This window comes from Acinetobacter sp. VT 511, assembly GCF_001077515.1.
Taxonomy (GTDB): Bacteria; Pseudomonadota; Gammaproteobacteria; order Pseudomonadales; family Moraxellaceae; genus Acinetobacter; species Acinetobacter schindleri.
This window is the reverse complement of the sequence record NZ_LFRE01000028.1, coordinates 1-56,144: the sequence shown is the minus strand read 5'-3', so window position 1 is coordinate 56,144 and position 56,144 is coordinate 1. Positions and strand designations below refer to the sequence as shown.

Here is a 56,144-nt window from a genome sequence, read left to right as displayed (position 1 = left end):
TGAGGCTGACCATAATAAAATGACGATGCTTGTCCTTTACGTAGTGCACGCATGACTTCAATACCTTTAATTGTGGCATAAGCCGTCTTCATAGATTTGAATCCTAATGTGGCCCTGATGATCCGCTTTAGCTTGCCATGATCACATTCAATCACGTTATTTTTATACTTAATCTGCCTGTGCTCAAGGTCTGGTGGACATTTACCTTCCCGTTTTAACCGTGATAAAGCACGTCCATATGTGGGTGCTTTATCCGTGTTGATCACTTGTGGAATTTGCCACTTCTTCACATTATTTAAAATTTTTCCAAGAAAACAATATGCTGATTTGGTATTACGTCTAGAAGAAAGATAAAAATCAATGGTATCGCCACGTTGATCGACTGCACGATACAGATAAGACCATCGTCCATTCACTTTTACATAGGTTTCATCAATATGCCACGAGCTCAGATCTGTAGGATTACGCCAATACCAGCGTAAACGTTTTTCTATTTCAGGAGCATAACGTTGAACCCAACGGTAAATAGTCGTGTGATCAACATTCACACCCCGTTCGGCCAGCATTTCCTGCAGTTCACGATAGCTAATGCCATATTTACAATACCAGCGCACAGCCCAAAGAATGATTTCGCCCTGAAAATGCCGACCATGGAAAGGATTCATATGCTGCACCTTTAGCTAAAACAGTCTTCAGCTTACCATTCGTGGTTATTTGCAACAGTGCCGTTTAAAGTGCGTGTGATAAATAGAAGTGTAATACAGGAAAATGGTAAGGTTTATCAGCCTAGTCATCTGTCCATTATGTAGAAAGAGCAGCACTTTAATGTTTATGCTGTTCCAATGTATTACATTCCTTACTTTCTATTTGTAACGTAATTTCAGTAATATTATGATTATGTTTTAGAACGTCTAAGGCCTTTTGATAGAGTTGATCTGTATTGCTATTCGGAGCAACCAAATGAGCAGTTAAATGAATATTTTTTGAGGATATAGCCCAGACTTTCAACTGATGAATCCCTTCAACGCCCTCTAGCTTCAATAAATCATTTCTTAACGACTCAATATCAATCTCATCAGGAACTCCTTCAAGCAGAATATTAATACTTTGTTTTAATAAAATCCAAGTTCGAGGTAAGACCCAGAAGCCAATTAACACAGCGATTACGGTATCAACCCACATCCACTGGGTAAAATAAATAACTATTCCTCCGATAATCACGCCTATCGATCCTAGAGCATCACTAAGAACTTCTAAATATGCACCTTTTATATTTAGACTTCCTTCAGCACTAGCAGAAAGGATTTTCATTGAAATCAAATTTACGACCAAACCAATGACCGCGACAATCATCATTTCAACACTTTGAATTTCAGCAGGGTTCGTAAAACGTTGATAAGCTTCATATACAATATATATTGCTACCACAAAAAGCATCACCGCATTAAACAGAGCCGCTAAAATTTCAAATCGCTGATAGCCAAAAGTTCTTTTATCATCTGCGGCTTTTTTACCAATTTTGATAGCGGCAAGAGCAATAGCTAAAGCGGCTACATCAGTAAACATATGAGCTGCATCAGATAACAAAGCCAAACTTTGGGTAATAAAAGCAGCGACAACTTCTACTATTAAAAAAGTAGTCGTTAAACCTAAGGCAACCATTAACTTCTTACTATTTTCTTCAGTAACAACCGCATGGCTATGATCATGATGTTCTGACATAAAATATTTTCCTTATTCTATTTATGATGAGCAGAGATATTGGATAACAGCCAATATCTCTGCTGTAAATCGACTAATCTATTGGATTAAGAAACTTTCTTTTCATTCATCCACCGGTACAGTACAGGCAGTAAAACCAATGTAAGCAGGGTAGAGGAGATAATTCCTCCAATGACTACAGTCGCTAAAGGTCTCTGTACTTCTGCCCCAGTCCCGGTTGCCAAAGCCATCGGAACAAACCCAAGCGAAGCAACACAAGCGGTCATCAGCACAGGTCTAAGACGCAAAATTGCACCCTGCCACGTTGCATAATAAAGGTCATATTGCTGTCGCAACTCTTTGATAAAGGTGAGCATGACTAAGCCATTCAGTACAGCCACCCCCGATAGTGCAATGAAGCCAACCCCTGCTGACATGGATAATGGAATGTCACGCAACCACAACGCGATTAAGCCTCCACATAAGGCAAACGGGACACCACTAAAGACCAGTAAGCTTTCTTTGATATTATGGAATACAGCCATCAATAAAATAAAGATCGTCAACAATGCGAGCGGAACCACCAATTGCATACGCGCTTTTGCAGACATCAGATTTTGAAATTGACCGCCATAATCTATCCAATAACCGCTTGGTAATTCCTGTTTGGATAACGTGCTCTGAAGTTCTGTTACGAATGAGCCTAAATCGCGTCCTTCTACATTTGCAGTAATAACCACCCGACGTTTACCATTTTCACGGCTGACCTGATTAATACCCAGGATATTTTCAACGCGTGCAACATCTTGCAGTTGGACTAAACCACCATTTGGCAATTGAACAGGAAGTAGCGCTAACTGCTCGGGACTACGCTGGGATTCATCTAGACGGATGACAAAATCAAAACGCTTGTCTCCCTGTAGAATGGTTCCAACATTTTGACCACCGACACTTGTAGCTACCAGATCCTGAATTGCTCTTACCGACAAGCCATATTGTGCAGCTCTGGACTTATCCACCTCTACATTCAACAAGGGTAAGCCACTGGTCTGTTCTACATTAACGGCTGTCGCGCCTGAAATTGAGTTAATTTTTTGAGAAATTTTATTCGCTTCGCGATTTAGAATCTCCATGTCATCACCAAATAATTTGACACCCACATCACTTCGCACCCCTGAAATTAACTCGTTAAAGCGCAGTTCAATGGGTTGCGAGAACTCACTGTTATTTCCCGGCAATGTCGCTAAGAAAGTAATCATTCTTTGGCGAAGCTCATCAATCGTTTGTTTTGGATCAGGCCATTCATCATGAGGTTTTAACAGTACCACGCCATCTGAAATGTTGGGTGGCATAACATCTGTGGCCACTTCTGCTGTACCGGTACGGGCAAAGATCGCTTTAATTTCAGGAAATTCTTTCAACAGTAACTTTTCAGTATTTTCCTGCATTCTCAGTGACTGTTCTAACCCTGTACTTGGGGAACGCATTTGCTGAACAGCAAAATCACCTTCACCCAGTTGAGGTGCAAACTCGCTACCTGTTTGAGTGGCTAGCACGCCCGTAAGCACTAAAATACAGGCAGCCACAATAGTCACAAATAAACGAAGCTCATAGGCTTTATCTAAAAGCAGTTCATATTTGGTTTTAAGCCAATGCATCCAGCGACTTTCGGTTTCCTTGACTTCTCCAGTGACAAATAGGGCAACTGCGGCTGGCACAAAAGTGACAGATAAAATCATGGCCCCAATTAAAGCCAGTACAACAGTCATTGCCATAGGATGGAAAAGTTTGGCTTCTACACCCGTCAGGGTAAAGATAGGTAGATAAACCACCAAAATAATTAACTGTCCAAAGATGAGAGGACGACGCGCCTGTTTTGCAGCCAAGAAGACTTCTTTAAATCTTTCAGAACGGCTAAGTAAACCACCTTTCAGCTTCTGAGCTTCTGCTAGCCGACGGATACAGTTTTCTACAATAACCACTGCACCATCAATAATAATACCGAAGTCCAGTGCCCCTAAACTCATCAGATTTGCACTAATCTTCTGCTCTGCCATTCCCGTCAAGGTAAACAGCATTGACAGTGGAATAACGCAAGCCGTGATCAGCGCAGCACGGAAATTACCTAGAAAGAGAAATAAAATAACAATGACGAGGATTGCACCCTCAATCAAATTTTTCTGAACGGTTTTGATCGCCCGATCAACCAAATGCGTACGGTCATACACAGTCTCAATCACCACACCTTTAGGTAGCGATTGCTGGATCGATTGCACCTTTTCATCAATGGCTTGAGCAACGGTACGGCTATTTTCTCCCATCATCATCATGGCAATACCCAATACAGTTTCTTCACCATTATAGGTTGCAGCCCCTGTTCTTAAGTCATGACCAATTGAGACATTGGCGACATCTGCCACCCGAATCGGATAGCCGTTTTTATTGGCAATACTGATGTTCTGGATATCTTCAATCGTGTTTAAAGTGCCGGGAACACGAACCGTTAGCTGTTGTCCATTTTTCTCAATATAGCCAGCACCACGGTTTTCATTATTCTCTGTTAAGGCAGTTTGTAAATCAGACAAAGGAATTTGCAATTGTTGCAATCGGTTCAGATCAGGGGCAACCACATAGGTTTTATTAAAGCCACCGATACTGTTGATCTCAGCAACGCCTTTTACGCGCTGTAATTGCGGTCTTACAATCCAATCCTGAATTTCACGTAAATCCATCGCCGAATAAGGGGTTCCATCCGGCTTTTTAGCATTTGGTTCGGCTTTAATCACCCATTGATAGATTTCACCTAAACCTGTCGAAATAGGCGACATGTTAGGTTGCACATCTTCAGGCATTTCTCCCATTGCTTCTTGCAAGCGCTGGTTGATAAGCTGTCTGGCCCAGTAAATATCCGTGCCATCTTCAAAAATGATGGTCACTTGCGATAAACCATAGCGTGAAATCGAACGGGTTTGTTCCATTTTCGGCATGCCTGACATGGCATTCTCAATGGGATAGGTAATCCGCTGTTCCATTTCCAAAGCCGTAAAGCCATTGGCTGAAGTGTTAATCTGCACCTGAGTATTGGTAATATCCGGTACAGCATCAATCGGTAACTTTTGATAACTATAAATACCAATAGCAATCCAGGCTGCAATAAACAGCATAATCCAAATGGCGTTATGGATAGAAAACTGGATCAGCCGATCAAACAGCCCTTCAGGTTTTACCGATTCGTGGTCTGGAATTTGAGGAGTTTCAGTGCTCATGTGAAGCCTCTCCTTTTTCCAGCTCGGATTTCAGTAAAAAACTGCCTTGAGCGGCATATTTTTGTCCCTGACTAAGCCCACTCACCACTTCAATCCATTGGCTCTCCCCAGATGATTGCCCTAATTTCACAGGTTGCGGACTGAATTCAACTTTTTGTCCATGCTGAGTGGCGACAAAAACCACATCTTTTCCATCGACATTCTGAACTGCGGACTTAAGTACCCGTAATGCGGTACTTTCACTCCGTTGTTGCAACTGTACGTTCACCATCAAGTTTGGACGTAATTCGGTTGCATTCGATTCAACTTTTGCTCGCACCTGAAGACGACCTGTTTGAATATCCGCTTCAGTATTTAAAGTCTGAATAACAGCTTGATAAACCTTTTCTGTTTGCAAGGATTTAAATTCGATCTTTTGATTCGGGGCTAAGCCCATAATTTCAGAATTTGGAACAATAAACTCAAGCCAGAGTTGATCTAACCTGTCTATCGTAAAGAGTTGATCGGCTAACTGAACATTTTCCCCGAGAACCAAATCCTTTTTACTGATCACGCCAGAAATGGGAGCTTTCAAAATATAGCGTCCGTTACTGGCATTCACTGCACCAAATGCACTTAAACGTGATTGGGCCGCTTGAACCTGAATTTGTGCCCGTTTATAGCTGTTATAAGCACGTTGATAGTCCTGTTTTGCTGAAATGCCCTGTGACCAAAGCTGACGCTCACGATCATAGTCTTGTTTCGCCAGTTCAAGGTTGGTTTGTTCAATTTTAAGATTGGCCTGCTGATCAACTAGATCAGGAACAAGCAACGCAGCCAAAGGCTGTCCTTTCTGAACTTTTTGACCGAGTTCTACATAGACATTTTCTACATGACCACTAAAACTCGGTGAGACGTGCGCTTGCTGGTCAGTATTCACATTCAGTTTGGCAGGATAAGAACTTAATTTAACCACCGGGCCTTGATCGACCGCTGATAATTGTATGCCCTGTTCCACCAGTTGCTTGGCAGTCAGGCTCACACCTTCTGCATGCTCTTCGGTTTCACCGCCATGTTCTTCTCCGCTTTCTTCCTCTGCATGTTCATCTGATGTTTCCGATTTATTCTTACCAGTTAAGATCAAAAAAATACTGAGGAGTACGGTAGCGCCGATAACCAAACCAATCAGTAGAGGTTGAGAGATTTTTCCGCTCTGTTTTTTTAAGCTGTTTTTAAGATCGAACATGTTAATTTCCCCCACCAATGACAGGCATGGCCTGTATGTCTTGCCATAAGTTTTGATTGATTTGTGCAATAGCATCTTTCGACATGACTTCACTTGGGCTAATGCCTAAGCTCAAACTTTCTGCTTCAATGGCCTTTTGCCAGCCATCCCGTAACAACTGGACTTTACGCAGACGGATGTCTTGTAATTGAAGCGTGGCTTGCTGAACATCGGTTAAAGCAAACTTGCCTGCCAAGAAACCTTGTAGCGTCTTACTTTGAACTTGAGTCGCCAAAGGAATTTGAGTCTCGTCAACGACTTTGAATTGCAGCTCTAAACCCTGCAACTCGGTTAAAATTGTGCCTATTTGCAGCGCATTTTGCTTCAGATAAAACTCTTTCTGACGCTCTAATAAGTTCATTTTTTCTTGCGCGATTTTTATGCCATTTTGCTGACGATCGAAAATATTAAGCGGTACACTGACTCCGACTACTAATTGATTTTGTGTGGAGTTTTCCAAGGATTGGGTGCGGTTGACACCTAGGTTTAAAGTGGGGTTAGGACGTGCCTTTGCCCTTAGTTGATCAACCGTTGCTTGAGACTCTAATACCAGTAAAGCTCGATATTTCTCAACGTAGTTTTCCGCTAAATATTCTTGAACCTGTTCATGAGTCGATTTTGGCCAGAGCTTTTGTGAAGAGAGGTTTACCTGCAATGACTTATCAGACGTACCCCATAAATTTGATAATTGTTGGGTGGCCACTTGGACTTGTAAGTCTGCCTGTCTAAAAAGACGGATATTTTCAGCATGGCTTAAACGTGCGCGATTTACATCTACTTGGGCAATACTGCCTGCATTAAAGCGCTTTTCGATTGCTTGAAGGTTTTCTTGGCTCACCCGAAGTTGTTCATTGACAATGTTTTTTTCAAGTTCAGCAATGGCCAGTTGTGACCATACATATTTCACTGCAAGCTCAATTTGTGCTTGATAAATCTTCTGTTTCAGCGCTGTTTTATCTGTAGAGAGACTGGCTAATTTTTGGTTTGCTCTTCGCTCACCAAAAATATCCAAGGGTTGTGATATGCCAATGGTAAGCTCTTTTTCATTATTTGAACCAAATCCCGTTTGTTCAACTGACAGTTCAGGATTTTTAAACAGCTTACTTTGCTGAAGATTCGTGGCATTAATGCTGTTTTGCGTTTCCCAGAAATTTTGGGACGCTTGATATTGGTTAACCTGCTCAATAGCTTGCTGCAGCGTTAAATCTTGAGTACTGGCGACTACGGAAGTACTGAAGCTGATCATTGCAGATAGCAAGATACCGCTACCTAAGGCTGACCAGGATAAATTCAGGATGGAGGTATCCTGATGTAATTTGTTTTTTGACATGAAAATGCCCCACGCATAATGAAATTAGGAGTGGTGGGCTTTTATAAGACTACCCCACCAATAGTAGGGGCAAATCGGGAGGCGGGGTTAATTGATCCAGATAAGGGGGTTTATAAAAAGTTATTCCCAAATAAGTTGGGGTAATGCCGGTCTCAAAATTAGCTTTAAGCTTCAGATCATCGGGTGGGTCAATCTGAATCACGATTGTATTTGAGAAATGACTGCACTTTTCGTTAAAACAAACCTTCTGACAATAGTCATAGATTTCTTTATAGTTTTCTAGGGAATAAAGTGCTTGACGAGGACTATCACTCTTTTCGTCTAAATCGATTGGATTAGAGAGTATTGAATTGGGTATGTTTGGCATTTCATGCAGACAAGCAGCCTCTGCCACACTCCAAATATTCTGGAATGTGAATAAGAGTACCAATATCTGGATTAGAAATGTTTTTCTCTTCATACACAAATCTGTATTTAAAACACCAATCGGAAGCTAACCAAAGCTATCTAAGATCTGATCACAAAATTTAAGTCACCTTAATCTTTTTGCAGCCTTAAGTAAAGATATACAGAGTTTTTGAAAAAAGCATAGGTCTAGATAATCAAGCTAGATTTTTTAAAACTCCACATTGGTCAATTGTACATAAGCCATCACAAGTACCTCTTAAATCAGATAATTGTTCAATAAGCTTTTGTTGCTTGATTATATTTTCTCTGATAGCACTGACATGTAAGTCAATTAATTCATTCACATCTGAACAATTTTTCTTGGGATTATCTTTATAGGTGAGTAATTGACGAATTTCATTCAAACTCATATTTAAAGTTCGGCAATTCAAAATAAACTTAATTCGCTCAACATAGCCTATATCGTAAAGGCGGTAATTTCCTTCTGTTCTTTCGGGTTCCGGAATTAAACCTTCCTTTTCATAAAACCTAATTGTTAATACTGAACATGAGGTTTTTTTAGAGAGTTCACCAATTTTTAAATGCATTGAGTTGGTATTTCCAAAAAATCTTGACTCTATAGTAACTATAGGGATTCTAATATTCAAAGTTTATAAATTTTTTTAATGGGTATAACTATGAGTGGTTGTGGATGTAGTAAAGAAACACCATGCGAAGATAAGAAATCTCAACAAGAAAATCATCCATCAATTGCAGAAGCAAGCAATTCAAAGAATTGTGATAATACGCCTAGCTGTTGTGGTGAAGAGGAAGAAGAAAAATCTTCATCTCCTTGCTGTAACACTTCAAACAGTTGTGAAGATACCGCTCAATCCTGTTGTGGTTCTGATCCCAAAGAAAATTTAAGCACTGAAAACGTTTTAAAAGATTCGCACTACATGAGTGAATACTTAGTTCCCAAAATGGATTGTTCTGCGGAAGAACAGATGGTTCGTATGGCGCTATCTTCAATTGATGGTGTTCAAAAACTCATCTTTGATTTACCTAACCGTTCTTTAAAGGTTCTACATAATCAAAAAGATGAAAATATAACCACCAAACTTGAAGGACTGGGTTTTGGGGCAAAGCTTGTGAAGACTGAAACTTATATAAGCAATCAACAGGCTAAGCAAACAAGTACCTATACCATTCCTAAAATGGATTGCTCTGCTGAAGAGCAAATGGTCCGTATGGCTCTTGCAGATATTGAAGCAGTTAAAGGTCTTACTTTTGATCTTCCCAATCGAAAACTGAAAGTCTTCCATAATGAAGGGAGTCAGCAAATTACGGCCAAACTTGAAGGACTGGGTTTTGGGGCGAAACTTGATGAAACACAGCTTTCTTCAGGCGATATACCTAATGAACCTGATCCTGTGAGACAAGCTAAAGTACTTAAACTGTTATTAGGCATTAATGCTCTACTTTTCTTTATAGAATTCATCAGCGGAATTATTGCTGCGTCTACAGGATTGATTGCTGATTCTCTAGATATGTTTGCCGATGCAGCCGTTTATGGTATTGCGCTATATGCCGTCGGAAAAGCTGCGAAATATCAAGTGAAAGCAGCCCATTTCGCAGGTTGGATTCAGTTATTACTTGCTGTCATCGTGATTATTGATGTCATTAGACGATTCATGTTTGGAAGCGAGCCAGAATCAACGCTCATGATTGTTATTGGCCTGCTCGCACTTATAGCTAACGTGACATGCTTATATCTTATTTCTGGTCATCGAGAAGATGGCGCACATATGAAAGCCAGTTGGATTTTCTCGGCGAATGACGTTGTCGTAAATATGGGCGTTATATTTGCCGGTGTACTCGTGGCGTGGACGGGATCAGCTTACCCAGACTTAATCATTGGCATCCTGGTTTCTTTATTCGTGCTTAATGGTGCTCGAAAGATTTTGGCTTTGAAGTAAGAGTATCGAAAATGAATCTATTTCAAGTTAAACAAAATCAGATCGTCAAAATTAGAGATCTCAAAAAAGGTAATCAATACAGTCATACCACTGATCCCGTATTGGAACGGCTCCAACTATTAGGTTTTAGAGAGGGTGAAACTCTACAAGTACTCGCTAAAGGTGTTTTTGGCGGAGATCCTGTTTTAGTTCAAATTGAAACTTCAAGATTCGCATTAAGAAAGAATGAAGCTGAAAGAATTTTTGTAGAGTTAGTATCCAATGAAGATTAAGAACATTGCATTAGTCGGTAATCCAAATTGTGGAAAAACCTCTTTATTTAATACGCTTACTGGTACGCGACAAAAAGTTGCCAACTATGCTGGAGTTACCGTAGAAAGAAAAGAAGGTTCTTTTAAATTACCTTCTGGTGATGCAGTACGAGTATTGGACTTACCCGGAACTTACAGTTTAAAACCTAGTAGTTTAGATGAAGAAGTCACCAGGGCAGTTTGTTTGGGCGAGCTAAAAGGTGAAGTTCTACCCGATATTTTTATATGCGTTGTAGATGCCACAAATTTAAGCTTACATTTGAGCTTGGTTCTCGAAGTTCGTGCTCTAAATCGCCCTATGATTCTTGTATTAAATATGATGGATGAGGTCAAAAAGCGTGGTATTTCCATTGATAAGGATAAACTGTCTCAACTGTTAGGTATCCCTGTAGTTGAAGCTGTCGCAGTTAAAACAAAAGGAATTCAAGATTTAATTAATCAATTAGATCAAAAAAATCTTTTTATTACTCCTTATCATTCTGAATTAAGTCATTTTGAACAGGTCAAACAAATCACCAAACAAGTTATTTTAAATAATGACAGTGGTGATAAAAGAACCGCATTTCTAGATAAAATTTTTCTACATCCTGTATTGGGTTTAGTAATCTTAACTTTAACCATGTTTGTGATGTTCCAGGCGGTATTTATATGGGCAACGCCTTTTATTGAATTCATTGAAAATTTTGTCGCATGGCTCAGTGATTTTATTGGACCACTAATCCAACATCCTCTATTAAAAAGCTTGGTTGTGGATGGGGTAATTGCTGGTGCAGGTAGCGTGCTTGCATATATGCCTCAGATTTTGATTTTATTCTTCTTCATTTTAATGCTTGAAGAGTCAGGCTATTTACCCCGGGCAGCATTTCTTTTAGATAAATTAATGTCTAAAGCCGGGCTTAGCGGCCGTTCATTTATTCCTCTGCTATCCAGTTTTGCTTGTGCCATTCCCGGAATTATGGCAACCAGAAGTATCAGCTCTGAACGGGACCGATTAGCAACAATTATGATTGCACCCTTGATGACCTGTTCAGCAAGATTGCCAGTATATGCTTTATTGATCGCGGCATTTATTCCCAACCAATTAATCTACGGCTGGTTAAGTCTGCAAGGATTAGTCCTTTTTGGTCTTTATATGTCGGGAATAGTCTCAGCGTTATTAGTTTCAGTCTTTCTGAAGTTGGTTCGAAAAGATAAAACTGAAAGTATTTTTATTTTTGAACTTCCCACATACCGAATTCCAGATATTAGAAATATTGCATTAGGCTTATATGATAGGGCAACTATTTTCTTAAAACGAGTTGGTGGCATTATCGTTGCGCTGTCTATCTTGTTATGGGTGCTAGTCACGTTCCCTCAACCACCAGATAATGCAACCATGCCGGCCATTAACTATAGTTTAGCTGGTCAGTTAGGGCATTTAATTCATCCTATATTTGCGCCTATTGGGTTTACATGGGAAATATGTATTGCACTCATTCCTGCTATGGCAGCAAGGGAAGTTGTAATTGCTGCTCTTGGGGTGATTTATGCGATGTCAGGTGATGAAGATACAGTAACTCAAAGTCTGTTAAGTCAAATTTCAGGCCCGGATGGATGGGGGTTAGCCACAGGTTTATCATTATTGGTATGGTTTATTTTTGCTCCCCATTGTCTTGCTACGTTAGCAACAATTAGACGAGAAACTGGCAGCTGGAAACAGCCCATCATTATGGCAACTTATTTGTTTGCATTAGCCTACATCTTTTCATTCATCACATATCAAGTTGCGAGTAATCTTTAATTAGCAAATGAATAAAATAAGGGAGCTAGCTCCCTTATTTTATTGAAATACTCACTATAAATGAAGCGCTTTTACAAGAAAAACTGTATAGATATCAATAATATTAAACAGCTTCCTAAGAAAACTTCTAATTTAATTATAAATTATGAAAGAGTTCCCTCTTTTTAGTGCAATTCATGAAATTAGGTTTAAATATCAAAAATTATGGCTTAATGAAGAGCATGATCTTGTAGACACTTTTAGTGAAATAATAATCAAAATATTGGAATGCTCCCAGTAGCCTAGACACAAAACCGATTCTAAAATTCTTATACTCGATATGGATAATTATTCTGAAAATTTTTTAGTATTAATTTCTTGTAGATAAGTGAAGATCTCATCTACTGTAGCTCTCGCTGTTCTAGAAACGCCAATTAATGTTGCAGATGCCATACCTGTCCAATCTCCATATCCAACTAACCACAAGTTAGGTAACTTAATAGACCTTCCATTTTGAACTTCTACAAAGTTATCTCGCTCTACTATATCTATACTTTTTAGATGATTTAATGAAGCCTTAAATCCAGTACACCAAATAATCACATCAATTTTCTCTTTTTTTCCATCTGGCCAAATAACTGCATCTGTAGCTAAAGATTGAAAAGGTGGACGGCTATGTAAGACTCCTCTATTCCTTGCCTCTTTGACACTATCGATCATCACAATATCACCTAGGCCACCTATTGGCTGGTCAACTTTTCTTCCTTCTTGTTGTACTTTTAAACGCTCAGTTGCTCTTAAAAACAGTACTCGACCATCGACATCATCAGGTAAAAATTGAGGCGGAGTTTTTGTGACCCAAATGGTTTCAGCAACTTGTGAAACCTCAGCGAGTATTTGCGCGCCCGAATTCCCCCCACCCACCACGATGACTTTCTTATCTTTAAATGAATCTGCATTCAGGTAATGGGCTGAATGTAACTGCGTGCCTTGAAAGTTTTCCTGTCCCGGATAATCAGGAATAAACGGCTGGCGCCATGTCCCTGTTGCACTGACCACCACCTTGGCTCGCCAAAACTTTTCTCCAGCATATACGTCTAAATACTTTCCCTTCGATTCCACACGATCGACATGTACTGGACGAACAATCGAAAATTGATATCTCTGTTCATAAGCCGATAAATACTGGATCACCTCATTTCGTGTTGGATAGGTCTGTTCAGTGATGGGCATCATCCAACCGGATAGAGAACTCCAGGTATTAGGAGAAAAAAGACGCAATGACTCCCAGGTATGCAGCCAGGCACCCCCCGCTTGATTTTGCTCATCCAATATAATGAATGGGATTTTCTTGCGCTTTAAAAAATAAGCGGTAGATAAAGCGGCCTGCCCACCACCGATAATGATCACATCAGTTTCAGTCTGTTTCTGGTTCAAAGCCTTCACCTTTTCCTTATTTATCTCTGACTTCTTTAATGTAAAAACCCAATCATGAAGACTGGGTTTTTACAATATTCATTGTACCTTTAACAGCACTTCATCGGTACAGCATAAAAGTGTTACTGACCTGGCAATGAGGCGCAGTATTTAATACCATCCAGCATTTATAAACTGCGCTGATTTACACGCTTGGACAACTCTTCAGCCGATTCCTTGCGTTCAGAATAACGATCTGTCAGGTATTTGCTTTGTCCACGAGTCAGTAGGGTGAACTTAAATAACTCTTCCATCACATCCACAATCCGGTCATAGAAAGCCGAAGGTTTCATTCGTCCATCTTCTTCAAACTCCAAAAAAGCTTTTGGAACTGAAGACTGATTTGGAATGGTGATCATCCGCATCCACCGCCCCAAAATACGCATCTGGTTCAGGCTGTTAAATGACTGTGATCCGCCACTGACTTGCATCAAGGCAAGAGTTTTACCTTGGGTAGCACGGATTGCCCCTCCTGCCAGTGGAATCCAGTCGATTTGAGATTTAAAGATTGAACTCATAGAACCATGGCGTTCAGGTGAACACCAGACCATGCCTTCTGACCATGCTAAAAGCTCATGCAGTTCTTTTACTTTTGGATGCTCAGTATCCGCATCTTCTGGTAAAGGAAGCCCTTTAGGATGAAAGATTTTTATTTCCGCCCCAAAATGCTCAAGGATTCGACCGGCTTCAAGAACTGCAAGGCGACTGTAAGAACGTTCTCGATTAGAGCCATACAGCAGCAAAATTCGCGGAGGATGAGCAAGTTCTTTGGCTTGAACTTTTTCAAAGGTGGGTTGCTCAAGAAGATTTAGATCTACATTTGGGAGATTCATAGAGTTAGGCCTCTTTAAAAACTTTCTTTCTCAGCCAGAGTGAAACACTCACCAAGGCAATCAACACAGGAACTTCGACCAGTGGGCCAATAATCGTGGTAAAAGCAACAGGCGAAGCGATACCAAAAGTTGCAATCGCTACTGCAAGTGATAATTCAAAATTATTCCCCGCTGCGGTAAATGCAATTGCTGTGGTCTTAGGATAGTCATTGCCCATCCATTTACTCATAAAGAAGCTGATGAAGAACATTAAAACGAAGTAAATGGTTAAAGGAATCGCGATGCGTAAAACTTCAAGCGGAAGACTCACGACATCACCGCCTTTTAGGCTAAACATGGCCAGAATGGTGAACAGCAAAGCCATTAAACTCAGCGGACTGATTTTCGGAATGAACTTGGTTTCATACCATTCCACGCCTTTCTGTTTCACCAAAATCCATCGCGTTAAGAAACCTAATAAGAACGGAATACCAAGATAAACCAGAACAGCATGGGTGATGGTCCAGAAATCGACATTAATGACCTGCGAAGCGACACCAAAATAGGGTGGAAGGAAGGTCAGGAATAACCAGGCATAGGTACTGAAAAATAGAATCTGGAAGATGCTGTTAAAGGCAACTAATGCTGCAACATATTGATTATCACCACAGGCCAAGCCATTCCACACCAGAACCATGGCAATACATCGAGCAAGACCAATCAGGATGACACCGGTCATATATTCTGGATAACTATGTAAAAATATGATTGCCAGGGCAAACATGAGTACTGGCGCGATCAGCCAGTTTTGTACTAAGGACAAAGTAAGGGTTTTCTTATCCTTAAACACTTGTGGCAAAGTCGCATAGTTCACTTTTGCCAGTGGTGGATACATCATTAGAATAAGACCAATCGCGATTGGAATATTTACTGAATCAATGCTTAATTTATCGAGTGCGACAGAAGCCTGAGGAAAGAAGTTTCCGATGGCAATGCCTAAGGCCATGGCAATAAAAATCCATAGCGTCAGGTTGCGATCTAAAAAAGATAAGCGTTTTTCAGACATTTCACTTACTCAACGTTCGAAATTTGATTAATTGCTGCAATCAATTCTGAGCGAGATAGTTTATCTACATTAAGTTTAAATAAAGCATCTAAGCGACGATTGATATGTTCAACAGTGCTCATAAAGGCTTTCATTTTTTCTTCTTTATTCACGTCTAAGTGTGAAGGATCAGCCAAGCCCCAATGTGCCTTGATTGCTCCACCCAAATAAAGTGGACATGCTTCTTGAGCAGCAGAATCACATACTGTGATCACAACATCAGGTTGATATTGTTCACAATCATTAATCGTTTTACTCCATAAACCTTCGGTAGATAATCCTAAGTTTTCAAGGGTTTCTAAAGTTAGCGGGTGAACTTGACCTGAAGGCTTACTCCCAGCGCTATAGGCTTTCCAACCTTCTGGTGCTCGGCTATTAAACAAAACTTCAGACAAAATGCTACGGCAGCTATTTCCAGTACATAAAAATAAAAATTTCATTGAATTACTCACAATAACTATTTACAGAAAGGGGGTGTTGATCATCCAGCTTTGATTGAGATTGAACCGTCTTCAAAATATCTAAAATTTCATAACACCAGTTGGCCAATTTTGGATTGATACTGTAGTAAACCCATTGGCCTTGTCTGCGATCTTGAAGTAGCCCTGAAGCACGTAAAAGGGCTAAATGTCTTGAAATTTTCGGTTGACTGAGTTGTAGTTTTTCAGTCAAATCACATACACATAGTTCTTTATTTTCAACAATTAATGTCACTATATTGAGACGTGTTTCATCTGATAAGCATTTAAAAAAATTAACTTGATCCATATAAATCTCCTTCACATTCTTTCCATTCAAGAGATGAGAAAGTACTATTTAATTCTTTGGCCATTTTCATCAATAATTTTTTCACCATCTTCTTTGCTAAATGCGCCTTTCTGAGGAAACGGGAGAATATCCAAAACAACTTCAGAAGGACGACACAAACGTGTACCTAAATCCGTAACAACGAATGGGCGGTTAATCAAAATAGGATGTTGAAGCATAAAATTTAAAAGCTGTTCATCAGACCAATCTTCCCGAACAATTTCTAAATCAGAATATGGAGGTACATTTTTACGAATTGCTTCTCTAACACTTAAACCAGCACTACGAATAAGTTCAATTAATTCTGCTTTCGAAGGTGGGGTAATTAGATATTCAATAACGATTGGTTCAATTCCTGCATTTTGAATTAAAGCTAAGGTATTCCTTGATGTACCACACTCAGGATTGTGATAAATCTTTATGGTCGAGAACATTTTGACTAACACTGCTATTAGAAACTCAGATATACTTATATACGTATTTCCACATATATGTAAATACGTATATTGATTTTATTTAAATTACTTAATGTCAATAAATGTATATATATTCTTGCAAATTCTTATGAGTGAGAAAAAACTCGTTATTTAAATATGTAAATTTAGAGTATACCCTAAAATTACATTTTAAAAGTTCTTAAAAACATGTACCATTTAAATGTTTTTTAATCATAAGTAACATGTAACTTTGGTATTAAAGATTTATAATTTACGAAATTGTTCATTTTTATCCAATTGGGGCGTAAAAAGTGAAAGGCCAAAAAGTAGGCTATGTGCGAGTGAGTTCGGTCGAGCAAAATACGGGACGTCAACTTGAGGGAATTGAAGTCGACCGGATTTTTGTTGACCGTGCTTCAGGTAAAAATACCGACCGACCGAAATTTCAGGAAATGTTGAATTATGTCCGGGAAGGAGACCGGGTGATAGTACATTCCATGGATCGTTTTGCGCGAAGCTTAAAAGATTTGGTGACTGAAGTGGATAAACTGGTCAAACGAGGGATTGCCATCCAGTTTGTAAAAGAAAATATTACTTTTACGGCCCAATCCACCCCGATGGATAATTTGATGCTGCAACTGATGGGTGCTTTTGCACAGTTTGAACGTGAGATCATTTTAGAGCGGCAAAAGGAAGGAATTAAACTTGCCTCTTCTCAAGGGAAGTACAAAGGCCGGGTACATAAATTGAAACCTGATCAGGCTGAAGCTTTGCGACAAGACTGGAAGGAAGGGAAGTACCCTTCAAAAATGGCATTAGGCCAGGCATTTGGAATTAGTCGCCAAGCGGTATATCGGTATTTAAAAGCCGGGAAATAACTCAATTGAAATTGGCGACTATATTTAGTTTAGCTTATGAAAATCGTGAAACGTTGATTAAATAATAAGTGCAGAAAGCAAAGAGTTACTAATTTTATACAATATAAGTTTTTGATTTATAATTAATTAACTCGATTGCAATCTAGCTTTTTCAGCAACGATTTATCTTTTTTAAAATAGTATTAATTTATTTTTTTGAGAACAAACCTTAACAAAATTACAAGTTTGTAATTTTTTTGTCATTCTGATGTATATATTTACTCATTATTATAAGTAAAGATTTTTTTGGTCCAAGATATGATTAGATTCAATAATATGTACATGAAGATTATTTTAGTTATTTTTACTATAGTTTTTTCAACCGGTAGTTTTGCTGATGGGGGACTCCGTTTCTTAGAGAAAAATTTAGAAATAATTAACATAGTAATTTAAATTAAAAAGTGATTTATCAGGTGAATTTTAACTATATAAATAATTTATTTAATTTAATAAACCTTTCATAAATCATTTTTTGCTCAGTTCTATGTTGTAAATTCCAGCAATTATCATAGCCACGCGGCTGTTACTGAAGAGAATAGTAAGAAGTTAATATTTGCTGTAGGTTTGACCACTACTTTTTAATCGTAGAAATTATAACCGTTTTTATTACTCAAAGTTTAACTTTTGTGATTGTCTAAAAACACATAGCGGTCGAATGGCCATATTAACTGACTTAAAATCAGTCGCATACTTTAATGTAGCGGTTCTGATAGCACAAAAGTTCGCAGCATGAAAACGGAACCGGCATAATTGATTTATAGTGAACCCATACACTAAGCATAATGATTTAGAGGACGATAATCCCAATGAAAAAATTCCTTTTAGGAGCTGTTGCCGCATCTGTTTTGGCCTTTTCAGGCAATGCTATGGCCAATTTTGTGGCAGGTCAGGACTATCAGGTGGTTGCAAAACCAGTCAAAGTCGAAAAACCGGGCAGAATTGAGGTACGTGAATTCTTCTGGTACGGCTGTGGTCACTGTTTCGCGCTTGAACCACATATGCAGGGCTGGTTGAAAAAATTACCAAAAGATGTACGTTTTGTACGTACGCCGGCTGCAATGAATCCACTCTGGGAGCAGGCAGCGCGTGCTTATTATGTGTCTGAAGCATTGGGTGTGCGTCAAAAAGCACATTTACAATTATTCCATGATATTCATGATAAGCAGCGTCCAATTTTAGAACAGGCGCAATTGGCCAAGTTCTATACCCGCTATGGTATTCCTGAAGCGAAATTTAACAGCACTTATAAATCTTTCCCGATCACTTCGAAAATTGCCCAAGCCAAAAATCTGGCTGCTCAGTATCAGTTAAGTGGTGTTCCGGCAGTGACCGTGAATGGTAAATATATTGTGCAGGGTAATGATGCCAAAGTCATTCAGGTGGTGAATTACCTGATCGAGAAAGAGCGTAAAGCCAAATAAGACGCGATTGATTATCTCTAAAAAAAACCTGCATCGAATCTGCAGGTTTTTTTATTTAAACTGGAGGAATGGTTATTTACGTCCTGACTGCCGGATCTGGTGTTTCTATCGGCGGGCGATACCAGTGTAAAATTCCTCGGAATAAGAGCTGCATCTGCAACACGCTTTGCGCTTTAAAGGCATGGGATTGAATATGAATCGTGGATTGTATCTTTACCCGTTCATACCCGATATCTTCATTCAGAAAATGAATTTTCCTTTCTATTTCAACACGCAGAATTGCCGAGGCGCCCCGACGCTCTACAACAAACAAATTCTAATCTAAGATTTACATAAATAGACTGATAAAGTTTAAAAGGAATAAATATTAATTTAAACAACATGGAAATTCTTGTTAATTTCAACAGAAATATGAACAATCTCTTCATGAATTGACAAAGCTTTACGAACTACCTCTGCTGTTAAGGAGTCATTAACTGTATTTAGGGATAAAATACATGAAAATTTACTTCTACCTACTTTCCAGACATGCAGATCAGTAATCGTAATTTGGTTATCTAATTCCTCTACAACTTCCTGAATCTCCTTTACTACAGGATGTTCCATCTCTGCATCAAGCAATGTTTTACCTGTTTCTCTAATCAATCCCCAAGACCATTGTGCTACAAGCACTGCACCTACGATCCCTAGAATTGCATCTAAAAAATCCCATCCAAAATACTTCCCTGCGAAAAGTGCAATAATCGCTAATACAGAAGTTACTGCATCTGCTACTACATGAAGAAAAGCGGCTTTCTGGTTTAAGTCATGGTCATCATGAGAGTGATGATGATCGTGGTGGTGGTCATGGTCATCATGAGAGTGATGATGGTGGTGGTGACCATTTTCACGTAGTAACCAGGCACAAATAAAATTAACGATCAAGCCAACAATCGCAATTGAAATTGCCTCGTTGTAGTGAATATTCACAGGATTGAATAAACGTTCTATCGATTGAACACCCATGAATACAGCAACAACCATCAATAAAATGGCACTCGAATATCCAGCTAAGATTTCTATCTTCCATGTACCGAAACAGAATCTCTGATCACGAGCATATTTTCGAGCCATTTTATAGGCAAAATAAGCTAAGCCCAATGCCAACATATGAGAACTCATATGCCATCCATCAGCCAATAAAGCCATGGAATTAAAGAACCATCCTCCAAAAATTTCAAACACCATCATTACACCAGTGAGGATGGTTGCGATTAAAATTTTCTTTTGTGCTAAAGGATTTCCTTCGTCAAATTGATGCGAATGGTCACTTTTAACATTATTTAGATATTGCATTTTATTGCACCACAATTAATACTCCCCCATAGTATATGTTCTTGAGGTTGAATAGTATGTCTCACTTAAATCAGAACAAAAAAATTTTAAATCGGATTAGACGAATTCAAGGTCAAACTAATGCCCTTGAACAGAATATTTTAAATTATGAAAATTCTTGTATTGAGGTATTACAGCAAGTTGCAGCAATTAAAGGTGCGATAAATGGCTTAATGAATGAGTTAATAGAACTTCATCTTAGAGAACATGTACTCGGTGATACTGAGGAAATAAAGGAAAAAGAACTGAATGAATTTTTAGCTTTAGTTAAACGCTACTTATAACTTTAAAGCACAGTCTTTTAAATAAAAAAACTGTGTGCGCACCTATTAATGACAGTGGTAATCACCAGTTTTACTGTTGGTATGACAACCCTGTGAGTTCGTTCCCCCAGAATGAGCATTCGCATAGGTAAATGACATGCCTATAAAGCATATTAATAAAATTCTTTTCATCTTAATCCCTCTCAAATAATTAGAATATCAACTGTATGATATTTAATAAAAGCCAACATGGCTTAGACTATTTCCAAATATATAAAGTAAAGCCAACAAAACTTTAAATGTATATAAAAAATGGTTAAATAATTGCAAGGGGGGCCTTAAAACGTTTTAATCGTAAAGCATTTCCTAGTACAAATATTGACGAGAGAGCCATTGCACCAGCAGCAAATACAGGAGAAAGTAGCAGTCCAAATTGCGGATAAAGTACACCTGCTGCAATAGGAATCAGAGCTGCATTGTAAACAAATGCCCAAAATAAATTTTCACGAATATTGGTTATAGTCGCTTTGCTTAAAGCGATAGCATTCGGCACTCCTTTCAGGTTGCCAGACATCAAAACCACATCAGCAGCTTCAATAGCTACGTCTGTACCTGTACCTATTGCTAAACCAATATCTGCTTCTGCAAGTGCAGGGGCATCATTAATGCCATCTCCAACATATGCGAGTTTACCATATTGATTTTTTAATTTTTTAACGGCCTCTATTTTACCTTCTGGTAAGACTTCTGCAATAACCTCATCAATACCTAGTTTTTTTGCAATCGCTTGAGCTGTATGACGGTTATCACCTGTAATCATGGCAACCTTTAAACCTAACTGATGTAACGCTTCAATTGCAGCAAATGTTGATTCTTTAATTGGATCTGCTACAGCAATAATGGCAGCAAGTTTCTGGTCAATCGCAACATAGAGAGGGGTTTTTCCTTCTTCTCCCAAACGATCCGAAAATTGAGAAAAAACATTAGGATTCAAACCTAGTTTTTCCATATATCGATCTGCACCAATATGAACCAAATGTTCAGACACCGTTGCTTCTATTCCATAGCCCGTGACTGACTTGAAATCAGCAACAGGAGACAGGATTAATTCCTTATCTATAGCGGCTTGTACAATTGCTCGAGCAATAGGATGCTCAGACTTTGATTCAACGGCTGCCATCAGTGAAAGTACGGCATTGTATTCAAACCCTTCTAAGACATGCAGATCGGTTAAAATTGGTTTCCCTTCAGTCAGGGTCCCTGTTTTATCAACTGCAACCACTTTAGTTTCTTTGAGCAGCTGTAAAGCTTCACCTTTACGAAATAAAACCCCCATTTCAGCACCCCGCCCAGTTCCCACCATGATTGATGTAGGCGTTGCAAGTCCCATCGCACAAGGACATGCAATAATGAGTACAGCAACCGCGTTCACTAAACTAAAAGTTAGGGCTGGTTCAGGGCCGAAGATAAACCACGTAAGAAAAGTTAAAAGAGAGAGACCCATTACTACAGGTACAAACCACATGGTAATTTTATCAACCAATGCCTGAATAGGCAGCTTGGAACCCTGTGCCTGTTCAACCATTCGGATGATTTGAGAAAGCACTGATGAACTACCAACAGAGGTGGCTTTGATATTTAAGCTGCCACTTTGGTTAATTGTTCCTCCTACCACAGTAGAGCCTATCGTTTTTTCAACGGGCATAGGCTCGCCAGTAATCATGGATTCATCAATAAAACTTTGGCCGTGAATAACTTCACCATCGACAGGGATACGCTCGCCTGGTCTAATCTCTACAATCGTTCCTGTTTGAACTTCGGCAATCGGAACTTCTATCACCTGATTATTGAGCTGTATTCTGGCAACTTTAGGCTGCATTCCAACTAGATGTTGAATTGCTAAAGACGTTCGGCCTTTTGCCTTGGCTTCAAAAAATCTACCTAATAGAATTAAAGTGATAATAACCGCTGCAGCTTCATAATAAACATTGACCGTGCCTTGTGGCAGGACACTTGGAAAGAAAGTAGCAACCACTGAATAAAGATAAGCAGCCAATGTTCCTACAGCCACCAAGGAATTCATGTCTGGTGCTAAGCGGAATAAACTTGGGATGCCCTTTTTAAAGAAGCGTCGGCCTGGAAAAATTAATGCTACTGTGGTCAAGAAAAATTGCATTAACCAGCTATTTTGTTGGCCAATGTTATCCATCATAAACGTATGAAAGGCGGGAATCAGGTGTGATCCCATTTCTAAAATAAAAACGGGTAGAGTCAATAAGACTGACAAAATTAAATCTTTTTTAAGTTTTTCTAATTCAATATTTTTTTTATCTTGAAAGCTTTCCGTAGTTTGATGAACTGACTTTGCTTCAAACCCTGCTTTGGTGACAGCCTGAATTAACGAGTCACGAGTGACAGATGAGCTTGCCTGAATAGTCGCTTTTTCAGTAGCCAGATTTACATGAGCTGATTCCACACCCTCAACAGATTTTAAGGCCTTTTCTACTCGACCTACACAAGAAGCACATGACATACCCTCAATCGTAAGCTCTATTGGTTGCAGCGCTTCCACTTCGTAGCCTGCTTTTTCTACGGCTTTAATTAAAGTAGCGCGATCAAGTGGTTGATGCGCATAAATGACTGCTTTTTCGGTAGCCAGATTTACATGAGCCGATTCAACACCCTCAACAGATTTTAAAGCTTTTTCCACACGGCCTACACAAGAAGCACATGTCATCCCCTCAATCTCTAATGTTTCACTGTAGTGTGGCGTATCAGTCATTTCGGTACTCATATACGATCTCTATCATTTAGATATGCTGAGTTCTATATGCGAAGATCAGCTCGAACCAAGATTAGGGGGAATTCAGGGATTACTTTTATTTCAAGCAAGTACAGGTTTTATCTGTACGATGAGGAAAATAAGAGAGAGTAAAAGTGGTAAGGAATTCCCACTGTTACTCTAACAGAGATTAAGCAGGATCAGCTGTAAATCCACGCTCACTGAGAGTGGCAATGACTTGATCCTGACTCACCGTTGTGTTGATTTCAACAATACGGTTTTGTAAATCAATATCGAGTGAGGCATTCGAGTCGAGCTCTTTAATTGCGGTAGTAATGCCGCGTGCACAACCACCACAAGTCATATTAGCGATGTGAAATTTCATATGTTGCTCCTTTTTAACAAAACATTTGTTTAAAACATTAGAACAGTAACTCTAAACTTTCACCATACAACCAGCCTTTTTCTGAATCAGTTACTCGCTGTAACTTGGTCTGTTTACAACCTTACAGTTTTCTTCAGAGTATTCCAAAGAAGAGTGTTCTAATGACTACAGTAAAAGTACTTAACCAACATTAATGTGACTTTAAAATGACATTTTTGTCATCTACGATCACTCTGAAATTTATAAGATTAGTTATTTCAATCAATGGTAGTGAACTGAATAGATGAGACCGTTATGGGTTGAAGATAAGCTAAAAACCGGTGACTACCTTTATGTATAATGCCTCATGATGCGATTTTACTGTTCTGATTGTCGTAAGTTGGCAGTCCAGTAGAAACTTTATTGCTCAGCTACAAAAGATAAATGCAGTAATGTTAAATTTCCTCAATTCCCTTATTTTGAAATTCTCTTATTCAATACCCACGACAGTGGTTATATAGCCTGTTGTTAATAGAATTGATAGACCTAATAACATCTCAAATAAAATGGCATGACTAAGGTGTTTAGCGAATTTAGGATGTTGAAGACGCGGGGTGAAATACCATTTGTTGAAGGCAGCTAAAAGTAGAATACCTATAACAAAAAACATTTTAACCATGAAACCATAGCCATATGCAGTATTGATTAAGGTATTAAAATCTTTAATTAAAAGAAGAGCTACACTAGCGCCACAGGCGATTAATATCCCAACAATGAAAGCAGCAATACGTCCAAATACATGCATGCGATCTTTTAAAGGTAAACCACTTATTTCCCGGCTGGTTTTCCATAACGGATATAAAGACCCCATCCATAACGACATAACTAGAATATGGATTGATAATAAAATTTGAGCAAGTAAGGTTAAATTAGCGACATGTCCGAGCTGGGAAAAACTAAAAATAATCGGGAGAAGTAAAACACAAAATATTGAACTTTCAATTATAGAAAACTGACCTTTGTTCCTGTTAAGTTTAACCACCATGAGAAGAAGTAAAAGAGCAAAACTAATAGAACGAAGAACGTATATATACCCCGTCGGAGTATTAACCAATATATTAATATACGTGGGGTCCACCATACCTGTAATACCAGTATTGGCAAAACTACCAATCAGAATAAAAAATCCCAAGATACTGGAAATTAGGCCTAATCCAGCGCCAATTGTAATATATTTAAGAATCGATTCTTTTAGTTCAAGATATTGTCTAAGTAAAAAATAGCAAAAGGCTCCACCAACGACAAAAGCTACACTTAAATATAAAATAACCTTAGTTAACCAAGTGGCCCACATCCAATATTCAGAAATCATTATTTTTGTCCATTCTAGAACAACATGCCAGCACCTCACTGACATGTTGAAAGGTAATCAATTCTTATTTAGTTGATTTGATAGTGAAACTATATTCACCATTCATGTTGTGACCATCTTTCCCCATTGTTGTCCAGACAACGGTATATTTACCTTTTTTCAGTTTCGGAAGAGCTACATCAAAGGATTTCTTTAAGTCATGAGTAACTTTATATTTTAAAGGAACATCTCTTCGCTGAGCATCCAGTAACTTAATATTCATCAACATAACCTCTGCACCAAAGTTAAGGGTCAAGTTCTTTGGTTGACTAAGGATAGATGCATTTTCCGCAGGAATCGCACTCACTAAACTCACATGAGCGAACGTAGTTGTAGTAGCCACAATCATCGTTGCAGCTACTACAACATTACGTAGAGCAGTCATTTTATTTTGAAATAATTTCATTTACGTTTCCTCTTGATTCGTTAGTTCATTAGAGATGACTTTATAAAATCTATATTTAATGAGACCACATCATCTCCTCTTATATTTCAATTATTAGTAAGAGACAGAAACAGGGCGATGACTTCAAAATTACATTTTTGTCATTTTTAAAAATCAATAGACTCAAGTGATAAAATTATTCAATAGAAATAAAAAAATTGACTATAACCAGCTACCACCTAAGTAAAACACCGGTGGCATAACCAGCGATCAACTTCATCAAAAGAATGAGTGGAGCAAATAAATGAAAAATACCTCTCTCTATTTGTTTGCTTCATTCATTTAAAGGTTGTATCGGCTGATCAACTGATGGAAGGAAAATATCATGACTTATATCCGCCAAACTTTACTTGCACTTTGTATAACCACTGCCGCTCTAGGTGCATTAGCCCAAAATCCTGAAGAGCATAAAACTCATCACCCAGAAAATACTCCTCCATCCACAGTCACTGTTAAAAAGACAGCTACTGGCACGATGACTCCAGACAAAATGGCTGCAATGGACCAGCACATGAAAGCGATGCAAGCCATGCATGAAAAGATGATGGCTGCAAAAAACCCGCAAGAACGTCAGAAACTTATGGCTGAGCACATGAAACTCATGCAAGGAGGTATAAGCATGATGAAACAGATGGGTAGCCAAAGCATGAATGCCAATATGGCTGACCGTCAGCAAATGATGGAAAAACGTATGGACATGATGCAATCCATGATGCAGATGATGATGGACTGTATGCCTCCGTCAGCAACTAAATAGTTACCCATGAATTAGGGGAAAGCACCATGAATCACCAACACCAAGAAAATAATTCAGTACCTAACTTCTGGTCTACACGTTATGCCATTGGTCTAATCGTGCTGGGTGGTATCGCAGCTTATTTTCTATTAACGGAACATTTAGCCCACGTTATCGGTGCTTTGCCTTATTTATTCCTTTTAGCGTGTCCACTGATGCATATTTTTATGCATGGTGGTCATGGGCATAACCACTCGCAGCAAAAAAAATCCGATATATCTGATAACAAAAAATAGCTCTTATCAGGAGATCCATCATGAATCATGCGGAATCGGCTTATGGTTTATGGACGCTGGTTATCATTAACTCAGCAGTTTTTATCATGTTCGCTTTCAGTTTTTTTAGACCTTCCACTGCGCGCGATTGGCGTACATTTGGGGTCTTTTCGGCTTTTATCATTGCTCTATTTGTCGAAATGTATGGTTTTCCTTTAACCATTTACCTGTTATCTGGTTGGCTTCAAACTCGCTTCCCTCAACTTGACTTACTTTCTCATAATGCAGGTCACTTGTGGTCAACGCTATTAGGTGAAAAAGGTGATCCACATTTTGGCATTTTGCATATCGCCAGTTACGTTTTCTTGGGCTATGGATTTTACCTGTTATCAACGTCATGGCACGTGCTGTACAACGAGCAACGTCAGCATTCTTTAGCGATCACAGGCCCTTATGCACGTATACGTCACCCATAATACGTGGCTTTTGTGATGATCTTGCTGGGTTTTTTATTGCAATGGCCAACTTTACTGACACTGATTATGTTTCCAATCCTACTCTTAATGTACAGCCGCTTGGCAATTAAGGAAGAGGCTGAAATGAGTAAACAGTTTGGCGCTGTCTATGACAGCTATGCTCAACAGACTCCGAGATTTATTCCAAAATTCGGCCATAAAACCACTTTACCATAAGAGAATTATTTATGTCAGATCAAAAAAATCATAACCAGGACCATATGGCACAGGCTACAACAGACGTACTGAAAGACCCAGTCTGTGGTATGACCGTCACTGAAGAATCGAAATACCATGAGGAATTTAAGGGGAAAACTTACTTTTTTTGCAGTGATAAATGTCAATCAAAGTTTCATAGCAGCCCGGTGCAATATATCGCTAAACCCGCAACGACGACTGCCGATGCACATACACAGCATCATCAGACTACTCAATCCGTTAATGAGACAAGCACAACAGGCACGATCATCTATACGTGCCCAATGCATCCAGAAATTAAACAAGATCATCCTGGAAACTGTCCTAAATGCGGAATGACACTGGAGCCACTCATTCCTGAATTAGAGGAAGATGAGAATCCGGAGTTACGTGATTTCCGCCGACGCTTCTGGTGGACACTGCCATTGACCATCATCGTGACTTTTTTGGCGATGTTTGGTCATCAAATGAACCTGTTCAATATGGTGGTTCAGAGCTGGATTGAACTGGTGTTGTCACTCCCAATTGTACTTTGGGCAGGTTGGCCATTTTTTTCCCGGGGTTGGCAATCGGTTGTGAATCGCAGCCCGAACATGTGGACGCTGATTGGTTTGGGCACTGGAGCTGCATTTATTTATAGTGTGGTCGCAACCATTGCACCGCAAATCTTCCCAGACTCATTTATTTCCATGGGTCGTGTCGCTGTTTACTTTGAAGCTTCAGCGGTCATCATTTCATTGACCCTACTGGGACAAATATTGGAGTTAAAAGCACGTTCGCAAACTTCTGCTGCAATTAAGTCACTCCTTGGGCTCGCTCCTAAAACAGCTCGCCGAATCCTGCCTGATGGAACTGAAGAAGATGTTCCTCTAACGCATGTCCATGTAGGAGATTTACTCAGAATTCGCCCAGGTGAAAAAGTGCCTGTGGATGGTGTAATCACTGAAGGAAGTAGTTCAGTGGATGAATCGATGCTGACAGGTGAACCTTTACCTATCACTAAACGTATCGGCGATAAAGTCATTGGAGCTACCCTGAATACCAATGGTTCATTGATCATGCGTTCAGAGAAAATTGGTTCAAGTACCATGTTATCCCAGATCGTACAGATGGTGGCGCAAGCTCAACGATCGAGAGCACCAATGCAACGTATGGCTGATCAGGTAGCAGGTTGGTTCGTCATGGCTGTAGTGACCATTGCTTTGCTTACCTTCTTTGGATGGGGACTATTCGGCCCAGAAGAATCAAGCTGGGTTTATGCATTAATCAATGCTGTGGCAGTACTCATTATTGCCTGTCCTTGTGCACTAGGCTTGGCAACTCCAATGTCTATCATGGTTGCGACGGGTCAAGGTGCTACTCATGGTGTGCTGTTCCGTGATGCAGCAGCCATTGAGAATCTACGCAAGATTGACACACTAATCATCGATAAAACAGGTACGTTAACTGAAGGACGCCCTGTATTCGATCGTGTAGTTGCCGCATCAGATTTTGACGAATCTGAAGTATTACGTTTAGCCGCCAGTCTTGATCAAGGCAGTGAACACCCGCTAGCCGAAGCGATTGTAAACGCAGCACACGAACGTGGCCTGTCTCTTGAAACACCAGATAATTTTGAATCGGGCTCAGGGATTGGTGTTCGAGGTCAAGTGGGCGATCGTCAGTTAGCTTTGGGCAACACAGCACTGATGGAGCAATTGGGTATCTCGGTACAATCTCTGATTCCGCAAGCCGAAGAGCTGCGTTCGGAAGGTGCAAGTGTGATGCATCTAGCCATCAATGGTGAATTGGCCGGTCTGCTTGCAGTATCCGATCCCATCAAAAAAAATACCCCAGAAGCACTTGCCACCCTGAAGGAAGCGGGTCTACGTATCGTGATGGCAACAGGAGATGGTCTCACCACTGCCCGTTCAGTCGCAGCACGTCTAGGCATTGATGAGGTACATGGCGAAGTCAAACCCGCAGATAAACTAGAACTGGTCAGCAAATTGCAGAAGGAAGGTCGCATCGTGGCTATGGCTGGTGATGGCATCAATGATGCACCAGCCTTGGCTAAAGCTGATGTCGGTATCGCTATGGGAACCGGGACTGATGTTGCAATGAATAGTGCCCAAGTTACGCTGGTCAAGGGAGATTTACGAGGGATTGCTGTTGCCCGTTCACTTTCGGAAGCTACTGTCGGCAACATGAAACAGAACCTCATGTTTGCTTTCCTTTACAATGCTTTGGGTATCCCTATCGCGGCTGGCGTACTATATCCATTTACCGGTTGGTTGTTGTCACCGATGATTGCCGCCTTGGCTATGAGTTTGAGTTCAGCTTCAGTCATCACCAATGCCCTTCGCCTGCGAAATAAAAAGTTATGATAGAGAGTTCCTTTCTTCCACCAGATGTATCAGGGCTGGTTGCAGCACTCGCCATCGGCCTGCTCATTGGTTTAGAACGAGGATGGCAGGATCGAGAACTGCCAGAAGGCAGCCGAGTAGCAGGTCTACGTACCTTCACATTGACAGGATTGCTCGGAGGAGTGCTCGGTCATTTACAACCAAACTTCGGAGCTTGGCCGCTAGTTGCGGCCGTATTAGGGCTTTCCTTATTACTAACAGTGTCCTATGCTCGTACCGCAAAAATTTCCGGTAATTTAAGTGCTACCACAATTATTGCGATGCTGTTGACATTAGTTTTAGGTGCATATGCATCCCATGGTAATGTTACTTTAGCATTAACCGCGGCTGTAATCGTCGCTGTATTTTTGGATCTCAAGCCAACCTTACACGGTTGGCTACGCTTGATAGAGCATCGTGAATTAACCGCATCCCTGCAGTTGCTGGTACTTTCTGTCGTTATATTACCCTACTTACCCAATACGGGTCTGGGACCTTTTGCTGCATTAAATCCTTACCAGTTATGGTGGGCAGTGATCCTGATTGCCGGACTCTCTCTGGCAGGTCATTTTGCCATGCGGCTTACCGGTTCAGAAAGAGGCATATTCTGGACAGGTCTATTGGGTGGTTTGGCATCGTCTACAGCTGCAACTGTCGCACTGGCACGCTATACACGCCAGCACCCCGTCATGGTCAGTGCTGCTATTTCTGGAACATTGGCTGCCTGTGGCATCATGTTTTTTCGTATGGTTGTGCTGATAGGCGTCATTGAGCCAGCATTGCTAAGCACTTTTGGTGGTGCAATGATGATTGCGGGAATCCTTCTGCTGGGTATGGCATTGTGGAGACAACGCCAAATTACCAGCGCTGAAAACAACGATCGAACAATAGAAGCAATGGCTCCTTTTGATCTTGGGACAGCATTCAGCTTCGCTGCTTTCCTGGCTGTCATGGCAGTCTTGGTCCCGGCAGCAAAACAATGGTTGGGCACCAGCGGCATCTTCGTATTATCGACTATTTCTGGGCTAGCAGACGTAGATGCTATTTTAGTCTCACTTGCCCGCCTGCATAGTACTGAAGGCTTAACAACAAATGTGGCTGCTGTCGCGCTAGGGCTGGCCACACTGAGCAACATGTTAAGCAAAGCGACAATTGCATGGATGACAGGGGGGGCACAGTTTGGCCGAGCTATCATATTTGGCTACACAATTGCCATGATAGGTGCTGGCGTAGCTCTGGCTCTCAGTTTGAGCTTTATGTAAGGTCAACTCGGGTAAATGGAAGATGTTCAAAAAATGAGTTAAAATGATTCCCCTTGCATGGATTCACTTTGAAAAACAATGGTAAAAATGATTCGACCATTGAGGGATTCAGCCTGGATGGTCGCCCCAAGCATATCAAGAATAGATTTTGTTATCGCGAGCCCTAAGCCGGTTCCTTCTTCTGTTCTTTGTCTAGATGCATCTGTTCGATAAAATCGATCAAATAACCTGGATAGTTGTTCAGGAGAGATTTCAGGGCCTTCATTTTCAATTGAAAATATTGTGTTATCTAAATTCTGTTGAAGTTTTATGCGTATTGTAGAATTCTTATTTCCATATTTAACTGCATTAGATAATAGATTGCTGAGTGCTCGACGTAACATAGCAGGATCACCTTTGACATTTCCAGATCCTGTTTGTTGAAGCGTCATATTTTTTTCGGCAGCTAGCGCATCATAGAAATCAAATAAGGCTGTAACTTCTTTAACCAGGTCAATATTCTGTAAGTTCTGTAATTTTAGGCCATGTTCTGCTTTTGCCAAGAAAAGCATATTGGATACCATTCGAGCCAAACGTTCTAATTCTTCTAAATTAGAAAATAGTATTTCTTGATAAGTACCAATATCTCGGTTACGGGCAAGACATACTTGAGTTTGAGTCATTAAGTTATTAATCGGTGTTCTAATTTCATGCGCTAAATCAGATGAAAAATCGGAAAGCCTTTCTAAAGCTGATTCTAGTCTGTCGAGCATATCATTGAAGGCAATTGCTAATGATTTTAGTTCTGTTGGTGTGTGCTCAACTTCTAAACGTTCTGAAAGATGTTGGGCAGAAATGCCTTCTGCGACCTTAGCCATTTTTTGCACGGGTCTTAAACCTCTCCAGGTTGCAAACCAGCCTAAAAACATTAAACAAATCGTACCGGCTAAACCAATGTAAAAAAGTTGACGCTTAAAATCATTTAAAAAATGTAGATGTTCAGATGTATCGATCCCCACAATAATGCGTACAGATTGTATCTCAGTATTTTTGTTTATATCCGTGTTGTAGATCATGCCACGATAAGTCTTATCCTGAATTTTCCATTTAATCCATGAATTATTTGCTGACTTGGTTAAGTGTTGAGTATTAATTGTTGAAGGTGCTGAACTAAATAAAACTTTACCTGTCGGTCGTTCTATTTGAACCATAAGATCATGGTGTCCAACTAAAGCGTCTCTCAAATAAAGATTAAGTTCTGGAGAGTTTTTAGGATTCTGTTGGATAAGATTCTGAATCAGCTGGATTTTACCTTCTAATTGGGTACGGTCTTGAGTCTCAAAATGATGCATTACTAATTTATTTATGAACAAACCCATAATAATTAGAATGAAAATAGTAGATAATGAGAAAATGATACCGATCCGGAAACTGATCGCTCTGAATAAATTATTATTCATCCTCTACCTCTAGTACATACCCCATTCCTCGAATATTCTGAATTAATTTGGGAGTAAAGTTACTGTCAACTTTACTTCTTAATCGTTTAATAGCGACTTCAACGACATTCGTATCACTATCAAAGTTCATATCCCAAATTTGAGATGCAATAAGTGCTCTTGGTAGAATTTCACCTCTTCTACGCATAAAAAGCTCCATAAGCGCGAATTCTTTAGCCGTTAAATCAATGCGTTGACCTGCTCGTGTTACCCGACGTTTTCTCAAATCAAGTTCTAAATCAGCAATCTTAATAATATTATTATCTTCTCTTTGTTGCCCTCGTCTAAGGAGCGTTTTTATTCGAGCTAGAAGCTCTGCAAAAGCAAAAGGCTTAACTAAATAATCATCAGCGCCTAGCTCTAATCCTTTTACTCGATCTTCGATTTGATCTCGGGCGGTAAGAAAAAGAATGGGCATTGTTTTACCGCTGCTACGAATATCATTGATAATATTCCAACCATTTAGTCCAGGTAACATCACGTCTAAAATAATTAAGTCATACTCTTCAGAAAGAGCTTGATGTTTACCCGTTAACCCATCTGTAACCCAGTCCGTAATATAGCCAGCTTCGGATAAACCTTGCTTGAGATAATCACCAGTTTTTTGTTCATCTTCAACTAATAGTATTCTCATTTCCGAATCCTAAGTCATTCATTAAAACTATAATAACGTTATAAAACATCTGATCGAGATAGATTACAAAAATGTCATTTTCAAGTCACTTAGATGTTCAGTGCTTCACTTTATTGTAGTAGCAAGAAATTAACTTTTAGAGAAACTTATGAAAACTGTAGTGCGTCGTAGTCTAACAATTTTAATGTGTGCTGGAACTTTAATTGCTGGTACTCAATCTTGGGCAAAAGATGTATCAACCTCAAGTGCCACTAAAACGGTAAAAGCACAGAAACCTTGTACAAAACCTTGTAAAATGGAAAAAGATGACAAGACTCAGCAAGATCATAGTCAACATCAGTCTCCTAACTCATCTGACATGTCAAAAATGGATCATTCTATGATGAATATGGACCATTCTAAAATGGATCATTCAAAGATGAATATGCCTGGTAGCAATAAATAATTTTATAAATAGCGAGAAAGAAGTATTAAAGTTTATACTAAATATTTGCTTTATTACTTCAATCTTGACCTTTCTAAAGGTGAGATAGAATGTCAAAAAAGTTAAGTCATGTACTCTTAATTGGAGTTGGTTTATTTTCATCAACTTGGGTAATGGCGGCAGTTAAAGAATATGATTTAACAATCGCTGAACAAACTGTAAATATCACAGGAAAACCGCTAAAGAGAATTACCGTTAATGGTAAATTCGTTGCACCACTTCTTGAATTTGAAGAAGGTGATGAGGCCGTTATCCGTGTTCACAATAAGTTAAAAAATCAGGACTCTTCAATCCATTGGCATGGCTTATTATTACCTGGAATTATGGATGGTGTACCTGGATTTAACAAATTTAATGGCATTGCCCCTAATAAAACTTATGAATATAAGTTTAAAGTCCGCCAAAATGGTACTTATTGGTATCATTCACATAGTAAAGGACAAGAACAAGACGGTTTATATGGTGCTTTTGTTATTTATCCTAAAGATAAAACTCCACTAACAGCTGCTGAAAAAACCGATAAAGATTACGTTGTTTTGCTTTCTGATTTTCATAATTCAACAAGTGATCAAATTATGAAAAATCTTAAAAAAGAAGCAGATTACTATCAGAACCGTCGCGAAACAGTATTCGATGTATTAAAACAAGTTAAACGTGATGGATTAAAGGCAACTTGGCAAGACCGCTCTATGTGGAATCAGATGCGGATGTTGAAAACAGATATGTCCGATGTGACTGGTTATACATTTTTAATGAATGGCAAAACACCTCAGCAAAACTGGACCGGTAACTTCAAAGCTGGTGAAAAAGTTCGCCTTCGTTTTATTAATGCTTCCGCTATGTCATTCTTTGATGTACGCATTCCAAACCTAAAAATGACTGTAGTCAGTGCTGATGGTCAACCTGTAAAGCCCGTTCCTGTAGATGAGTTCCGTATTGGTACTGCTGAAACCTATGATGTCATTGTGGAACCAAAACAAGCACATTACCAAATTGAAGCTGAATCTATTGATCGTACCGGTTTTTCAGTGGGAACATTACATGAAGAAAGCAGCCCAGCAGTCAAACAAATTGAGATGCCTAAATCTCGCCCTCGTGCTTTATTAACTATGGAAGATATGGGGATGAGCCATGACATGTCATCTATGAAAGATATGAATCACGATATGTCTTCTATGAAAGGTATGGATCATGATATGTCTTCTATGAAAGGCATGAATCACGATATGTCTTCTATGAAAGGTATGGATCATGATATGTCTTCAATGAAAGGTATGGATCATGATATGTCTTCTATGAAAGGTATGGATCATGATATGTCTTCTATGAAAGGTATGGATCATGATATGTCTTCTATGAAAGGTATGGATCATGATATGCCGATGAATAGCGCTACTGTTAAGGCGGCTTCAGACAAGAATGATAATACCGTATTTGGATGGGCAAATGCTTCAACACCTGAAGGTAATAAAGCATTGCAATATAGTGATTTGCAATCGTTAGATCCTCAAAAAGACACTCGTGCAGCTGAACGTGAAATAGAGATCCGTCTTGGTGGAAACATGGAGCGTTATATTTGGACAATAAATGGTAAAAAATTTAATGAAGCCGACCCACTAGTGGTGAAGTATGGTGAACGTATTCGCTTAAAATTTGTCAATGACAGTATGATGGCTCACCCAATGCACTTACATGGCATGTTTATGCAGCTTGAGAATGGTCAGGATCCAAGCAATATGCCAAACAAACATACGGTAATTGTTCCACCTGGGAAAACGATAACCACTCTACTCACAGCTGATGAGTTAGGTGAGTGGGCTATTCATTGTCACCTGCTTTACCATATGAGTGCAGGAATGATGAATAAACTCATTGTAGCTCAAGTGGAAGATGGTAATTCTACAAAGACTGTTCCTCAGTCCCAAGTAAATGAGAAGGGAGTAAATCCACATGCACATCACTAATAATTTGTTTTCAAAAACAACTTTGATGATTGCGCTATTTGGATTATCAAATCTAACGTTCGCTAAAAATGAAACTCCTGTACAAGACAGTAATATTACAAAAAATATGAAAATTCTTTTACAGGAATCTGGAGGATTAAAGTATTCCCTTCAAGAGCGTTATCCAGAATATTATTCAATGGAAAATGCGGATATGGGGGATAAGAGTGTCCAGATTGCGCTTGAGAACTCTAACTCACCTCATGACAATCATCTTAAAGAACATGGTGGACAAATTTATCAAACGACAAAATTTGAAAATGAATGGATGGTTGATGAAGACGGTAAGGGCAACCTAGGAACAAAGTTTGAAACTTTAATTGGAACAGATGAAAATCGTCTATTTATTGAAGCCAATTCGGAAAAGTCAGAAAGTAATGATCCAAAATATGCTGTATCAGCACTTTATAGCCGTAACGTAGCCCCATTTTGGGATGTACAAGCTGGGGTAAGATATAGTGAAGATAAAAATAACAGCAGCAGCGATCGAGTGGATGGGGTTATTGGTATATTAGGTCTAGCTCCTTATTTCTTTGAAACACAAGCATATCTTTATGGCGGTGAGAATAATTTTTGGGGAGCAAGTTTTGAATTAGAACGTGATTTGCTTTTAACTCAGAAACTTATTACTCAACCTTATATCGAAGCAGATGTAATATTTAGCGATGATTCTAACTATGCTGCAAAATCAGGTTTATCAGAACTAAAAACTGGTATCAAAACCCGATATGAGATTACTAAGCGAATTAAACCTTTCATTGATGTTGCTTACCAATATGAAAAAGGACAGAAAGCCACTTCTATGCAAGAGGCAACAGAGTCTGAAAAGGGATGGAAATATGGTGCAGGCATCGAATTAGTTTTTTAAAATAGTATGATTTGGATTCATGAATGGTAGCTTCGGCTACTATTCATGAATTATTACTATTTATTTTCGAATCTGTAAAACTAAAAAAGCTTAATTTTTGGTCTATTTTTATGCAGTGGTTAAAAACATGCTTATCGCTGTTTTTATCGTTTGCTATTCTTTTAGTAGGATCGGCTGCTACTACTTCGTCTGTACATCATCGGTGTTTAATGCCATCTGAATAGATGCATGTGGCATAGCCGTCTTCATCGATTTGAATCCTAAAGTGGCCCTAATGATCCGCTTTAGCTTGCCATGATTACATTCGATCACGTTATTTTTATACTTAACCTGCCTGTGCTCAAGATCTGGTGGACATTTTCTTTCCCATTTTAACCGTGACAAAGCACCTCCATATGTGTGCTTTATCTGTATCTATCACTTGTGGGGCCTTCCTTTGCCAGAAGATGCGGATACTGAGCATCCAAAAGTAAAAGAACTGCATGAGCTTCTTGCATAGTCTGAAGGTATGGTCTGGTGTTCACCTGAACGTCATGGTTCTATGAGTTCCATTTTTAAATCACAAATAGACTGGATTCCACTTGCAGGAGGAGCAATCGGCACTGTTGCAAATAACCACGAATGGTAAGCTGAAGACTGTTTTAGCTAAAGGTGCAGCATATGAATCCTTTCCATGGTCGGCATTTTCAGGGCGAAATCATTCTTTGGGCTGTGCGCTGGTATTGTAAATATGGCATTAGCTATCGTGAACTGCAGGAAATGCTGGCCGAACGGGGTGTGAATGTTGATCACACGACTATTTACCGTTGGGTTCAACGTTATGCTCCTGAAATAGAAAAACGTTTACGCTGGTATTGGCGTAATCCTACAGATCGGCATTTATGGCATCTGGATGAAACTTACGTAAAAGTGAATGGCAAATGGGCATATCTATACCGTGCAGTTGACCAACGTGGCCATACTCTTGATTTCTATCTTTCTGCTAGACGAAATACCCATTCAGCTTATTGTTTTCTTGGTAAAATTTTGAATCATGTCAAAAAATGGCAGATTCCACGAGTCATAAACACTGATAAGGCTCATACCTATGACCGTGCTTTGTCGCGACTAAAACAGGAAGGAAAGTGTCCTGAAGACCTGGACCATCGACAGATTAAATACAAGAATAACGTGATTGAATGTGATCATGGCAAGCTCAAACGGATCATCAAGGCTACGTTGGGATTCAAGTCTATGAAAACGGCTTATGCCACAATTAAAGGAATTGAGGTTATGCGTGCTCTACGCAAAGGACAAGCTTCATTATTTTATAACGGTAATATTCTAGGAGAAGTTTGGCTAGTAAATAGAGTTTTCGGTCTCTAAGCTTTTTTGAAGGGAAAATCATCGACTCAGATCCCTATTGCAACAGTGCCGTTGTTAGTGGTTTGACCCACTAACAACTAACACGTTGGCTATTCATTGAGTAAATCCTAAACTCAACTAATTCTTTTATTTATCAGACAACCATTTTTCTTCTTTTATTTATCAGACAACCATTTTTCGACATTCGACGGCACATTCACGGCAAGCATCAGCACATTGCTGGCAGTGTTGATGCTCATGTTGGCTACATTCATCTGCACAGTATTCACAAGCCTTGGCACAAAGCTCACAAATTTCTTTCATAAAAGGAGATTCTTTTTGCTGCATACGAGCACAGAGCTGACAAATATCTGCACAATCTAGACAACGCTGAATACATTCTCGCATCATCTCCAGATTTTCTTCTTTTAGACAGGCATTTGCACAACTGGCACAGGTAAGGGAACAGCTCATACATGCCTTTGCGCAATCTGAAAATTGGATATCGTTCATCATACTTACCTAAAGTCACTTGATTTAGGAATAAGCTAATCAAAAAAAAAGATATACACTAGGACGATTAGGTAAGGGAAAGTAAAATAGTCATAGATTTTGTTAAATGGTTTTAGATGCTGGCTTTGAGTGATTTAGCTGCTCATGTATTCAGGCACTGTTGCAAATAGGCTGACATGATAAGCTAAATATCTTATTTATTTCGAGATACAGCAGATGAATCCCTTCCATGGTCGGCACTTTCAAGGTGAAATCATTCTTTGGGCTGTTCGTTGGTATTGTAAATATGGCATCAGCTATCGTGAACTTCAAGAAATGCTCGCTGAACGGGGTGTGAATGTTGACCACACCACAATTTATCGTTGGGTTCAGCGTTATGCTCCAGAAATGGAAAAACGCTTACGCTGGTATTGGCGTAATCCTACAGATTTACATTCATGGCATATGGATGAGACTTATATCAAAGTGAAGGGGCGATGGACTTACCTGTATCGTGCAGTTGATCAACGTGGTCATACGATTGACTTTTACCTTTCCGCTAGACGGAACAGTAAATCAGCCTATTGTTTTTTAGGAAAAATCTTCAATACGGTGAAAAAATGGCAAATTCCACGGGTCATCAATACAGATAAAGCAGCGACCTATGGCCATGCTTTATCACGGTTAAAGCGAGAAGGAAAATGTCCAGTAGATATTGAGCACAGGCAGATTAAGTATAAAAATAATGTCATTGAATGTGATCATGGTAAGTTAAAGCGGATCATCAGGGCCACATTAGGATTCAAATCTATGAAGACGGCTTATGCCACAATTAAAGGTATTGAAGTCATGCGTGCACTACGTAAAGGACAAGCATCGTCATTTTATTATGGTCAGCCTCAAGGTGAAGTGTGTCTAATCAACAGGGTTTTCGGTCTCTAAGCACTTTTAAAAAGGAACTTCATCGACTCAAATCTCTATTTGCAACAGTGCCTTCTTTAATTCAATTTTCTTTGAATAAAAACTCGATTTCGTCCCATTGAGGTAACGTATGCTTTTTAGGTACGACTTCAAACTGTAAGTCAACACAACTAAGTACTTTTTCAAATAAGTCAAATGAGCCAGTGAAATGACCGTTTTCAATCTCAGAAATTGTTGTTTTATTCACCCTAGATTTCTCCGATACAGTCTTTTGTGTATAGCCGAGTTTTTTCCTGGCCAATTTTATGTTTTCTCCAATCTCTTTTCTAGAAGCCATACTATTTTTCCGATTTCACAATATTGTATTAGCCATATAGCGAACCTTGTATAATTTATATGCAATGTTAGCTATATAGCAAATATTAAACGTTAGATCATAATAACTTTATAGATAATGCCTATGAGCATTCCTAACCTGTATCTCATCTAGCCTTCGAAATAAGAATTTTCCAAATTCAATACACTTCATAAAGCCTGTATATAGCATCTAGGCTTTATATATTCCTCATCATATTAATATTCTTATTTAATTAGCCATCCAGGTGTGTCTATTGGGGAGTAATCAAAACTGGTTAATTGAATAAAATTTAGGCCGCGTTCCTAATTTTAATGTAATGTAAAAAGAACGGTTTTTATATAAGGACATGATCATGAGTCCACATTCACAACAAATAGATAGGTCTAGACTTTTGGCTAAAGCATCCTGGAAAGCTGCTGAACAGCTTGGACTAAAGCCAGAGCAATTTTTAAGAATTCTGCATCTTGAAGGGATTGATGGTGAATTTTCTGAATTACAAACCTTAGATCCGAATTCTCAACAAGGGGAAATAGCACTAATTGTAATTCGGATTTACAGAGCTGTTTATAGCCTGAATGGTGGTGATATTAAATGGATGCATCATTTTCTCAATTCCCCTAATTCATTAACTGGAGGAGTTCCTATAGAACAGATGGAAAGTATGAATGGACTACTTTCTGTACTTAAGGCCGTAGAAGCCTTTCCATGTTAAGGTACTGACTTTTAAAGAATACCAAGAATTACTTAGGAACAAAAATAAGTATAGTTATCAGATAATATTGTTAGAGAAGTCCTAAAATAGCAGGCTATTATCTTGAGCACCTCTCCCTTTCATCTCTAGGCCCAGATCCAGTAGAAGTATAAAAAAGGATTATATAAATCATAAATACATATCATTTGAAAATTTCTAAGTTTCTATCAGAAGCTGTTTTATTACAGGGTCTAAATTCATCTAATGTTCATCCAGAGCCACTTTGTATACAATTCACTGATAAAAAAATTAGATCTATAGAATTAGAAGTATCCTTAAATTTATACTTTTTATATTAACCGTTTATCCAGATTCTATTGTTTTTCGAAGGAAGAAAAGTTTACCATCTGATTACGTCACAAAATCAAATAATGGATGAGTTATGAACAACAAGCGTGGGGGAATCAGAGAAGGTGCAGGTAGAAAACAGAAATACAATGAACCTACCAAAACTGTAAGAGTACCTTTATCCAAGGTCGTAGAGATTAAAGATTATCTGAACAAAGCAGATAGCCAATGCTTTAATGATGTCGCTTTAATCACTCCTGTACAGCCATCCACTTACATGCAAATTCCTTTAGCAGCCGAGAAGATTGCTGCTGGTTTCCCTTCCCCTGCTCAGGATTATGTAGACAAGACATTAGATATGAATGAACACCTCATTAGCAATGAGGCTACGACGTTCATTGTAAAAGTGGCCTCTCTTTCCATGAGAGATGCAGGTATCGAAATTGATGATGAACTTGTGGTTGATCGTAGCCTTGAAGCCAAACATGAAGATATCGTTATCGCTCTGATCGACAATGACTTTACTGTTAAGCGCTTGATGATTGAAGGTGACTATCGCTGGCTTAAAGCTGAGAATTCTGATTGCTCTGATATACATCTTAGAGATGGCCAGGAGATGGTGATTTGGGGTGTAGTGACTTATGTCATCAAACCATTCAGGAAACGTAAGTAACTACTCTCTTGGTTTCATCATATGGCATATACCAACAAGATATTTGCTTTGGTAGATATCAACAACTGTTATGTCAGTTGTGAACGTATCTTTAATCCAGGTCTAAATAACAAACCTGTAATTGTCCTCTCTAACAATGATGGCTGTGCTGTGGCACGCTCCCAGGAAGCCAAAGATTTAGGTATCAAGATGGGAGTGCCCCTCTTTCAAATTAAGGACATTGTAGAGCAGCATAAGGTCCAGGTACTCTCAAGTAACTATGCTTTATATGCAGAAATGTCTCGCAGATTCATGAAGGTCCTGTCTAAGTTTGTAACTCCTGAAGAACAAGAGGTCTATTCGATTGATGAATGCTTCTTGGACTTGACTGCTTATACCAAGAAGTATGATTTGACTGATTATGCACAGACGATTCGTCAGCGTATTTTTACCTGGCTCGGTTTACCAGTATGTATTGGCTTAGGTAGGACTAAAACTGAAGCCAAAATGGCAAATCACATTGCAAAAAATAACACCTACTTCAATGGTGTGTGCAATCTGGTTGCTATGGATTTTTGTGCTATAGAAAGCTTATATGAAACGATAGAGGTAGGTGAAATTTGGGGCGTAGGTAGGAAACATACAAAGAAACTAAATAGTCTTAATATTTATTCCGTGCTGGATTTCGTGATGGCCTCTTCTTTCATGATTAGGGATCAATTTTCCATTGTTATGCATAGAACATTACTTGAATTACATGGTGTCTCTTGTATCGAGTTAGAACATACTCAAGCCCCTCGAAAGCAGATTGTCGCAAGTCGTTCATTTGGCCAAAGGATTTATCATATTGATGATCTTAAAGAGGCTATGAGTCTCTATGTTCAAGATGCAGTAGCTCGCTTAAGAGGAGAGAATATGTTATGTGGTTACATGATTGGTTTCGTACAATCCAATCCATTTGATACGCATAGACCCTATTACAGCAAGTCTGCAGCACTTACTTTGCCAAAACCTACGGATAACGTATTAACGCTGTGTAAGATTGCCATAAAAATGATAGATGATTTATATCAGAAAGATGTAGGTTTTAAAAAGTGTGGCGTAATATTGACTTGTCTAGAGCCTAAATCTAGCCATATTTATGACCTGTTCACTGACATGAAACAAATAACCGCAGACAATAACTTGATGGATTCACTTGAAGAAATCCATCATAAGTTTGGAAAAACCAAGCTTGCCATGGGTGCAAGTATGTTACCGAATAGAAGCTGGAATATGTCTCGTGATCAACTGAGCCAAAACTATTTTCAATGGGACCAATTGCTTTGTGTAAAATAAACTCATGAATACTTAGTAATCCTGATCTTATTCCACCCCCTAATTATTTTTTCTTTTTTAAAATTTCTTGTAAGTTTTCAGCAGTAATGCCTGTGAAATTGTTTTCTTGTAGAAAAGTCAGGATTTCATCTACTGTTACTCCCCCATTAAAAAGTTGAAGTAAAGTTTCCTTATGTTGAGAAAGTAATTCATTTCGCGTAAGTGTTTTTTCATTCACTTTGACTAGATGGCGGCGAAGAATATCTTCAAAATTTTTAGCATCATTAATGCTATATATTTTTTGGTTCTTCGCTACATATCTTGAAGGCTTTTCTTCTTTTGCTGTTACAACTTCAAGAGAATTTTCTGTTGAGAATGCAGAATTTGTATTATCTGGATTTTCACTATCGAATTTTAAACTATTCTGATCTTGCATCATATTTCTTCCTTAGGAATAAATGTACAAGCCAATTATTCTGAATATATCACTGGACAGAAATGGCAAAACATGACCCTTTTTTGATTTTTAATTTACTGAAAAAAGTCATCTTTTGCGCTAAGAACAAAAAGAAAAAACAAGCATGATTTTCATTATATTCATTACATCCAATGAGCCGAAAAAAGTACAGGATGGGACGATGTATATCACATCGTCCATTTCACAAATATCGAGCTCGCTTCGCTCGGTCTCAATTTGTATATAGTAGAAAAAAATGAAAAAGGCTTTAAGAAACAAACAAATTATTATTCGGCTCACAGAAGATGAGTATCGGCAGATTACAGCTTCCTGTGAAGTCCTACACATGAATCAAGCAGATTATTTACGCAAGAAAATTTTTAATGAATCTCAAATCATTTTATTAGAAAAACAGGAAATTCATGATGTAAGAGTTACCGGAATTTTACTGACAAAACTTTTGGAAAAACTCAAAGATACACAACTCATTCTTTATGAATTAGAGGAAATAAAACAGCTCATCACTGAGATCAAAATGACTGTACGTAAACTCAATGATAGGTTGGATAAGATATGATTATTAAAGTCATTCCCAACCCGATTGACTCATCAATTGATGAACGCGTGACTGGATTATCTGATTATATTCAGCATCCGAAGCAAACGCGTATTAATTATCTACCGGAGTATATTAATCAGCTTCATCCTGGTTTTGATGAAGGTTTACTCTCTGAAAAATGTGTCTATTCAAACTCGAGAAACTTTTTAGAGGTTCCTATCTATCAAAAAACTGAAACGTCGAAAACTATCAGTTCAAACTCTCATGTGATTGACCCAATCGTATTGAAATATCAAAAAATTGAAATGTCACAAACGGCCAGTTTGAACTCTCGTGTGATTGACCCAATCGTACATATGGTCGGAAGTTTTAAAAAATTTGAAGTTCCAACTGTTGAACAACTTGAAGAACAGATCGATATTTTAGCAAAACATCTAGGTGCAGAAGAGTTGCAAATGCAATATGCAATGCATCTGGATACAGACAATGTGCACTTTCATTTAATCGTCAATAAAGTTCATCCGTTCAAAAAAAATGAACACCATGAAAATAAAGTCATTGATCTTGGTGTGGGGTGGATTTTGAATGCAGTCCATCGAGCTACTGCAGAAATTGAAGCAAAACAGGGCTGGGAGCCGGAACCTAATCCAGTTTTCATTTATAACCATGAAACTGGACAGTGTGATAAAAATCCAGATTATGTACCTCAGCCTGATGCTGAAAAAATTTATTCGAAAATTCGAGATCAAGAACATCGACATCAACAAAAAAGTCGAATGAGCAGTGAAATTGCGGTAGGAATAAACTATCAACACTATATTGAAAATAATATCCAGCAGGTAATGAACAGCGCTAAAAACTGGAAAGACTGGCACCAGCGATTAGCCGAAATTGGAATTTTGTATGAAAAAAAACGTAATGGTAGTATTTTTAAAATTCAGACAAGTGAAAAGCAAACACTCACCTTTAAAGCCTCATTATTTTGTAATAAACAAGTCACTCTGAAAAACTTAGAAAAACGATGGGGGGATTTTACTCATCATGATGTCGATCACAAAATAATTCCTCTGATCAAGTTAAGCGATAATATTCAGCACGTCCAATCAGCAAAAACGACACTACATTCTTATCATTTGTTCAAAAATGAAGATTTTCTAGTTAAAGATCTCCATGACGTTTATTTAAAATTAAAAGTAGAAAAGGATTCAATTAGTAAAAATCGTAAAGATGAATATCAAAAAATTTCTTTTAAAAATGAAAATTATAAGCATGATAAACAGCATTTTTTAAAAGACTTACAACAAAAATTTCCAGAGCAATCATCTGATGCCATTTTTACATTACTACATTATCATCATCACGCGGATCAAATTAATTCGAGAGCATCACAAAGAAAAAAATATAACGCTCAACATAAAAACCTAAGTGAAAATACATCTCAAACGCTGAAAAAATGCTTTCCATTTTCCACAAGTTTTGATTCATCGAAAATCACATCTTATGCAGATTTTTTAAAATTTTTCCCACCTTCACATTACTTGCTTATGCAACAACAATTTTTATTTGACCAACGTCAATCTAAAAATTTTATTTGCCAAGATAATCCAAAGATCAAAACAGCAAGAATCATTTTCGATTGGCATCAACCTCATGAACCTATTGCCATTCAAAATCAATATGGGATCCTCGTCTTTAGCAACTATTCTCTCGCCCGGCTGCAACAATGTATCAAAGTACTGGATCCTAATCAGAAAGGAACTCTCAGAGGCTCGTCAGAATTTAAAGACTTGTTCCATATAGCTTTGCAACATAGAGCCCAAGATATCAAGGATGTAAATAAAGAAAGGGCTTTACCAAGTTTTGAACGTTTGTCTCAAAACAATATCGAATCTTGCTTTACTGAACTATTTAAAAGATTTAAAACTACCCACGCACCTCAAAGTACTGCCATTATTAAAACTTGTTTGCTCTTAAATTGTTGCGGTATACCAATGGTGTTACTTCAATCAACATTAGAAAGTTGTATTAATCAAAAGAAATTGCCTGATCTTAAAGAAGATGATCTAAAGACCTTAAAACTTAGGATTCAAAAACTGATTTATACTCAGCCCAAAGAACTGAATAAGCAATATTTCAATTCATCTGATATTGAATATTGTTGGCAACTATATTTCAGTCTACAAATTTCTCCACTCAAGCAACCAAAAGAACAGAAGTACAATTCACAGCCTACATCTTCATCTTCAACACTAGAATTAGAGCTTGTGCCTAAGGCTGAAAAGAAGAGAACAATCAGACTTCCTGAAAATTTAGCTGAATCGGAGTTTGAACAAATGCTGCAATACTTTGAACACAGTCGAAGACTCAAATTTCAGAAAAAACAAGAAGTAGAACGCTTGAATACCTTAGCATCTTCAAAAAAAACTTCTATACCTTCTCAGCAGTCTAAAATGATGTTTTCCTCTAGGAAAAAATATGTCATAGAATATAAGTTTGGACATAAATTTTATCTAGATCAGCACGAGACTGCATTCATTGAAGCAAAAGATGCTTCATATATTGCTGTTGTAAGTGAAAAGAATAATCACATTCTTGATGCTTTACTTCTAGCAAAAGAGAAATATGGTACGGTGCAGGTCTACGGCAGTGAAACATTTAAAGACCAGGTAAAAGGATTAGCTACAGAATATAATATTCCAATTGTACTTGAAGAAGAATTAGAACAAGTATTCATTCAAAAAAGTGTCCCCCCTACCCCGTCTCCTTTAGAACTTAGTTTAGAAGAAAGGGATTTAGGCATACCTTTAGCAGAAGAACGAGCAGAGAAATTTTATGAGAATCAAAAAATTGATTCTCGAATGAAAGACAAGGAACAAAATTATTCCAAAGATAATGATTTAAATTATAGGTTATAAAATAGCCTAAGAATTGCTTAGGCTAATACATAGGAGGATTCAGGAAAGTATTTAAGAAATTCAACTTTCACTAAATCAATATTATTCACTTCAGGATTCTCTGTTAAAAAGTGTTCTAACCAAACCAAAACTGCTTCATGATTGTTATAGCAATGGTTCACATCTAAATAATTAGCAATGCCAAATCCCATTCCTACATTTAATTGTTTAATCAACTTATAGCCCATAAGCTTAGCTTTACGGCTTACCCATAACTCATCCGAAGTAAACATATAAAAACTCCTGCACCAATTTATTGTGTTGCAGGTTACTATTCCTCTAATTTACAAGATATAATTTGATTTAGATAGGCAAAAATACTTGTTATAGGTAAATATAACCTGCTGCAGGTCATAATTTATCAAAGTATTTAATTTAATGCAATAAAAATAACCTGTAGTAGGTTATTTTTAAACTTTGAAAGATAATATGATTAGATGTAAGTTAGCCAGCCTTATGGGTGAACGCAAAATCTTAAAATTAAGTGATGTTGTCCATGCAACGGGAATTAACCGTAATACTCTCACCAATATGTACTATGACAGAGCTGTACGTATTGAATTACCGGTAGCAGACAAACTGTGCAAATTTTTTAGCTGCACAATGAATGATCTATTTGAATATCTAGAGGATTAAGTGGACTTAGCCTCTATTATTTATATGTATTCCACCTTAACTTAACTATCCATATAAATTATTTGGTACCTACTAATCTTGGATTATTAAAACCGCATAAGTTATGTAACTTATGCGGTTTATGTGTCAGGAATCTGTCCACTTATGGGCGGCTAAAGGCGTACGCATTTTTTGTCATCTTTCGCCTCTTGCAAAGTTCGCTCATATTAAACAGCAGTATTCAGTGGTTTATGTGCCAGGATTGATTACCCAGTACCCAGATTACATAAGCATCGTAAGTTATGTAACTTAAGCAATTTATGTGTCAGGAATCTGTCCACTTATGGGCGGCTAAAGGCGTACGCATTTTTTGTCATCTTTCGCCTCTTGCAAAGTTCGCTCATATTAAACAGCAGTATTCAGTGGTTTATGTGCCAGGATTGATTACCCAGTACCCAGATTACATAAGCATCGTAAGTTATGTAACTTAAGCAATTTATGTGTCAGGAATCTGTCCACTTATGGGCGGCTAAAGGCGTACGCATTTTTTGTCATCTTTCGCCTCTTGCAAAGTTCGCTCATATTAAACAGCAGTATTCAGTGGTTTATGTGCCAGGATTGATTACCCAGTACCCAGATTACATAAGCATCGTAAGTTATGTAACTTAAGCAATTTATGTGTCAGGAATCTGTCCACTTATGGGCGGCTAAAGGCGTACGCATTTTTTGTCATCTTTCGCCTCTTGCAAAGTTCGCTCATATTAAACAGCAGTATTCAGTGGTTTATGTGCCAGGATTGATTACCCAGTACCCAGATTACATAAGCATCGTAAGTTATGAAATTTATGTGCAATATTGCTAATTTTATATATTACTTACTAGATATTATGCTTAGCTGCATAAACCAAAATTAGGCGGAATATTCGTTATTACAGCTCATTTAGTCTTTTAATGATGCTAGCTATAACGTTTATAGTGTCGTTGTATCAGCTTCGATTTGAAAAATTGAGAGAAAACTGTGAACTAAATTGTATATTGAAGACCATTAAAAAATAATAGTATCGTAGCTGTGATTCTTAACCTATATGCAAGAAACGTCATCAGTTAATCAAGAATACTTATACTTGTAAAGTATACCGGTTTGGGACACGCGCTTCTCATAGGATTATGAATACGCGCAGATGGAATGAATCTGTGAGCATATAAAACAGTAGAGACTAGCAAAAGTTCTAACAAAAAAATATTTGGCTCTTAGTATGAATCACAACATTACTTAGAATATTTCTCATGTTAGGGGAGAATGGTGTTGTAAAATCATTTTATTAGAGCTTCAAGAAAGAATTAAAAGTGCGGATCTATAATAGCACATGAGCCAATTTCAAAATGAGCTGTACTGGCACTACATAGTGAAATCAATTATTTTTGTTTCCCATATTTAGGTTTATAACCAACATTTAATAGATGTACATAATATTTTTTTACATTCTGTTGATCGGTTAATTCGGCTGCTATTCTTTCCTGAAAATCTTCTTGAGATTCGCCTATCTTTCCAAATTCACGTCCAAAATCTGGATTGTTGACAATATCGCAAAGCTTTTGTGCAAAATATAAGATTTGCTTTGCTGTTAATTTATATAAATTTTCGGGATTTTTATCATTGAGTCTTAGAACTGTATCTTTTTCAAAAAAAGTAAACTCTATATCAGTGATGGTCCTACCTTCTTTTTTCTGGGTATAAGTAACTTCAATATCAGTAAATTTATTGATTTGGTTCAAAGCTACAGTTAGAACTCGCTTTTTAAAATCTCCCATTTGAGAGTATTCATCTTCTAGCAAGCCCAATTTCTCTCTAAGATCTATCATAGAGATGTAAAGCTTTCCAGTGGATCTCCAACGTATTAAAAGCTCATACAATCGAATAGAATAAACACTAGTAAGTTGAGATATTTGCTTAAGTTCATATTTGGTAAATTTTTCTTCAAGCTTAATGAAAAGCGGAAGGATATCTGGAGCAAATATCAACTGTACACAGGCAGCCTCTTTAACGTATCCAACTTTGGATACCCAGCGGCTCTTATAAACTGCTTTTTTTCCTGTAACAGGATCTATTGTTTTATAATTAAGCCTACGTTCAAATAAATTATCACATGCAGCTTGTAATGCTTCGTATGCTGATTGTCGACCAAGATTAAACTGTTTCATATACTCCGAAGCATGGATCGTTAACATAGTTTCTGCTGTTAATTCTTCCTCAATATCACGGGCAGCAATAATTGCTATTAAAATTAATCTTTGTTCTGATAGATTTAGTGTATAAGATGCATCAATCAAATTATTATCTTTATAAATTACATTATTGCCCATATGTCATTACTTCAATTTATGTTTAACAATACATGGACAATACTACTTAATGTCCATAAATGGAAGTTTTTTTTAATGACAGGAATTTGTCTACTTATGAAAGGAAATTGTCCCTACAAATAAAGGAATCTGTCCTTTTATATAAAGGAATCCGTCCTTTTATATAAAGGAATCTGTCCACTTATTGGTAGGAATTTGTCCACTTTAATTCTTTGTATTCCACTGATATCAACCTTTTCAGCTGTTCTATAAATAATAAATTTAAAAATATATATAAAATATAAAAAAAAGAATTACTTGTGGATAAGTTTTAAATTAATTTTTTTTCACGATAGTTGATTTTTACTTAAAATCATTCTAAATTACGTAAAATATTTAACTTACGTAACTTGCATAAAATTATGATCATATTAGTAGGTGGTGAAAAAGGTGGAGCTGGTAAAAGCTGTTTATCTCAAAATTTAGCTGTATACCTTCAAACAAAAAATAGAGATGTTCTTTTATTAGATGCTGATCCTCAAGGAACAACAACTGACTGGATAAAAGAACGAGACGATAATGATGATTTAAAGGATATTCCCTCAGTTCAAGCTTCTGGAAATATTCGTTCAGTTCTCAAGGATCTTCAAGGCAGATATCAGGATATTGTAATCGATGCTGGTGGGCAAGATTCAGAAGCTTTACGTTCTGCAATGACAATTGCTACGCATATGTTATTACCTTTTAGACCAAAACGTAGAGATTTAAAAACATTAGCGCATATGGAACAAGTTTTAAAATTAGCTAAAACAGTCAACCCAGATCTTATTGCGAGAGCAATTATTACCCAATGCCCAACGTTGCCATCCCAAGTTCAACGAATTTTAGATGCAAAGGATGCATGTAAATCATTTGGCATAAATGCGTTAAATGCAATTACAACTAATAGAAATGTTTATGATGATGCTGATGAAAATGGCCTTTCTGTTTTTGAAGTAGATAGTGATCTAAAAGCAAAAGCAGAGATTAAAAATATAGCTAATGAATTTTTAGGAATTTAATCATGGCTGGATTAAACGGTTTAAAAAAGAAAGTTGAAATATCTCCCGAAGATCAGTTGGCAGAAGTATTTATATCTGGGGCTGAAAAAAGGATAAGAGCTTTAGAAACCAAAGAGAAAAAATTTGTTAGATGTACATTTTCTTTGAATGATGAAGTTAGTCAACTAATTGATGAACTGATTGTTAAAAGTCAAAATGCCCGTGTTAACAGATCAAGTATTGTAAGAATTGCATTAGAAAATCTGGCTTCAAAAAGCCCAGAGGAAATTAAAGAAATTGTTAATCAACAACTTCCTTAATGATTTATGTAAGTTACGTAACTTATAATAGTTACGTAACTTATTTAAATTAATGCTTCCAAAAAATATTTTCGTAAATTATTAAAACTTAAATAAAATTATAAAAATTTTGCAAGGAACGACTCTAACTGAAAGATTAAGTAGAGCTTTACTTGTTGTACAGAATGTTGTACATTTAAGTTGTACAAAATATTGTACAGGACTACGTTTTTGCAAACATGAACTCAAACAGCCAATTTTTTAATTTAAGTGTCCATATAAAGTATCTATAGCGAACCTATGAGCCAATGTGCCAACCAAACCAATGCTAGATCAGTGAAGTGACCATATATATTGTTTAAGGCTAAATATTTAATTAGGAAATGCAAAACATGCAAGTATTTACATATACAGATGTACGTAACAATCTAAAATCCGTTTTAGATAAAGTTATTGAAGATGCGGATGTAGCAGTAATTACTCGTAAAGAAGGAAGCCATGCTGTTGTTATGGGTCAAGAACACTATGACAGCTTAATGGAAACGCTTCATCTACTTTCATCTCCGAATAATACTGCTCGTTTAAATGAATCAATTGCCCAATTACGTGCATCCCGTACTATTGCAAGGGATCTCATAGAAGATGAATCGGACAATTGAGTTTACGGATAACGCATGGGAAGACTATCTTTATTGGCAGACACAAGACAAAAAGATACTCAAGCGAATAAATGCTTTGATCAAAGAGTGTCAACGTACACCATTTGAAGGAACTGGAAAGCCTGAACCACTCAAGGCGAATCTTTCAGGCTTTTGGAGTCGTCGAATCGATGAAAAGCATAGATTGGTTTATGAAGTTACAGATGAACGAATAAGTATTGTTCAATGTCGCTTTCACTATTAACCAATTTAAGCCCTTACTCAACTAGAGTAGGGGCTTTCCTTTCTCTATTTTCATTGCAGGAATAATGATGCTTTTATCCGCTAAGAGGTCTGAATCTTCCTCATAGTTAGAGCCAGAAGTGAAATCCCGTTAGTCTTTAGAAACTAGACATCACTATTTGGGGCTTACACTATGACTTCGCATAAGAGATTTTATGTTAAATGGATATTCATTAAATTATTATAAGATTTATCATTTTCTTGTAATTTTAATATCTCCAATAATGTTGTGAGGACCAAATGCCACTATTTCTCCCTGAACAGGGGATAAATAAATGGTTTCCCAAAGAAGTTTAGAGAAATTTTGCATTACTTCTAATGAATACTCTAATAAATCAATAGACTTATCTTCATCATTACTTCGATCAAAAAATTGGTCTACTTGTTTAGTAAAATCTTGGAAAAATTCATAATTATTTCTCTCAAGTTTAATTAGTTCAGGATTCCTTGGAATAGGAGCTATTATTCGAGGCGCTTGCTGTGAACCAATTAAATTAATGCTATCCAGCCTAACCCATGCTTTTTTATTAGGCATACTAAGAGGACAAGCATGCATTACTAGATCTCTATAAACTCCTAGTTTATGAAGCCAACCAGTAGGAGAGCAAATGTCCTTAAAATACTTATCAAACTCGGATGTTACTGTCCTTTTTTCATAATATTTTTTATATATTCTTGATGTGGTATTCATATGTTTATCAGTTTTAATATCATTAGGAACAATATAATGAAAAACATATTCAGCAATATAGTCTCTGAGAATACATGCATTAAATAAGAAAATCTGAAATTTATCGTAGATTAATGAAGAAAAGGCATCTTCAAACTTTTGACCAATTTTTAAATCATTTTTAATGACTTTAGCATTTAATTGCTTTCTATATATTATAGATAAGTCATAAAAAGAATTATTAATAGTATCAATGACATATTGAATTCTCTTGGATAAATCCCATAAATGTCCTTTTTGCATACGATAAGCGGAATTAGATATTTCTCCCCACTTTTGACGTGCTTCAGTATGCGCCCAAGTCTCATTTTTATAATCATGATAAAAACGATATTCTGGTAGGCTTGAACCATCAAAATGCATTTCATGATATAGAAAATTTACGCCAATAACTTTATGCCCTAGGGAATTTAAACTTGAATATAACTGGTTAAAATTTTTTAATGTTAATACAGCTGTTTGATTAGTAAGGGTATTAGGGAAAATAAAAACTTTATCTTTTTCTTCTGGAGAGTTGATGGCATATCCGCCACCTAATAAGTGAACTTCTCTAAAGACTATTGGCCAATCAGACATATTTTATAAGTCGCTTTAACTTTTGTAATATAAAAATTATTTATCCTATTCACTATATTCTTAATCTTAAAAAAAAAGCTAAGGATTTTTCCATTTTTTTATCAATAATGCTAAAATTCTTATACGCCATTGACGTACTTAAACCTATGCTATTCATTGAAACCAGTATTTTTACCAAACAAATTAAAGAGCTGGTGAGTGATGAAGAATATCGTCAGCTCCAGCAAGATCTCTTGGTACAGCCTGATAAAGGTGACTTAATCAAGAATGGCGGTGGCATTCGTAAAGTACGCTGTGCTCAAGGTAATAAAGGTAAAAGTGGCGGTATCCGTGTGATCTATTACTGGGTCACAGAAGATGATCAGATATTTTTCCTAGTGGCTTATCCAAAGTCTGTGAAAGATAATCTGACAGACAAAGAGACCTCGATCCTGCGTCAATTAGTAAAGGAGCAATTTCATGGATAACAACTTATTTGATGACCTGGTTGCTTCAATCAAAGAAGCTGGTGCCATCAAACGTAATGAGATAAAGGCCAGTCGAGTCACAGAGCTTGAATTGCCGGATATTAAAGAAGTACGTGAGAAAACTGGATTAACGCAAGCAGAGTTTGCTGCACGTTTGCATATCAGCGCGAGAACGCTACAGAACTGGGAGCAAGGTCGACGCTATCCGACTGGTCCTGCAGCGACTTTAATTCGTATTTTGGATGCTCATCCAACTTTGATCTAAATATTTTAGATAATAAAAAACCCCGGCATCCTGCCGGGGTTTTTCGTATTGGTTCGCTCGGTATAACTCCTGTCGTACCTTACAGTCCTTGTGCTTATCTATTGTTATTCTTGTATGGAACTTCCTGTTCCCGATGAGTTCATCATAGGAAAATTCCAGTATTCCGGATAGCCGCAAAGGGCCGAGTTTCATGTACGCCAGGGCGTACAAAATAGCCTAAATTTTATCCACAGCAATTGGGGATAGTTTCGCAACCTGGATCCGCTTAAAATGGGCACTGATTCGAAAATTGATCAATTATTGATCAATTTTTCTGGCAAAATGTTACAGATTCGCTTAAAAACTCACCAACTTATTACAAAAGCCGATTTCTGCTAATTTCTTGGTCATGACTAAATTTTTAAATTATTGATTTTAAAATTAATATACAACTGTACTTCGTATAACCGCCATTATGTTAAATAGGCGACTCTATGGTCAGTATAGATGCTCTACTTTTTATTAGAATAACAGCATCTTTTTTAAGCTGAATAAAAAAATGAATATTGTAGAAGAAACTATAAAATTGGGTGATAAATCTATATTTTTTAAACGATGGATTGTCCCTGCTTCTCATAAGACTCCCATTATTTTGCTTCATGAATCTTTAGGAAGCGTTGAACTTTGGAAAAGCTTTCCTCAACGATTAGCTGAATTTCTCCAGAGAGAAGTTATTGCTTATGATCGCTTAGGATTTGGAAACTCCTCACCCTTAGAAAAATTATCTCTTAATTTCATTACGGAGGAAGCTCAAACAACTTTTGCTGCTGTACTACAACATCTAGAAATAGATCAATTTATTGTTATGGGCCATAGTGTTGGTGGTGGGATGACTGCTGTAATAGCTGCTATATATCCAGACCGTTGCAAAGCAGCAATTACTATATCCGCACAGTCTATGGTGGAAGAAATTACTCGACAAGGTATAAAAGATGCGGAAACTAATTTTTGTAATGAACAATTCATTAAGAAATTAGCTAAGTTTCATGGAGATAAAGCTGAATGGGTATTAAGAGCATGGATCGATACTTGGTTATCACCATCATTCCGTAATTGGAATATAGATGCCTATATATCAAAAATAGAATGTCCTCTTTTAGTAATACATGGGGAACATGATGAATATGCAACTTTGAGTCAACCAGAACGCTTTATTCAGCTTTCTAATGGATATAAAGAGCTGAAAATTCTAAAAGATTGTGGTCATTTCCCTCACAAAGAAAAGGAAACAGAGGTAATAACAGCTATCCAAAGTTTCTTAGAGAAAATTTAAATTTTCTAAAATTAACATAATACACCTTATACGAAATGTGTTATAATTCTCTTGAAAATTCAACGCTGTAGTTCCTAGTTGATAGCCCGAACATCCCTGTTCGGGCTTTTTTTATGATTTTTCACGTTCCACGCCTATTCTTTGACCAATGTTTCACGACTTTGTTCATATTAGTTAAACAATCGTGGTTAATCAGGCACTGTTGCAAATAGAGATTTGAGTCGATGATGTTTCCTTTAAAAAGTACTTAGAGACCGAAAACCCTGTTGATTAGACACACTTCACCCTGAGGCTGACCATAATAAAATGACGATGCTTGTCCTTTACGTAGTGCACGCATGACTTCAATACCTTTAATTGTGGCATAAGCCGTCTTCATAGATTTGAATCCTAATGTGGCCCTGATGATCCGCTTTAGCTTGCCATGATCACATTCAATCACGTTATTTTTATACTTAATCTGCCTGTGCTCAAGGTCTGGTGGACATTTACCTTCCCGTTTTAACCGTGATAAAGCACGTCCATATGTGGGTGCTTTATCCGTGTTGATCACTTGTGGAATTTGCCACTTCTTCACATTATTTAAAATTTTTCCAAGAAAACAATATGCTGATTTGGTATTACGTCTAGAAGAAAGATAAAAATCAATGGTATCGCCACGTTGATCGACTGCACGATACAGATAAGACCATCGTCCATTCACTTTTACATAGGTTTCATCAATATGCCACGAGCTCAGATCTGTAGGATTACGCCAATACCAGCGTAAACGTTTTTCTATTTCAGGAGCATAACGTTGAACCCAACGGTAAATAGTCGTGTGATCAACATTCACACCCCGTTCGGCCAGCATTTCCTGCAGTTCACGATAGCTAATGCCATATTTACAATACCAGCGCACAGCCCAAAGAATGATTTCGCCCTGAAAATGCCGACCATGGAAAGGATTCATATGCTGCACCTTTAGCTAAAACAGTCTTCAGCTTACCATTCGTGGTTATTTGCAACAGTGCCG

At 37.9% G+C, this 56,144-nt stretch carries 56 protein-coding genes and 4 pseudogenes; 31 read left to right on the top strand and 29 right to left on the bottom strand.

Translation table 11 applies throughout. From position 1 onward, the window contains the following. The 7 genes from ACS72_RS01180 to cadR all read right to left on the bottom strand — a co-directional run. Positions 1–665 (bottom strand): IS6-like element IS1006 family transposase (locus ACS72_RS01180; protein ID WP_048880968.1); only part of this gene is annotated, 665 nt, incomplete at its 3' end. A 157-nt stretch (positions 666–822) separates the two neighbouring features. Beyond that, positions 823–1,722, bottom strand: a complete 900-nt coding sequence (locus tag ACS72_RS01175) for a cation diffusion facilitator family transporter (RefSeq protein WP_048880967.1) — start codon at positions 1,720–1,722, stop codon at positions 823–825. Positions 1,723–1,808: 86 nt separating this feature from the next. After that, the gene (locus tag ACS72_RS01170) at positions 1,809–4,967 is read right to left on the bottom strand and encodes an efflux RND transporter permease subunit (protein ID WP_048880966.1); all 3,159 of its coding nucleotides are present in this window, start codon (positions 4,965–4,967) and stop codon (positions 1,809–1,811) included. Then, complete coding sequence (locus ACS72_RS01165) at positions 4,957–6,192, bottom strand: efflux RND transporter periplasmic adaptor subunit (RefSeq protein WP_048880965.1); 1,236 nt, start codon at positions 6,190–6,192, stop codon at positions 4,957–4,959. The genes ACS72_RS01170 and ACS72_RS01165 overlap by 11 nt, the downstream gene beginning before the upstream one ends. A gap of 1 nt (position 6,193) precedes the next feature. Beyond that, positions 6,194–7,561 (bottom strand): TolC family protein, encoded by a 1,368-nt coding sequence (locus tag ACS72_RS01160; RefSeq protein WP_004281854.1) that lies wholly within the window; start codon positions 7,559–7,561, stop codon positions 6,194–6,196. Positions 7,562–7,610: 49 nt separating this feature from the next. Further along, a complete protein-coding gene (locus ACS72_RS01155) occupies positions 7,611–8,021 on the bottom strand; it encodes a hypothetical protein (protein WP_004733191.1) in 411 nt (136 codons plus the stop codon). 142 nt (positions 8,022–8,163) lie between these two features. Next, positions 8,164–8,556: a Cd(II)/Pb(II)-responsive transcriptional regulator gene (cadR, locus tag ACS72_RS01150; RefSeq protein ID WP_004281856.1), complete on the bottom strand. Its 393-nt coding sequence runs from the start codon at positions 8,554–8,556 to the stop codon at positions 8,164–8,166. Between the two features lie 90 nt (positions 8,557–8,646). Between cadR and ACS72_RS01145 the strand changes: the two genes are divergently transcribed. Genes ACS72_RS01145 through ACS72_RS01135 form a run of 3 tightly spaced genes read left to right on the top strand, consistent with a single transcriptional unit; the run spans position 8,647 to position 12,018 of the window. Next, the gene (locus ACS72_RS01145; protein ID WP_048880964.1) at positions 8,647–9,927 is read left to right on the top strand and encodes a cation diffusion facilitator family transporter; all 1,281 of its coding nucleotides are present in this window, start codon (positions 8,647–8,649) and stop codon (positions 9,925–9,927) included. 11 nt (positions 9,928–9,938) lie between these two features. After that, the gene (locus ACS72_RS01140) at positions 9,939–10,199 is read left to right on the top strand and encodes a FeoA family protein (RefSeq protein ID WP_004665962.1); all 261 of its coding nucleotides are present in this window, start codon (positions 9,939–9,941) and stop codon (positions 10,197–10,199) included. After that, entirely contained in the window at positions 10,189–12,018 is a 1,830-nt protein-coding gene (locus tag ACS72_RS01135) for a ferrous iron transporter B (protein WP_034171691.1), read from the top strand. Before ACS72_RS01140 ends, ACS72_RS01135 begins: the two co-directional genes overlap by 11 nt. Before the next feature lie 327 nt (positions 12,019–12,345). Here ACS72_RS01135 and ACS72_RS01130 read toward each other — a convergent pair whose 3' ends face one another. From ACS72_RS01130 to arsC, 6 genes are all read right to left on the bottom strand, one after another. Continuing rightward, on the bottom strand, positions 12,346–13,434 hold the full coding sequence (locus tag ACS72_RS01130; RefSeq protein WP_026444402.1) for an ArsO family NAD(P)H-dependent flavin-containing monooxygenase: 1,089 nt from the start codon (positions 13,432–13,434) through the stop codon (positions 12,346–12,348). 167 nt (positions 13,435–13,601) lie between these two features. After that, positions 13,602–14,306: an arsenical resistance protein ArsH gene (arsH, locus tag ACS72_RS01125; protein ID WP_004644739.1), complete on the bottom strand. Its 705-nt coding sequence runs from the start codon at positions 14,304–14,306 to the stop codon at positions 13,602–13,604. A gap of 4 nt (positions 14,307–14,310) precedes the next feature. Beyond that, positions 14,311–15,351, bottom strand: a complete 1,041-nt coding sequence (gene arsB, locus ACS72_RS01120; RefSeq protein WP_004644740.1) for an ACR3 family arsenite efflux transporter — start codon at positions 15,349–15,351, stop codon at positions 14,311–14,313. 5 nt (positions 15,352–15,356) lie between these two features. Then, a complete protein-coding gene (locus ACS72_RS01115; RefSeq protein ID WP_004781073.1) occupies positions 15,357–15,830 on the bottom strand; it encodes an arsenate reductase ArsC in 474 nt (157 codons plus the stop codon). Positions 15,831–15,834: 4 nt separating this feature from the next. Continuing rightward, positions 15,835–16,158 carry a metalloregulator ArsR/SmtB family transcription factor gene (locus ACS72_RS01110; protein ID WP_004644742.1) on the bottom strand — a complete coding sequence of 108 codons (324 nt, stop codon included), beginning with the start codon at positions 16,156–16,158 and terminating at the stop codon, positions 15,835–15,837. Positions 16,159–16,202: 44 nt separating this feature from the next. Next, positions 16,203–16,631, bottom strand: coding sequence for an arsenate reductase (glutaredoxin) (gene arsC, locus ACS72_RS01105; protein ID WP_004733243.1), 429 nt, complete (start codon positions 16,629–16,631; stop codon positions 16,203–16,205). Between the two features lie 314 nt (positions 16,632–16,945). On the opposite strand from arsC, the gene ACS72_RS01100 reads away from it, so the two are divergent. Both ACS72_RS01100 and ACS72_RS01095 read left to right on the top strand, forming a co-directional pair. Next, positions 16,946–17,512 (top strand): recombinase family protein, encoded by a 567-nt coding sequence (locus ACS72_RS01100; protein WP_004812033.1) that lies wholly within the window; start codon positions 16,946–16,948, stop codon positions 17,510–17,512. An 845-nt stretch (positions 17,513–18,357) separates the two neighbouring features. Continuing rightward, positions 18,358–18,972, top strand: coding sequence for a thiol:disulfide interchange protein DsbA/DsbL (locus ACS72_RS01095; RefSeq protein ID WP_004281236.1), 615 nt, complete (start codon positions 18,358–18,360; stop codon positions 18,970–18,972). A 372-nt stretch (positions 18,973–19,344) separates the two neighbouring features. Here the strand turns inward: ACS72_RS01095 and dmeF are convergent, their stop codons facing one another. After that, positions 19,345–20,307 carry a CDF family Co(II)/Ni(II) efflux transporter DmeF gene (gene dmeF, locus ACS72_RS01090; RefSeq protein WP_034438686.1) on the bottom strand — a complete coding sequence of 321 codons (963 nt, stop codon included), beginning with the start codon at positions 20,305–20,307 and terminating at the stop codon, positions 19,345–19,347. A gap of 56 nt (positions 20,308–20,363) precedes the next feature. Here dmeF and ACS72_RS01085 point away from each other — a divergent pair, with 56 nt between their 5' ends. Then, positions 20,364–20,630: a metal/formaldehyde-sensitive transcriptional repressor gene (locus ACS72_RS01085; protein WP_034671264.1), complete on the top strand. Its 267-nt coding sequence runs from the start codon at positions 20,364–20,366 to the stop codon at positions 20,628–20,630. 45 nt (positions 20,631–20,675) lie between these two features. Here the strand turns inward: ACS72_RS01085 and ACS72_RS17895 are convergent, their stop codons facing one another. From ACS72_RS17895 to ACS72_RS01065, 5 genes are all read right to left on the bottom strand, one after another. Further along, the gene (locus tag ACS72_RS17895; RefSeq protein ID WP_151809984.1) at positions 20,676–20,768 is read right to left on the bottom strand and encodes a YHYH domain-containing protein; all 93 of its coding nucleotides are present in this window, start codon (positions 20,766–20,768) and stop codon (positions 20,676–20,678) included. A 157-nt stretch (positions 20,769–20,925) separates the two neighbouring features. After that, positions 20,926–23,403 (bottom strand): heavy metal translocating P-type ATPase, encoded by a 2,478-nt coding sequence (locus ACS72_RS01080; RefSeq protein ID WP_048880963.1) that lies wholly within the window; start codon positions 23,401–23,403, stop codon positions 20,926–20,928. Between the two features lie 178 nt (positions 23,404–23,581). Continuing rightward, positions 23,582–23,776: a heavy-metal-associated domain-containing protein gene (locus tag ACS72_RS01075; protein WP_004281879.1), complete on the bottom strand. Its 195-nt coding sequence runs from the start codon at positions 23,774–23,776 to the stop codon at positions 23,582–23,584. A gap of 469 nt (positions 23,777–24,245) precedes the next feature. Then, positions 24,246–25,127, bottom strand: a complete 882-nt coding sequence (locus ACS72_RS01070) for a copper resistance D family protein (RefSeq protein WP_008306377.1) — start codon at positions 25,125–25,127, stop codon at positions 24,246–24,248. A gap of 64 nt (positions 25,128–25,191) precedes the next feature. Beyond that, complete coding sequence (locus ACS72_RS01065; protein ID WP_004681441.1) at positions 25,192–25,572, bottom strand: copper resistance protein CopC; 381 nt, start codon at positions 25,570–25,572, stop codon at positions 25,192–25,194. 364 nt (positions 25,573–25,936) lie between these two features. On the opposite strand from ACS72_RS01065, the gene ACS72_RS01060 reads away from it, so the two are divergent. From ACS72_RS01060 to ACS72_RS01040, 5 genes and pseudogenes are all read left to right on the top strand, one after another. Next, positions 25,937–26,368 carry a hypothetical protein gene (locus tag ACS72_RS01060; protein WP_005105848.1) on the top strand — a complete coding sequence of 144 codons (432 nt, stop codon included), beginning with the start codon at positions 25,937–25,939 and terminating at the stop codon, positions 26,366–26,368. A 26-nt stretch (positions 26,369–26,394) separates the two neighbouring features. Next, positions 26,395–26,643, top strand: a complete 249-nt coding sequence (locus tag ACS72_RS01055; RefSeq protein ID WP_004695740.1) for a DUF2933 domain-containing protein — start codon at positions 26,395–26,397, stop codon at positions 26,641–26,643. 20 nt (positions 26,644–26,663) lie between these two features. Continuing rightward, positions 26,664–27,314: pseudogene (locus ACS72_RS01050) on the top strand (isoprenylcysteine carboxylmethyltransferase family protein). An 11-nt stretch (positions 27,315–27,325) separates the two neighbouring features. Then, positions 27,326–29,701: a heavy metal translocating P-type ATPase gene (locus ACS72_RS01045; RefSeq protein ID WP_048880962.1), complete on the top strand. Its 2,376-nt coding sequence runs from the start codon at positions 27,326–27,328 to the stop codon at positions 29,699–29,701. Further along, entirely contained in the window at positions 29,698–30,981 is a 1,284-nt protein-coding gene (locus ACS72_RS01040; RefSeq protein ID WP_005105856.1) for an MgtC/SapB family protein, read from the top strand. Before ACS72_RS01045 ends, ACS72_RS01040 begins: the two co-directional genes overlap by 4 nt. Before the next feature lie 38 nt (positions 30,982–31,019). Here ACS72_RS01040 and ACS72_RS01035 read toward each other — a convergent pair whose 3' ends face one another. Next, complete coding sequence (locus ACS72_RS01035) at positions 31,020–32,420, bottom strand: heavy metal sensor histidine kinase (protein WP_034171651.1); 1,401 nt, start codon at positions 32,418–32,420, stop codon at positions 31,020–31,022. Beyond that, positions 32,413–33,093 (bottom strand): heavy metal response regulator transcription factor, encoded by a 681-nt coding sequence (locus ACS72_RS01030; protein ID WP_004663993.1) that lies wholly within the window; start codon positions 33,091–33,093, stop codon positions 32,413–32,415. Before ACS72_RS01030 ends, ACS72_RS01035 begins: the two co-directional genes overlap by 8 nt. 148 nt (positions 33,094–33,241) lie before the next feature. On the opposite strand from ACS72_RS01030, the gene ACS72_RS01025 reads away from it, so the two are divergent. The 4 genes and pseudogenes from ACS72_RS01025 to ACS72_RS17200 all read left to right on the top strand — a co-directional run. Next, the gene (locus ACS72_RS01025; protein ID WP_004760992.1) at positions 33,242–33,538 is read left to right on the top strand and encodes a hypothetical protein; all 297 of its coding nucleotides are present in this window, start codon (positions 33,242–33,244) and stop codon (positions 33,536–33,538) included. 89 nt (positions 33,539–33,627) lie between these two features. Beyond that, on the top strand, positions 33,628–35,541 hold the full coding sequence (locus ACS72_RS01020; RefSeq protein WP_048880961.1) for a copper resistance system multicopper oxidase: 1,914 nt from the start codon (positions 33,628–33,630) through the stop codon (positions 35,539–35,541). Next, positions 35,528–36,448, top strand: coding sequence for a copper resistance protein B (locus ACS72_RS01015; protein ID WP_034671284.1), 921 nt, complete (start codon positions 35,528–35,530; stop codon positions 36,446–36,448). The genes ACS72_RS01020 and ACS72_RS01015 overlap by 14 nt, the downstream gene beginning before the upstream one ends. 23 nt (positions 36,449–36,471) lie before the next feature. Next, positions 36,472–36,669: pseudogene (locus tag ACS72_RS17200) on the top strand (hypothetical protein); the annotation flags it as partial. A gap of 16 nt (positions 36,670–36,685) precedes the next feature. On the opposite strand, the pseudogene ACS72_RS01010 reads toward ACS72_RS17200, so the two are convergent. Continuing rightward, positions 36,686–36,844 (bottom strand): annotated as a pseudogene (locus ACS72_RS01010) (DDE-type integrase/transposase/recombinase); the annotation flags it as partial. Positions 36,845–36,860: 16 nt separating this feature from the next. Between ACS72_RS01010 and ACS72_RS17890 the strand changes: the two are divergent. Together ACS72_RS17890 and ACS72_RS01005 are read left to right on the top strand one after the other, a co-directional pair. Continuing rightward, positions 36,861–37,046, top strand: a pseudogene (locus ACS72_RS17890) (NAD(P)H-dependent oxidoreductase); the annotation flags it as partial. Between the two features lie 62 nt (positions 37,047–37,108). Next, on the top strand, positions 37,109–37,813 hold the full coding sequence (locus ACS72_RS01005) for an IS6-like element IS1007 family transposase (protein ID WP_005105861.1): 705 nt from the start codon (positions 37,109–37,111) through the stop codon (positions 37,811–37,813). A gap of 162 nt (positions 37,814–37,975) precedes the next feature. Here the strand turns inward: ACS72_RS01005 and ACS72_RS01000 are convergent, their stop codons facing one another. After that, positions 37,976–38,305 carry a four-helix bundle copper-binding protein gene (locus tag ACS72_RS01000; RefSeq protein WP_016804323.1) on the bottom strand — a complete coding sequence of 110 codons (330 nt, stop codon included), beginning with the start codon at positions 38,303–38,305 and terminating at the stop codon, positions 37,976–37,978. A gap of 216 nt (positions 38,306–38,521) precedes the next feature. Between ACS72_RS01000 and ACS72_RS00995 the strand changes: the two genes are divergently transcribed. Beyond that, positions 38,522–39,226, top strand: coding sequence for an IS6-like element IS1008 family transposase (locus ACS72_RS00995; protein WP_001067790.1), 705 nt, complete (start codon positions 38,522–38,524; stop codon positions 39,224–39,226). A 61-nt stretch (positions 39,227–39,287) separates the two neighbouring features. Here ACS72_RS00995 and ACS72_RS00990 read toward each other — a convergent pair whose 3' ends face one another. Then, complete coding sequence (locus ACS72_RS00990; protein WP_008306065.1) at positions 39,288–39,542, bottom strand: helix-turn-helix domain-containing protein; 255 nt, start codon at positions 39,540–39,542, stop codon at positions 39,288–39,290. 373 nt (positions 39,543–39,915) lie between these two features. On the opposite strand from ACS72_RS00990, the gene ACS72_RS00985 reads away from it, so the two are divergent. The 3 genes from ACS72_RS00985 to ACS72_RS00975 all read left to right on the top strand — a co-directional run bounded on the left by ACS72_RS00985 (position 39,916) and on the right by ACS72_RS00975 (position 42,592). Then, positions 39,916–40,275 (top strand): hypothetical protein, encoded by a 360-nt coding sequence (locus ACS72_RS00985; protein ID WP_008306067.1) that lies wholly within the window; start codon positions 39,916–39,918, stop codon positions 40,273–40,275. A gap of 421 nt (positions 40,276–40,696) precedes the next feature. Next, the gene (locus tag ACS72_RS00980) at positions 40,697–41,275 is read left to right on the top strand and encodes a LexA family transcriptional regulator (protein ID WP_008306069.1); all 579 of its coding nucleotides are present in this window, start codon (positions 40,697–40,699) and stop codon (positions 41,273–41,275) included. 21 nt (positions 41,276–41,296) lie between these two features. Beyond that, the gene (locus ACS72_RS00975) at positions 41,297–42,592 is read left to right on the top strand and encodes a Y-family DNA polymerase (RefSeq protein ID WP_008306070.1); all 1,296 of its coding nucleotides are present in this window, start codon (positions 41,297–41,299) and stop codon (positions 42,590–42,592) included. 43 nt (positions 42,593–42,635) lie between these two features. Here ACS72_RS00975 and ACS72_RS00970 read toward each other — a convergent pair whose 3' ends face one another. Continuing rightward, entirely contained in the window at positions 42,636–43,010 is a 375-nt protein-coding gene (locus ACS72_RS00970) for a hypothetical protein (RefSeq protein ID WP_034592760.1), read from the bottom strand. 274 nt (positions 43,011–43,284) lie between these two features. Here ACS72_RS00970 and ACS72_RS00965 point away from each other — a divergent pair, with 274 nt between their 5' ends. Both ACS72_RS00965 and ACS72_RS00960 read left to right on the top strand, forming a co-directional pair. After that, positions 43,285–43,605 carry a hypothetical protein gene (locus tag ACS72_RS00965; RefSeq protein ID WP_008306072.1) on the top strand — a complete coding sequence of 107 codons (321 nt, stop codon included), beginning with the start codon at positions 43,285–43,287 and terminating at the stop codon, positions 43,603–43,605. Then, entirely contained in the window at positions 43,602–46,502 is a 2,901-nt protein-coding gene (locus tag ACS72_RS00960; RefSeq protein ID WP_008306073.1) for a relaxase/mobilization nuclease domain-containing protein, read from the top strand. Before ACS72_RS00965 ends, ACS72_RS00960 begins: the two co-directional genes overlap by 4 nt. Before the next feature lie 17 nt (positions 46,503–46,519). Here the strand turns inward: ACS72_RS00960 and ACS72_RS00955 are convergent, their stop codons facing one another. Next, on the bottom strand, positions 46,520–46,774 hold the full coding sequence (locus ACS72_RS00955) for a hypothetical protein (protein WP_008306074.1): 255 nt from the start codon (positions 46,772–46,774) through the stop codon (positions 46,520–46,522). 196 nt (positions 46,775–46,970) lie between these two features. Between ACS72_RS00955 and ACS72_RS00950 the strand changes: the two genes are divergently transcribed. Further along, positions 46,971–47,177 carry a helix-turn-helix transcriptional regulator gene (locus ACS72_RS00950; protein WP_034592763.1) on the top strand — a complete coding sequence of 69 codons (207 nt, stop codon included), beginning with the start codon at positions 46,971–46,973 and terminating at the stop codon, positions 47,175–47,177. A gap of 1,395 nt (positions 47,178–48,572) precedes the next feature. Here the strand turns inward: ACS72_RS00950 and repM are convergent. After that, the gene (gene repM, locus ACS72_RS00945; protein ID WP_008306650.1) at positions 48,573–49,520 is read right to left on the bottom strand and encodes a replication initiation protein RepM; all 948 of its coding nucleotides are present in this window, start codon (positions 49,518–49,520) and stop codon (positions 48,573–48,575) included. 401 nt (positions 49,521–49,921) lie between these two features. Between repM and ACS72_RS00940 the strand changes: the two genes are divergently transcribed. The 4 genes from ACS72_RS00940 (at position 49,922) to ACS72_RS00925 (ending at position 51,741) form a co-directional block, all read left to right on the top strand. Next, on the top strand, positions 49,922–50,560 hold the full coding sequence (locus tag ACS72_RS00940) for an AAA family ATPase (RefSeq protein WP_008306811.1): 639 nt from the start codon (positions 49,922–49,924) through the stop codon (positions 50,558–50,560). A gap of 2 nt (positions 50,561–50,562) precedes the next feature. Then, complete coding sequence (locus ACS72_RS00935; protein WP_008306809.1) at positions 50,563–50,859, top strand: hypothetical protein; 297 nt, start codon at positions 50,563–50,565, stop codon at positions 50,857–50,859. A gap of 371 nt (positions 50,860–51,230) precedes the next feature. Beyond that, positions 51,231–51,497, top strand: coding sequence for a type II toxin-antitoxin system Phd/YefM family antitoxin (locus ACS72_RS00930; RefSeq protein ID WP_048880960.1), 267 nt, complete (start codon positions 51,231–51,233; stop codon positions 51,495–51,497). Beyond that, the gene (locus ACS72_RS00925) at positions 51,481–51,741 is read left to right on the top strand and encodes a Txe/YoeB family addiction module toxin (protein ID WP_008306806.1); all 261 of its coding nucleotides are present in this window, start codon (positions 51,481–51,483) and stop codon (positions 51,739–51,741) included. Before ACS72_RS00930 ends, ACS72_RS00925 begins: the two co-directional genes overlap by 17 nt. Before the next feature lie 231 nt (positions 51,742–51,972). Here ACS72_RS00925 and ACS72_RS00920 read toward each other — a convergent pair whose 3' ends face one another. Next, the gene (locus ACS72_RS00920) at positions 51,973–53,085 is read right to left on the bottom strand and encodes a hypothetical protein (RefSeq protein WP_008306804.1); all 1,113 of its coding nucleotides are present in this window, start codon (positions 53,083–53,085) and stop codon (positions 51,973–51,975) included. A 146-nt stretch (positions 53,086–53,231) separates the two neighbouring features. On the opposite strand from ACS72_RS00920, the gene ACS72_RS00915 reads away from it, so the two are divergent. The 3 genes from ACS72_RS00915 to ACS72_RS00900 all read left to right on the top strand — a co-directional run bounded on the left by ACS72_RS00915 (position 53,232) and on the right by ACS72_RS00900 (position 55,129). Continuing rightward, positions 53,232–53,552, top strand: coding sequence for a type II toxin-antitoxin system RelE/ParE family toxin (locus ACS72_RS00915; RefSeq protein WP_000897309.1), 321 nt, complete (start codon positions 53,232–53,234; stop codon positions 53,550–53,552). Further along, positions 53,545–53,817 (top strand): NadS family protein, encoded by a 273-nt coding sequence (gene nadS / locus ACS72_RS00910; protein ID WP_004641921.1) that lies wholly within the window; start codon positions 53,545–53,547, stop codon positions 53,815–53,817. The genes ACS72_RS00915 and nadS overlap by 8 nt, the downstream gene beginning before the upstream one ends. 538 nt (positions 53,818–54,355) lie before the next feature. Further along, entirely contained in the window at positions 54,356–55,129 is a 774-nt protein-coding gene (locus tag ACS72_RS00900) for an alpha/beta fold hydrolase (RefSeq protein WP_048880959.1), read from the top strand. 247 nt (positions 55,130–55,376) lie between these two features. Here ACS72_RS00900 and ACS72_RS00895 read toward each other — a convergent pair whose 3' ends face one another. Continuing rightward, the gene (locus tag ACS72_RS00895) at positions 55,377–56,081 is read right to left on the bottom strand and encodes an IS6-like element IS1006 family transposase (RefSeq protein ID WP_001067784.1); all 705 of its coding nucleotides are present in this window, start codon (positions 56,079–56,081) and stop codon (positions 55,377–55,379) included. Positions 56,082–56,144: the final 63 nt, after the last annotated feature.

Coding starts and splice junctions, on each gene's coding strand:
- ACS72_RS01175 (WP_048880967.1), bottom strand. CDS start 1,722: ATGTCAGAACATCATGATCATAGCCATGCGGTTGTTACTGAAGAAAAT.
- ACS72_RS01170 (WP_048880966.1), bottom strand. CDS start 4,967: ATGAGCACTGAAACTCCTCAAATTCCAGACCACGAATCGGTAAAACCT.
- ACS72_RS01165 (WP_048880965.1), bottom strand. CDS start 6,192: ATGTTCGATCTTAAAAACAGCTTAAAAAAACAGAGCGGAAAAATCTCT.
- ACS72_RS01160 (WP_004281854.1), bottom strand. CDS start 7,561: ATGTCAAAAAACAAATTACATCAGGATACCTCCATCCTGAATTTATCC.
- ACS72_RS01155 (WP_004733191.1), bottom strand. CDS start 8,021: ATGAAGAGAAAAACATTTCTAATCCAGATATTGGTACTCTTATTCACA.
- cadR (WP_004281856.1), bottom strand. CDS start 8,556: ATGCATTTAAAAATTGGTGAACTCTCTAAAAAAACCTCATGTTCAGTA.
- ACS72_RS01145 (WP_048880964.1), top strand. CDS start 8,647: ATGAGTGGTTGTGGATGTAGTAAAGAAACACCATGCGAAGATAAGAAA.
- ACS72_RS01140 (WP_004665962.1), top strand. CDS start 9,939: ATGAATCTATTTCAAGTTAAACAAAATCAGATCGTCAAAATTAGAGAT.
- ACS72_RS01135 (WP_034171691.1), top strand. CDS start 10,189: ATGAAGATTAAGAACATTGCATTAGTCGGTAATCCAAATTGTGGAAAA.
- arsH (WP_004644739.1), bottom strand. CDS start 14,306: ATGAATCTCCCAAATGTAGATCTAAATCTTCTTGAGCAACCCACCTTT.
- arsB (WP_004644740.1), bottom strand. CDS start 15,351: ATGTCTGAAAAACGCTTATCTTTTTTAGATCGCAACCTGACGCTATGG.
- ACS72_RS01115 (WP_004781073.1), bottom strand. CDS start 15,830: ATGAAATTTTTATTTTTATGTACTGGAAATAGCTGCCGTAGCATTTTG.
- ACS72_RS01110 (WP_004644742.1), bottom strand. CDS start 16,158: ATGGATCAAGTTAATTTTTTTAAATGCTTATCAGATGAAACACGTCTC.
- arsC (WP_004733243.1), bottom strand. CDS start 16,631: ATGTTCTCGACCATAAAGATTTATCACAATCCTGAGTGTGGTACATCA.
- ACS72_RS01095 (WP_004281236.1), top strand. CDS start 18,358: ATGAAAAAATTCCTTTTAGGAGCTGTTGCCGCATCTGTTTTGGCCTTT.
- dmeF (WP_034438686.1), bottom strand. CDS start 20,307: ATGCAATATCTAAATAATGTTAAAAGTGACCATTCGCATCAATTTGAC.
- ACS72_RS01085 (WP_034671264.1), top strand. CDS start 20,364: ATGTCTCACTTAAATCAGAACAAAAAAATTTTAAATCGGATTAGACGA.
- ACS72_RS17895 (WP_151809984.1), bottom strand. CDS start 20,768: ATGTCATTTACCTATGCGAATGCTCATTCTGGGGGAACGAACTCACAG.
- ACS72_RS01080 (WP_048880963.1), bottom strand. CDS start 23,403: ATGAGTACCGAAATGACTGATACGCCACACTACAGTGAAACATTAGAG.
- ACS72_RS01075 (WP_004281879.1), bottom strand. CDS start 23,776: ATGAAATTTCACATCGCTAATATGACTTGTGGTGGTTGTGCACGCGGC.
- ACS72_RS01070 (WP_008306377.1), bottom strand. CDS start 25,127: ATGATTTCTGAATATTGGATGTGGGCCACTTGGTTAACTAAGGTTATT.
- ACS72_RS01065 (WP_004681441.1), bottom strand. CDS start 25,572: ATGAAATTATTTCAAAATAAAATGACTGCTCTACGTAATGTTGTAGTA.
- ACS72_RS01060 (WP_005105848.1), top strand. CDS start 25,937: ATGACTTATATCCGCCAAACTTTACTTGCACTTTGTATAACCACTGCC.
- ACS72_RS01055 (WP_004695740.1), top strand. CDS start 26,395: ATGAATCACCAACACCAAGAAAATAATTCAGTACCTAACTTCTGGTCT.
- ACS72_RS01045 (WP_048880962.1), top strand. CDS start 27,326: ATGTCAGATCAAAAAAATCATAACCAGGACCATATGGCACAGGCTACA.
- ACS72_RS01040 (WP_005105856.1), top strand. CDS start 29,698: ATGATAGAGAGTTCCTTTCTTCCACCAGATGTATCAGGGCTGGTTGCA.
- ACS72_RS01035 (WP_034171651.1), bottom strand. CDS start 32,420: ATGAATAATAATTTATTCAGAGCGATCAGTTTCCGGATCGGTATCATT.
- ACS72_RS01030 (WP_004663993.1), bottom strand. CDS start 33,093: ATGAGAATACTATTAGTTGAAGATGAACAAAAAACTGGTGATTATCTC.
- ACS72_RS01025 (WP_004760992.1), top strand. CDS start 33,242: ATGAAAACTGTAGTGCGTCGTAGTCTAACAATTTTAATGTGTGCTGGA.
- ACS72_RS01020 (WP_048880961.1), top strand. CDS start 33,628: ATGTCAAAAAAGTTAAGTCATGTACTCTTAATTGGAGTTGGTTTATTT.
- ACS72_RS01015 (WP_034671284.1), top strand. CDS start 35,528: ATGCACATCACTAATAATTTGTTTTCAAAAACAACTTTGATGATTGCG.
- ACS72_RS01005 (WP_005105861.1), top strand. CDS start 37,109: ATGAATCCTTTCCATGGTCGGCATTTTCAGGGCGAAATCATTCTTTGG.
- ACS72_RS01000 (WP_016804323.1), bottom strand. CDS start 38,305: ATGAACGATATCCAATTTTCAGATTGCGCAAAGGCATGTATGAGCTGT.
- ACS72_RS00995 (WP_001067790.1), top strand. CDS start 38,522: ATGAATCCCTTCCATGGTCGGCACTTTCAAGGTGAAATCATTCTTTGG.
- ACS72_RS00990 (WP_008306065.1), bottom strand. CDS start 39,542: ATGGCTTCTAGAAAAGAGATTGGAGAAAACATAAAATTGGCCAGGAAA.
- ACS72_RS00985 (WP_008306067.1), top strand. CDS start 39,916: ATGAGTCCACATTCACAACAAATAGATAGGTCTAGACTTTTGGCTAAA.
- ACS72_RS00980 (WP_008306069.1), top strand. CDS start 40,697: ATGAACAACAAGCGTGGGGGAATCAGAGAAGGTGCAGGTAGAAAACAG.
- ACS72_RS00975 (WP_008306070.1), top strand. CDS start 41,297: ATGGCATATACCAACAAGATATTTGCTTTGGTAGATATCAACAACTGT.
- ACS72_RS00970 (WP_034592760.1), bottom strand. CDS start 43,010: ATGATGCAAGATCAGAATAGTTTAAAATTCGATAGTGAAAATCCAGAT.
- ACS72_RS00965 (WP_008306072.1), top strand. CDS start 43,285: ATGAAAAAGGCTTTAAGAAACAAACAAATTATTATTCGGCTCACAGAA.
- ACS72_RS00960 (WP_008306073.1), top strand. CDS start 43,602: ATGATTATTAAAGTCATTCCCAACCCGATTGACTCATCAATTGATGAA.
- ACS72_RS00955 (WP_008306074.1), bottom strand. CDS start 46,774: ATGTTTACTTCGGATGAGTTATGGGTAAGCCGTAAAGCTAAGCTTATG.
- ACS72_RS00950 (WP_034592763.1), top strand. CDS start 46,971: ATGATTAGATGTAAGTTAGCCAGCCTTATGGGTGAACGCAAAATCTTA.
- repM (WP_008306650.1), bottom strand. CDS start 49,520: ATGGGCAATAATGTAATTTATAAAGATAATAATTTGATTGATGCATCT.
- ACS72_RS00940 (WP_008306811.1), top strand. CDS start 49,922: ATGATCATATTAGTAGGTGGTGAAAAAGGTGGAGCTGGTAAAAGCTGT.
- ACS72_RS00935 (WP_008306809.1), top strand. CDS start 50,563: ATGGCTGGATTAAACGGTTTAAAAAAGAAAGTTGAAATATCTCCCGAA.
- ACS72_RS00930 (WP_048880960.1), top strand. CDS start 51,231: ATGCAAGTATTTACATATACAGATGTACGTAACAATCTAAAATCCGTT.
- ACS72_RS00925 (WP_008306806.1), top strand. CDS start 51,481: ATGAATCGGACAATTGAGTTTACGGATAACGCATGGGAAGACTATCTT.
- ACS72_RS00920 (WP_008306804.1), bottom strand. CDS start 53,085: ATGTCTGATTGGCCAATAGTCTTTAGAGAAGTTCACTTATTAGGTGGC.
- ACS72_RS00915 (WP_000897309.1), top strand. CDS start 53,232: ATGCTATTCATTGAAACCAGTATTTTTACCAAACAAATTAAAGAGCTG.
- nadS (WP_004641921.1), top strand. CDS start 53,545: ATGGATAACAACTTATTTGATGACCTGGTTGCTTCAATCAAAGAAGCT.
- ACS72_RS00900 (WP_048880959.1), top strand. CDS start 54,356: ATGAATATTGTAGAAGAAACTATAAAATTGGGTGATAAATCTATATTT.
- ACS72_RS00895 (WP_001067784.1), bottom strand. CDS start 56,081: ATGAATCCTTTCCATGGTCGGCATTTTCAGGGCGAAATCATTCTTTGG.